We start from the raw sequence: 50,809 nt of genomic DNA on the forward strand, positions 1-50,809 counted from the left end.
AGCACCGGAGATAAATATTAGTGTTATATAGCGGATCCATTGCAACATGTTTTTCCCTGTGGGAATTTAATTCTAAAATAATGTCTAATATTGTATTCCAGATAACGCAGTAACTGCACACCAGAAGTGCTAAACATAGTCTTAAAGTTATAACAATGAGACTTTGCTCATTTTTAATTAGCCGTTAATCTAATAGAGAAGAGATTATAATATTTATATTAGGAATATATAATGCGAAATCATATATTCCAGTGATATTAAGCAATGACAAATTCAATACGGGTTTTAGAAATTAAACCGTGACCATGCTGGCAGAAATAATCCACCGCACCACACGCTTTTAACACCTGTAACGGTTGGTGGCAGTCAGGGCAAAGTGCCTGGACGATGAAATCTTTGTCGCAAGTTACGCAGTGAGCCGTCTCGCCTTGACGTTCGAGAGGTTTTTGGCAGATTGGGCAGCTGAGTTCCATAAATGATCCTCACATTTTCATGAGTTTCCCTTTCCATATGGAAAGGGAAACCAGATAAGTAATTACTTACTTTTCTTGATATGCTTCAGCAGGCGCTTACGCTTACGCATCTGGGTCGGCGTCAGGGTGTTACGCTTGTTCGCATATGGGTTTTCCCCTTCTTTGAACTGAATACGAATCGGCGTACCCATCACATCCAGAGACTTGCGGAAGTAGTTCATCAGATAACGCTTGTAGGAATCCGGCAGGTCTTTTACCTGGTTACCGTGAATCACCACAATCGGCGGGTTATAACCACCGGCGTGGGCATATTTCAGCTTCACGCGACGCCCGCGTACCAGTGGCGGCTGGTGATCTTCAACAGCCATGGTCATGATTCGTGTCAGCATAGACGTACCCACGCGACGGGTAGAGCTGTCATATGCTTCACGCACTGATTCAAACAGGTTACCAACACCACTGCCGTGCAATGCAGAGATAAAGTGCACGCGAGCAAAATCAATAAAGCCCAGACGGAAGTCCAGCGTCTCTTTCACCTGCTCTTTCACTTCCTGGCTCAGGCCATCCCACTTGTTCACCACAATCACAAGTGAGCGCCCACTATTGAGAATAAAGCCCAGCAGAGAGAGATCCTGATCGGAAATACCTTCGCGTGCATCAATGACCAGCATCACCACGTTGGCATCTTCAATTGCCTGCAACGTTTTGATTACTGAGAACTTCTCTACCGCATCGGTGATTTTGCCGCGTTTACGTACGCCTGCGGTGTCAATGAGTACATACTCACGTCCGTCACGTTCCATTGGAATGTAGATACTGTCACGCGTTGTGCCTGGCATGTCGTAAACCACAACGCGTTCTTCACCGAGAATACGGTTAGTGAGCGTAGACTTACCGACGTTCGGACGCCCCACAATCGCCAGTTTGATCGGCAGACTTTGCGGGTCGAAGTCGTCTTCCTCTTCTTCTTCGCCGTTCTCTTGCGCTTCAAATTGCGCCCAGTATTCTGCGTCTTCGTCCACTTCTTCTTGCGGCGCGAGATCTTCCATCCACGGCAGAAGGACGTGCTCCAGCAGGCTTAATACACCACGACCATGAGACGCGGCAATTGGGTAGATTTCGCCTAAACCGAGCGAATAGAAATCAACAACTGCCTGGTCTGGATCTAAACCATCAGTTTTGTTTGCCACCAGGAAGGTAGGTTTTTCTCGGGAGCGCAGGTGCTTGGCAATAGCTTCATCTGCCGGCATCAGGCCAGCACGCGCATCAACCATAAACAGTACAACGTCTGCTTCTTCAATCGCCAGCAGCGACTGTTCCGCCATGCGGGTTTCAACACCGTCTTCCGTACCGTCAATACCGCCGGTATCAATACAGATAAACTCGCGGCCTTCAATTTCTGCACGACCGTACTTACGGTCACGAGTCAGACCCGGGAAATCCGCAACCAGCGCATCTCGGGTGCGAGTTAGACGGTTAAATAACGTGGATTTTCCTACGTTAGGGCGCCCGACAAGCGCGACCACAGGTACCATGTTTAAAGCCTCATTTTTATAAATCATCAGACAACGATCGCTTTTTTTGCGTCGTTGTTAAAAACAGGAAAACGGCCCCTGTCCAGGAGCCGTTTTCAAAGTGAACGACAGAGACGATTAACGTGTAATGGAGTACACAGTCCCGTCTTTTGCCTGGATCAGCAGTTTGCCATCAGCGGCAACCGGTTCGGTCTGGAAACCGGAGCTATCAACTTTTTGCTGGGCAACGAAACGACCATCTTCGACGTTAATCCAGTGCAGATAGCCTTCACTGTCACCCACCACCAGGTTGCCATTATACAGCACCGGAGAAGTCAGCAGGCGATGCAACAGATCGCTTTGCGTCCACAGCGTAACGCCGCCATCAATAGTCAACGCCATCACCCGGTCATTTTGATCGACCAGATAGATGCGGTTGCCGTCGACGATGAAATCATTCACCGAACCCAGTTCGCGTTTCCACATAATCTGACCGCTGCGCAGATCAAGCGCCGTCAGGTTACCATTATAGGCCAGTGCAAAAACAACGCCGTTAATGATTACCGGAGTTGTGTCAACATCGCTCAGACGGTCGATTTCAGTAGAGCCGGTCGCCTGAGAGATGCGCTGTTGCCAAATCATCTGGCCCTGTTGCATCAGTACTGCGCTGACGCGGCCATTATCACCACCAACAACTGCTGCGCCAAACGCTGTGGCTGGCGCAGATTCGCCACGCAAAGAGAGCGAAGGCATATCAAGGTTAACTGTCCATTTAACAGCACCGTCTGCTTCGTTCAGCGCTTGCAACTGACCATTACTAGTGTGGATAAGTACCAGACCATCGCTAACCACCGGGCGAGAAAGTGCTTCACCTGCGACTTTAGTTTGCCATGCTACAGTACCATCGCTGGTATTCAGCGCGTAAACCTGCGCCTTTTCGCTGCCAATGTAAACGTGACCACCTGCTACGGTCACGCCGCCAGAAAGCAATGCCGGCTCTTTAGACAACCAGCCATCTTTCTCGGCCAGACTGACAGACCAGATTTCTTTGCCGTCATCCGCATTCATCGCTTTTACTAAACCAGCGCGGTCTGCTGCATAGACAACGTTGTCCGCCAGTGCCGGATGAAGATTAGAATAGAAGTTGCCAATGCCGCTACCAACAGAGGTGCTCCACGCCGTGGTCGGCGTAAACTGGTTTTCAACGGTCGGCAATGGGGACATCTTTACCACATCTTCTTCGCTGTTAAACAGCGAACAGCCGCTTAAAAGAGTAACGGAAAGCAGTCCTGGCAGCAGTAATTTACGCAATTGCATCGGGTCCCTCTCAGATGGACAAATTATTAATTTTCATCTGCATCATTTCGCTCAGTGCCGGGGTAGCATCGCTTTTCACGCCTGCTTCCCATGCACTACGCGCACCTTGCTTATCACCTTTGCTCAGCAATGCTTCACCACGCAGGTCGGCAACAATGGCAGCCCACCCTTCACCTTTAATGGTTTCAAGGGTTTTCAGCGCGGCATCAGCCTGCTTGAGCTGCACCTGAACTCGGGCAAGACGCAGATTTATCACGGCTTTGAGATTTTCATCGCTCGTGTCCGCCAACCCCTGTTGCAATTGGGCGGCAGCTTTCTCTAGTTCATTTTTGTCAACAAATTGCTGCGCAAGTTCCAAAGAAGCCAGCGCGCCATAAGTATTTTTATTTTCAGCAGCGAATTTTTCCACCGCCGGAATGCTGTCTGGTTTGCCTTCGCTAACTGCGGTAACCGCATTTTGATAGGCAAGAGAAGTGGAGCGTGCGGAATCAACCTGATGGCTGTTCCAGTAGCGCCAGCCAATCAGTGCGCCAACGCCCAAAATCACCCCAACAGCCAGTGCTTTGCCATTTTCAGCAAAAAAGCGTTTAACCGCTTCAACCTGGTCGTTTTCGTTCTCGTAAATTTCCACGCTGTCCTTCTCCTTCCTTAACCCAGTAACGTGCGCAAATGCGCGGCTACGCTATCCTGCGCAACTGCCGTTTGCTCACCAGAGCGCAAATCCTTCACTACTGCCGTGCCGTTGGCCACTTCGGACTCACCCAGCACCACAGCAACGCGTGCGCCCCATTTATCAGCACGGGCAAACTGTTTCTTAAAGTTGCCGCCGCCGTGGTTGGTCATCAATTTCACACCCGGTAATTCATCACGTAGACGCTCAGCTAATGCCAGCGCCGCAGATTGTGTATCGGCGCCTGAAGCCACCAGGTATATATCGACAACGGGATCGGCTTTAAATTCCGGATTAACTGCCTGAACTAACAATACAAGACGTTCGAGGCCCATCGCAAAACCTACTGCCGGTGTTGCACGGCCACCTAGCTGTTCCACCAGACCGTCATAACGACCGCCTGCGCACACGGTTCCCTGGGAACCGAGGCTGTTAGTCACCCATTCGAAAACGGTACGATTGTAGTAATCCAGACCACGCACCAAACGCTGGTTGACGGTGTAGGCAATACCTGCGCTCTCCAGCAGTTTGCACAGACCAGCAAAATGCTCGCGAGACTCCTCGTCAAGATAATCGCCTAACGCCGGAGCGTCATTGAGTAACGCCTGCACTTCCGGATTTTTGGAATCCAGCACGCGCAGCGGGTTGGTGTACATGCGGCGTTTGCAGTCTTCGTCCAGCTTTTCTTTATGCTGTTCGAGGAATGCCACTAAAGCGTCGCGGTAGTTCGCTCGTGCTTCCAGTGAACCGATTGAGTTCAGTTCGAGGGTAACGTGTTCAGAGATACCCAGCGCACGCCACCAGCGAGCAGTAAGCATGATCAGTTCGGCGTCAATATCCGGACCTTGCAGACCGAAGACTTCACAACCTAGCTGATGGAATTGACGATAACGGCCTTTTTGCGGACGCTCATGGCGGAACATCGGCCCGATATACCACAGACGCTGTTCCTGATTGTACAGAAGACCATGCTCGATGCCGGCGCGTACACAGCCCGCCGTCCCTTCAGGGCGCAAAGTCAGGCTGTCGCCGTTGCGATCCTCAAAGGTATACATCTCTTTTTCAACCACGTCGGTGACTTCACCAATCGCACGTTTGAATAGCGGGGTCTGCTCTACAATCGGCAAGCGGATTTCACTGTAACCGTAGCTGCCGAGCACGTTTTTCAGTGTGCCTTCAATGCGCTGCCAAATGGCCGTTTCGCCAGGCAGGTAATCGTTCATGCCGCGAATGGCTTGAATGTTTTTTGCCACGTTTATTCTCTTTCTGAATATAAAAATGAACCCTCAACGCTTCCGTCAATGTTTCGGGAGCTATGCGGGTTCAATCATACACGGGAAGCGAGGCGCTTCCCATCACGTTATTATTTTTCAACCTGCTGAACGTCAATTCGACGCGCTTCGTCCAGCTGACTGGCTTTCGCACGAATGCGCGCTTCCAGCTGGTCGATCATGTCATTGTTGTCCAGACGGTCTTTGCGCACGCCATCTTCATAAAGGCCGCTTTTCTTGTTACCGCCCGTGACGCCGAGTGTAGAAACCAGTGCCTCGCCAGGGCCATTCACCACGCAACCAATGATCGAAACGTCCATCGGGGTAATGATATCTTCCAGACGCTGCTCAAGTGCGTTAACCGTACCAATGACGTCAAACTCCTGACGAGAACAGGTCGGGCAGGCGATGAAGTTGATCCCGCGCGAACGGATTCGCAGCGATTTAAGGATATCGAAACCGACTTTGATCTCTTCAACCGGATCGGCAGCCAGCGAAACGCGCAGCGTGTCACCAATACCTTCAGACAGCAACAGACCTAAACCGATGGCAGATTTCACCGCCCCACTGCGTGCGCCGCCGGCTTCGGTGATCCCAAGATGCAGCGGCTGATCGATCTGTTTTGCCAGCAGACGATACGATTCTACTGCCAGGAAAACGTCTGACGCTTTGACACTGACTTTAAACTGATCGAAGTTCAGACGATCAAGATGATCAACATGGCGCATGGCGGACTCAAGCAACGCCTGCGGCGTCGGTTCGCCATACTTTTCTTGCAGATCTTTTTCCAGTGATCCCGCGTTAACGCCAATACGGATCGGAATGTTTTTATCGCGCGCACAGTCAACCACCATGCGAATACGCTCTTCATTACCGATATTGCCTGGGTTAATGCGCAGGCAGTCGACGCCGTATTCCGCCACTTTCAGCGCAATGCGATAGTCAAAGTGGATGTCGGCCACCAGCGGTACGTTAACCTGCTGTTTGATGAGTTTGAACGCTTCTGCCGCGTCCATCGTCGGTACTGAAACACGGACGATATCGGCACCAACACGTTCCAGCGCCTTGATTTGATTGACCGTCGCTTCGACGTCCGTCGTGCGCGTATTAGTCATGGACTGTACGGCGATGGGAGCTCCATCGCCAATCGGCACATTCCCAACGTAAATACGTGTTGATTTTCTACGTTGAATTGGAGCCTGGTTATGCATGCAAAATCTCCCGCGTTACCCGTCTGTTACTGCGCCGGTGATTGTTCGGCATTTAGGGTCAGACGCGCAACCTGGTTAGTTCTGATAAAACGACTCAGATCGACAGGTTTCCCTTGATACTGGATCTGTACTGCGGCCGGCGCACCAATTTTCAGTTTATACGGTGCCTGGCCGGTTAAATTCAAATTACCGTCTTTACGCTGCATCCCGCTGAACAGTTTTTTACCGGTAGCATCAGTGACTTCCAGCCAGCAATCGGCAGTAAAGTTCATCACCAGTGCATTCGGGTTAGCCGCCGGCGTAGTCACGCCTGCCTGATCGGTTGGCAGTGGTGCTGTGTCATCTGACGTCGTTGCCGTTGGCGCGGTCGTAGCAGTGGTATCCACATTCGCCTGCGAAGGCGGAACAACTGCGTTCTGCTGTGGTTCAACGGCAGGTGCCGGCATGGTCACGTCTGACGTTTGCGTGTTTGCAGCAGTAGTATCCGCAGGTGCTGACGTCGTGGTGGAGTCACTCTGACTAGCGTTTGAGGAGGTATCTAACGGCACGCTCTGTGCCTGGCCGCTATTACCGTTCAGTTCCGCTGTGGTCTGATCGGCCATAGTCGTGATCTCTTCCTGCTGGGCTTTGTGATCTTGCCACCACCAGGCACCGCTCAGTCCAATCACCACGAATAACACCAGCCAGGTGAAGGTCATCAGCCAGCCATCGCGTTTTTTACGTCGCTTGCCGAGAGAGAAACTCTGCATAGGCGCAACTTTTGCGGCCCGTAACGGAGCCTGTTTTTCCAGCCCCGGCAGCAGTTCTTCTTCCGGAATATGCACCAGTCGTGCATAAGACCGGATATACCCGCGCAGGAATGTTGATGCAAGGTCGGCTGGCGCCTTATCCTCTTCAATATCGCGTACCGTGGAAACCTTCAGACAAAGTCGTTCGGCAACGGCTTGCTGGCTAAGTCCAAGTTGTTCGCGGGCATTACGCAAGCGAGCGCCGGTAGTAAGTGCTTCATTTTGGTCGTGCGTGGCTTCAGTATTCATTCGCTGCAGGTACGTTTAAATGAGAATTGAGATGCCGGTGAGCCATCATGCTCACCCACACCGCGAGACATCCATTAAGTTAACCTTTATCATACAGTATAAGACTGTCTGTGTGCTCATGACAAAGCCCACATGAATCAAAGCTAACTCACTGTTGCATCGTTACATACTGCCTTAAAGTCAGCAAAAACGCACCGTTAATATTGATCAGACAATTGCAACTTAATGCTATATTCATAAAAGATTACGCCACGGTACAAAAAGTAACCGTGGCGCAAGAGACATCAAACCGTTTTCACGTCGATGGCTTCACCCTGCATCCGTTTGCGCAGGGTACGTTTAGTGCGGTCGATAACCTCGCCCGCTAATTGCCCGCAGGCAGCGTCGATATCATCCCCACGCGTTTTACGCACGATGGTTGTGAACCCATAGCTCATCAACACTTTTGAGAAGCGATCGATACGACTGTTCGAACTGCGGCCATACGGCGCGCCCGGGAACGGGTTCCACGGAATCAGGTTGATCTTACACGGCGTATCTTTCAGCAGCTCCGCCAGTTGATGCGCGTGCTCTGTACCGTCGTTAACATGGTCAAGCATCACGTATTCAATGGTGACGCGGCCCTGGTTGGCATTGGACTTTTCCAGATAGCGGCGTACAGCAGCGAGGAAAGTTTCGATATTGTACTTTTTGTTGATCGGTACAATTTCGTCACGAATTTCGTCGTTCGGCGCGTGCAGAGAGATTGCCAGCGCAACGTCAATCATATCGCCCAGTTTATCCAGTGCCGGAACAACACCCGATGTAGAGAGCGTCACGCGACGTTTAGACAAGCCAAAGCCAAAATCGTCGAGCATGATTTCCATCGCCGGAACGACATTGTTCAGGTTGAGCAGCGGTTCGCCCATGCCCATCATCACTACGTTAGTGATCGGGCGCTGACCGGTGACTTTTGCTGCGCCGACGATTTTCGCCGCACGCCACACCTGGCCGATAATTTCCGACACCCGCAGGTTACGGTTGAAACCTTGCTGGGCAGTGGAACAAAATTTACACTCCAGCGCACAGCCGACCTGCGAGGAGACGCAAAGTGTGGCGCGGTCGTCTTCCGGAATGTACACCGTTTCAACGCGCTGATCGCCCACGGCAATTGCCCATTTAATGGTGCCGTCAGATGAACGCTGTTCTTCAACCACTTCCGGTGCGCGGATCTCCGCCACCTCTTTCAGCTTGCCACGCAACACTTTGTTGATGTCGGTCATCTCATCAAAGTTGTCGCAGCAATAGTGATACATCCACTTCATCACCTGATCGGCGCGGAAGGGTTTTTCACCCAAATCTTTAAAAAACTCCCGCATCTGCTGACGGTTGAGATCCAGCAGGTTGATTTTTCCATCTTTCGTGGTGACGTTTTCAGGTGTGACTAATTGTTCAGACATATGCTATTCCGGCCTCGTTATTACACGTTATGGCCCCTGGAGGGTTGAAAAAAGAAACGCCCCGGTGAGCGACTGCTCGTCCGGGGGCGCTGCATTGTACAAATTCTGGCGCATGGATGCCACGTTTGCACGCGGCATTTACGAAAATATTAACGTGTGCGCGGACACACTTCGCCTTCACCGAAGAAGAAGGCGATTTCGCGAGCGGCAGATTCTACGGAATCAGAACCGTGGGTACCGTTTTCGGTCAGGCTATCAGCATAATCAGCACGCAGAGTACCGGCCAGTGCGTTGGCCGGGTTGGTCGCGCCCAGCAGATCGCGGTGACGCTGAACGGCGTTTTCACCTTCCAGTACGGAAACCACGATCGGGCCAGAGGTCATGAATTCAACCAGACCATCAAAGAACGGTTTTCCATCGTGTTCAGCATAAAAGCCACGAGCCTGTTCAACGGTCAGGTGCAGCATTTTGGTGCCGACAATTTTGAATCCAGCAGCTTCAAAGCGCGCAAAGATATTACCAATAACGTTTTTTGCTACCGCGTTCGGTTTGATGATGGAAAAAGTACGTTCAATAGCCATTTTTACCTCTGTAAATTATTCTGTTGTTGTCTGTACCAGCGTACGAGATGGCGCGGATTATAATGAGCTACAGGGCCGTTGACTATTGATGAAGGTAACATTTTTTTAAAATAAACCGAGTTTAAGCAACAAAATCTGACAAAACAGACTACTGCATGGCAAATCTCACCGTCGCGACCTGTCCCATTTCATCCATCACCAGTAACTGATAATCACCTTTTTCACTCAAACGCAACGTAATGTTACGCCCACGTTCAGTTAACGGCGCACCATTAAGAAACCACCATCGTTCACCTGTGCCACCCGTGGTTTGCACAGGCAAAGAAGCATCAGCAGTGCCAGGTAAACGTTTAATAATCGCGCCATCGCGAACGCCTGTCAGCTGCAGCGGGAGCTGGGCATCGTGACCGTACGGCGGGCAACTTGTTGATGCCGATGGCAGGCGTGCGGCGCGGCGCTCCGATGCAGGCAGCCAGGGTTCCAGCGGTAGCGGCCAGACATTTATCATTTCTTGTCGCGCCTGAGGGCAATCAGCGGCAACACGTTTGCCGTTTTCATCCAGCCAGATGGGGAAACGAATGCCATTAATGCCTTCCTGCTCCGGTAGTAATAGAGTTGGCGGCTGGCTCCCGTCCAGCAGCCAGGTTGCCAGGCGGCGGCGACAGTTACCGTCACCTTCCGGCAAAGACTGTCCGCCCGGCCAGCAGATAACGCCACGGCTTACAGAGTCAGGACGCGGGTCTTCCGGCAGATTCGCACTGTGCGACAGTAAGATATTATTGACCTGATTCAACAGCGGTACGGCGCTGGCAAAACCAAACTGACCGACAACGGGCGTGCCGTCCGGCCTGCCGGTCCAGATACCGACCACATAGCGAGCGTTTATCCCTATTGCCCATGCATCGCGGTAGCCATAACTGGTTCCTGTTTTCCACGCCAGTGGTACGACGCGTGGCAAGGCGCTATCCGGAAGCGGCTGCGCTTCATCTGCCATAATACGGCGGATAATCCACGCGGCCCCCAGCGACATTAACGGTCGCTCAAGTAATGGGTCGCCCGGCTGTAAGCGCAACTTACCCGCCTTACCGTGGCGAGCAAACGCAGTATACGCTGCAGCCATATCTTCCAGTTTTGCACCAGCGCCGCCAAGAATGAGCGAAAGATTGGGCGCAGCACCGTTGGGCAGATACAACGGCAATCCAACATTGCGTAATTTTGCCGCAAACCGTTTCGGGCCATAGGCTTCCAGCACCTGCACAGCAGGTAAGTTCAGCGAGCGCACCAGCGCCTCGCTCATGCTGATCGGGCCATGAAAACCGCTGTCAAAGTTACCAGGTCGATAATCACCGGTGCGTCGGGGGACGTCTTGCAACAGCGATGCCGGGTGGATCAAACCTTCATCCAGCGCCAGACCATAAACAAATGGTTTGAGCACCGATCCTGGCGATCGGATCGCATTAACCATATCAACATGACCAAAGCGTGAATCATCGTTGAGATCGACCGATCCTACCCAACCGCGAACACGCATATCGGTATGATCAACCACGATCATCGCCAGTGAGCTGCGCGCCGGCAATCGTCCTTTCCAGTTTTGCGCCAATTCTTCCAGACGTCGTTGAAGACCTGCATCCAGCGTAGTAACGATTTTGTCGCTTTTACTTTTACCGAGCATCATGCGCGAAAACAGCGGTGCCAATTGCGGCATTTGCCTGGGGGCCAGCCAGATGGGCTCTTCACTAGATTCTTTTACCTGCTCACGGGACCACACACCTTGCGCAGCCATCCGTTTGAGCACTTTATTACGAGCGGCCTCGGCACGTTCCGGCCAGCGATCCGGGCGCAGTCGGCTGGGCGCTTGCGGTAACACCGCCAACATTGCTGCCTCGGAATAGCTCAAATTAGCAGGCGATTTTCCGAGATAAGCCCAGCTTGCCGCACCGATCCCCTGTAACGTACCGCCAAACGGGGCGCGGTTAAGATACAAGGTCAGAATTTCACGTTTAGACAGGTGCCATTCCAGTTGAAATGCGCGCCAGAGTTGGCGAATTTTACCGCCAAAGGTTTTCGAATGTGGATCAAGCAGGCGAGCTACCTGCATAGTGAGCGTACTGCCGCCGGAGATAACCCGACCAGAAGTAAGATCCTGCCAGGCAGCACGAGCCACCGAGAATGGGTTCACGCCTGGATGCTTCCAGAACCAGCGATCTTCGTAATTGATCAGTGCTTCGAGATAACGTGGAGAAACATCTTCGATGGTTACCGGATAACGCCAGATGCCATCAGCATCGGCAAAGCGCCAGAGCGGCGTCCCATCCTGCGCCACGACGACGCGTGCGGGGTTAACTTCATGTAGCGGCAGAGGCCAGAGTTTATCTGCCCCCCACGCTGCCAGAATGATAATAAAGGGCGTGACTGCCAGCGTTATCCAGCAGCCACGTTTGGTTAACAGACGAGGCATTTACGGTCTGATAATCAACAAATCTTCAGTAGCGCCAGTCGCCCGCCATTGGGGAACATACATTGATTCCACCATCGGTTGCGGAACCTGATACGTTCCCGGCGTTACCGCCCGCGCCAGATACACCAGCGTTACCGGCTGATATTCATCTACAGCAACCGCCGCTACAAAGCGATCGTCCCGAAACTCAATATGCTTAATGTTCGCTTGTTGCATTTGATTGAGTAGGTTTTGCACTTCGCTGCCACTTTGCTCCAGGCTGGCGCTGCCGTTAGCCAGGTTCTGGTTTTCCAGTTCCAGGCCCGCTGGCAGTAAATCAACGACCAAAGCATCCGGCACGCTGTCACTGGCTTTTACCTGCAACCAGACCAGCACCAGATCGCCGCTACGCAACGAGTCCAGAGACTTACTCTTACCGTCAGTACCAAGAATATGACGCTCAATTTGCAGCACATTGCTCGCAGGTTGTGGTGCGGATTGCGGATAACCGCTGGCATCCACACGCAGCCATAACGGCTGGTCGCCACGGTTGGTCACCTGCAACGCTGCCAGTTGATCGCTATCCAGATTGCTGTTTTGCGCTTTCTCGCCTGTCAACGGCTCGGCAGACAAAGACGTCTGCGCCTGCCATTTACCCGGTAAATCCTGAAGAGTACGGGCGGCCAGGAACAGCGCGTTACTTTCCTGGGTCGAGAGCCAACGTTCGCCAAATGCCTGCTGTGAAAGGGTGTTAATCAATGCCTGCTGTGCATCAGGCAGTAGCTTGTTCTCTTCAAGTAAAGAGAGCATCAGCGCGTTATCGCGCAGTGGGCTACCGTAATCGCCCAGCCATTTCCGTGCATCGTTACGCGACGTTTTCAGCGCCAGCGCAATCGCTTCTTCACCACGCGTCGCATCACCCATGGTTTTCAGCGCAACGCCAAGTTGCAGCAGCGGTAAACCAGAAGCCGCATCTGCACGACGCTCCCAGATTTCGCGTAGCGCACCCAGCGGCGCTTTTTGTTGCCGTGCCAGCACCAGCGCTGCGTAAGACTGAACGGCAAACTTACTGGCTTTAAGATTATCAGCGTACGGAATCGACATCATGCCCGGATCTTGTAAATAGCGCAGCAGACGCTCGTTTCCACGATTAATGGCTTCTGTCGGCACGCTGTAACCCTGTTCACCAGCACGGGTCAGGAAATCCATCACGTAGGCGGTCAGCCAGTACTCTTCGTCACCGTTTTTATCCCACAGGGCAAAGCCGCCGTTATCACGTTGCATTTGCAGCAAACGCGAAATGCCAATATCGACTGCCGCACGGCGTTTATCATCGCTGTCACCTTTTATACCCAACGCCTGCAGTTGGGCTGCATTGGTATAAAGTGACGGAAACAGGCCGCTGGTGGTTTGCTCCAGGCAGCCGTAGGGATATGCTTTTAACTCTTTGATATAACGTGCGATGTTCAGCGGTGGCTTGCCGCTCAACAACAGCTGCCCTTCCAGCGTAACAGGCGAGAAGTTTTGCAACCCATCAGCCGGGAGCGCCCAGGTTTCACCAGGCTGTAATGCCGTACCGTAATTGACCGTTTGTGCCGGGAATGCCGGACGGACGCCGATTTTCCACTGCTTATGCTGATCGGCAACGGTTTCACCTGGTAACGCTAACCCGCTAATGGTGGCCTGAATTTCACCATCGCCAAACCCCGTCAGAGCACGCACCGGGATAAACAGCGTGGTTCGCACACCTGGCGCTAATTCAACAGGTGCGGGGGAATTACTCACCAGTTCAAGCAAGCCACTGGCGGTCAGAGCAACGTTAAGTTTTTGCGGTTTATCGGTAAGATTAGTGATGTCCAGCGTCAGACGTGAGGTGTCGCCGCTAGCCATAAAGCGCGGCATGTTCAGTTCCGCTATCACGGGTGCCGCAACAACCACTTTGCTTTCGTTGCTGCCGAAATCATCTGCCGTCCATGCTTGCGCCATGACGCGCAATTCACCGTTAAAATCGCCAATCGGCAATGTAACCGTGCCTTCGCCCTGTTCGTTGAGCGTTACTGGCAGCGCCTGTTGCGCGACAATATTGACGTGATTTACTGGCGGTTTGCCACCGCGTTTCAGTTCATCACCATCGCCACCAAAGCGCAGTGCAGCCAGACGCCCCTGACCTTCAATAACCTGACCGTAAATATCGTAAATGTCTGCGCCATAGCGTTTCTGACCAAAGAACGCCTGCCACGGATCTGGCGTGACGTAGTCAGTAATATTCAGCACACCACTATCAACGGCAGACACCAGCACATTCACCTGTTTTGGCTTCTCGCCATTTTTAGTGCTGGCTTTAATTTTAACGGTTAATGGTTGATTGGGACGCATTTTTGATGGTGTTTCCAGCGCCAGATCGAGGCGACGGTTTTCATCACCAAGCGGCAAATGCAACACACCAACCGCGCGTTTTGGCGTCGCGGAGCGAGATTTATCGCCAGGACGCACCACCAGAGTACTCAAATAAAGATCATGACGATTCCAGGTTTTATCGACCGGAATCGTCAGATCCAGCCCTTGAGCCGGAACATCAATCTCTTGCCACCACAGCGGCCCTTCACTGGACTCGACCATCGCATAACCTTTACCCGCCGTTGGCGCGGCGATATGCAACTTAATGGTGTCGCCCGGGCGATAACTGGCTTTATCCAGTTTCAGCGTGACACGGTCCGGACGCACTGCGCCGCTACCGTCGCTATTATCCTGCCAGCTATATCCGGCCCAAAAACGCACGCTACTGACCGCTTCATTCGGCGCTTTGACTTCCAGACGATAAGCGCCCCACTCTACCGGAAAACTTACCTTGCCGGTTTCGTCCGCTTTCAGATCCAGCGTTTGCTCATTTTCGATCAGATCTTTTTGATCGAACTGTGACTTCCAGCCTTCATCTTCCGACCAGTTCCAGTAGTAATCGCGACGTTCGCGAATCAGTCGCACCTGCAAGCCCGACACTGCTTTTTTCACGCCCTGCGCATCGCTATAAACGATATCAAAAACAGCGTTACTGTCTTCATCAACAATGGGCTGTTTTACCATGCTGTCAGTACGATAATCGTAAACTGATTTTGAAGAGAACTGCGGACGGATCCCTGGCAGCACATCGGCAGGCCAGATAGCCTGTTCAGCGCGGCGCGTCACCGGGCGACCGCCCGATTCCAGCAAACTCCCCTGGAAAATAACCTGTAATGGGGAATGTACTTCCTTCCACTGGCTTTCAGTGGAAACTTCGCCGCGTCCTTTATCATCCAACGTCAGCTGGACTTCATCCAGCGTGCGGGAAAGGTTTTCGGCAGCAATATCGCCAAATTCGAAACCAGGCAATGCAGAAACGGTTTCACGCAGCGGCCGCAAGAAAAGCTGTCCCTGCAAGGTATTGCCATTAGCAGGTGCACCATACAGGTAGTACCCCACCACGGAGAATTTCACTTCATCTTTTGGCGTTAATGGCGTTTTCTCGCCGGTCAGATTCAACGCCATGCGCTCCGGCATAAAATCTTCGACGTGGAAATCCCACATCCGATACTGGTTATCCCCAGTGTTGGCTCGGATATGCCACATTCCAGTTGCCGCAGTGCTATCCAGCGGCCAGGTAAAGTGGTAGAGGCCATTTTCCGGCTGGCTAACAACACTACGCAGTACCTGCCCGTCAGGTTTAATCACGTCCAGTTTGATGGGTTGATCCGGCAGAGCTTTACCGTCTGCATCACGCAGTAAGCCGTTGAGGATTACCGTTTCGCCAGGGCGATAAAGATCGCGCGGACCAAACATAAAGAACTGTTTGCTGTAGCCTGGCGCGCCAGCAATGTTAAATTCCGCTAAGTCCAGTGCCGGTAGTTTTAAATCGAGCAGCGTTGTCTGACCGTCTTTACGCGCCAGCAGTAGCGCCGCGTTTTTATCATTTTCCAGCTGTACATGGCCCTGTGAATCACTGGTCGCCTGAGTCAGGGTCTGCCCTTTTTCATTTAATAGCGAGACTTCAATTCCTTGCTGGGCCGCGCCGTTTTCCAGGCTTTGAGTAAAGATATCCAGACGATTGTGATAACGGTGGGCCGATACGCCGATATCACTTAACGTAAATAGCGTGGCTGGATTACTGTAATCGTAATGTCCGGCCTGATTCATTACAGCCAGATACACGCCCGCCTGCTGAAGCGGCTTGATATCGCCCAGCGGCAGCAATAATTTTTCGCGGGTGTTACGCGCAGGATTGAGATCAAACCGCCCGGTATAGACCAGGTCCGCCATCTCCAACAGTTTGTCCGATTGCCAGTTCGCCAGTGAGTTACGATATTCCCACTGGCTAATGAAAGCTGGCAGCGATTCCGGCTTAACACGGAAGAAGTTAACATCGACATTGTTAACGTTGAGCGCCATTACCGGCAGTCCTTCCACGACTTTTCCGGGTAGCAGCGAACCACGGCTGGCAAAGCCGACGCTGGGTTGGATATCGCGGGTGGTGATGGTTTTTTCGTAATCTTTACTGAAGGTGGTGTTATTGAGTGCCTTAACTTCCTTGCCAATAGTGACGATCAAATCACGTTTCGGTTCGAGGTGGCGTAAACGCAGTTCTTTGAGATTATCTGACAACTCCCAGGCGCCATCCACTTTTCCGCTCTTTTTATCGACGACATGAATAACACGCGAGAAGTCCTGATCCGGGTCGAGGGGGACAGAGAAAGTCAGTACCAGCGTGGCTGCGCCATCGAGCTGTACCTCAGAGAGATCCAGCAATGTCAGTGACTTACCCGCACTCTGTTGTGCCAGTTTTTGTCGCGCCGGCGAGGAGAGTTTCGCAGAAGTCGCATTTGTCGAAGATGACTCTTTAGCAACTTCAGAAGACGTATCTTTTTTCACTGCAGTTGGCGCGTTATCGTTGTTGTCGCACCCTGCCAGCGCCAGCATCAACATACAGGCGGCTAAGCGTAACTTTTTCATCTCTCATCCCTGCCACAATGGCCCGTTAGCAACGTCGAATGATTATTATGCGTGAGAAATGATGTTATGTAATTCACTATCACATCTACAAAATCCGAATTTTAGTGAGAAATGTGGCTCAGGCAGCCAAATCAGCCTCTTTTGCTTGTCGCTTTTCGGCAAACATCCGACAATTTAACTTAACCCCGGCAAAAATGGAGATGCCTATGTCCACGACATGGTTTGTAGGAGCCGACTGGCTCGCCGAACATATTGATGACCCGGAAATTCAGATTATTGATGCTCGTATGGCACCGCCCGGGCAGGAAGAGCGTAACGTTGCCCAGGAGTATCTGAACGGTCATATCCCCGGTGCAGTATTTTTCGATATCGAAGCTCTTTCTGATCATACATCCCCCCTTCCGCACATGCTGCCTCGCCCGGAAACGTTCGCCGTCGCGATGCGTGAACTGGGCGTTAATCAGGACAAGCATCTGATTGTCTATGATGAAGGAAGCCTATTTTCTGCGCCGCGCGCGTGGTGGATGCTGCGCGCTTTTGGTGTGGAGAAAGTGTCAATCCTTGGCGGTGGCTTAGCGGGCTGGCAACGTGATGATCTGCTGTTAGAAGAAGGCGCAGTGGAACTACCGGAAGGTGAGTTTAACGTCGCGTTTACCCCGGAAGCCGTGGTGAAAGTGACCGATGTGTTATTGGCAAGTCATGAAAAAACGGCACAAATTATCGATGCCCGCCCGGCTGCGCGTTTTAACGCGGAAGTTGATGAACCTCGCGCAGGTTTACGTCGCGGACATATTCCCGGCGCGGTGAATGTCCCATGGACAGAACTGGTGCGCGAAGGCGAACTGAAAACGACCGATGAACTGGATGCGATATTTTTTGGTCGCGGCATCAGCTATGACAAACCGATTATCGTCAGCTGCGGCTCTGGTGTAACGGCAGCCGTGGTTTTGTTGGCACTCGCAACGCTGGATGTGCCAAACGTGAAACTGTACGACGGGGCGTGGAGTGAATGGGGCGCACGGGCAGATTTACCGGTTGAGCCAGTGAAATAAGCTTTTTACAGGCAATAAAAAACCGCCGAATTCGGCGGTTTTTTATTGCTGGTCTGGTTCGCGGCCTTTCCAGCAGGTTGACTTGTGTTGCATGAACAACGCAGGTGCTTCACAGCAGAGCAATACTCGCCAGTAACTCTCTTTTTGTCAAGCCAAAGAGAGTAATATTTGTTCAGCTAGTGTATTATCCACTACGGCCCTTTCCGCCGTCTCGCAAACGGGCGCTGGCTTAAGGAAAGGATGTTCCATGGCCGTAAATGCAGGTGTTTCACAGCGCTTGCTATCGCGGCAATATCGCCAGTGGTGCTGTCGTGATGCGGTCTTCGCATGGACCGCACAATGAAGATACGGTGCTTTTGTATCGTACTTATTGTTTCTGGTGCGCTGTTTTCCGAAGTAAATAATAACCGGAATCTCTCCGGTAACAATTTACTGGTGGTTAACAACCTTCAGAACAGCAGGTAAGCCCGAATGCCGCCCTTTGGGGCGGCATATTTTAGATTATCCGATTCTGTTTAAAGTCACGCAAAAAACCACCCCAGCGACGTTCATAGAATGGCGCAATATGTTCGGTAATAAAGTGGCTAATTCCTTTTTCCCCTTTTTTTACCTGACAAAGATCGATTGGTTCATCGCCAGGTAATGTATCGGTCGCTACACTTCCCGCTGCCTGAATAATTTCTTCGATATCACCATCGGCTTCAATGCCAATAAGTAAATTAGGCTGTGCCTCTTCGTTCTCTTTAATTGAACAAATAAAAGCACGCTTCACTGGCTTAATGGTTTTAAATAAGGTGGTGAGTGAATCAATCATTTGTGCTGGCGGCTCTGCGACTTCCGATAATATCAGCGATTCACCGCCTTCCAGTACTTCCTGACTGCTCAGCGGATTCCCTTCTTCACCAATCAACAAACTGATTTCACGCGGCATAAATTCTTTACCGGTTGGCAGTTTGGCGTTAAGGAAGAGCGTTTCGCCAAGGGTCATCTCAAACAATGTGCGAACGGGCATTACGACAAATGCCTGTTCGTCTTCAACCGCCTGTTGAAGTGCTTCTAACGAGGTGAAAAAAGGAATGACGCTGGTGCCGTCATCTTTTTCCCAGTGCTGTAAATCGAGCGCGCTATCTTCAACTACAGCCTCGCCCTGTGCCGCCGTACCGGGCACCCAGACGGTGGATTCCAGTAGAGTACGGAAAAAGGCCGGGCGGTGCGCCGGTTCGATTGCTGCTTTTTCCAGCAGGTCTTCAAGTTCGTTTTTTGTTTCGGACATAAGAACCACAATTCATTCAACGTTCGGGGCGGAAGTGCCTGATGCGCTACGCTTATCAGGCCCACAAGGGAGTCGCAATCTATTGAATTTTCGCAATTTTGTAGGCCAAATAAGACGTTTACGCCGTTAACAGATTGGCAATCGTGCGCACACCCAGCCCGGTCGCCCCCGCAGACCACTGTTCAACCGGCGCTTTACGGTAAGTCGCCGAACAGTCAATATGCAGCCAGCCTTGCTGATAGTTCTCAACAAAGTGCGACAGGAAGCCCGCCGCCGTACTTGCACCTGCCGGATAAGCAGCACTGCCCGTGTTGTTCAGTTCGGCAAAGTTAGACGGCAGCTGGCTGCGATGGAACTCCGCCAGCGGCAGACGCCAGAAAGGTTCGTTCTCCTGCGCGGCACTCGCCAGCAAGCGACCGGCAAGCGCATCGTCAAAACTGAACAGCGCGTGATAATCATTACCCAGCGCGGTTTTCGCCGCCCCGGTGAGGGTCGCCGCATCAATGATTAGTTCCGGTTTCTGCGCACTGGCATCAATCAGACCATCGGCCAGCACCAGACGCCCTTCGGCATCAGTGTTCATCACTTCGACTTTTTTACCGTTGCGATAGGTGATGATATCGCCCAGTTTGAACGCGTTGCCGCTGATCAGGTTATCCGCACAGCAGAGGAACAGCTTCACGCGCTTGTTCAGTCCGCGCGTAATGGCAAATGCCAGCGCCCCGGTAACCGTTGCCGCGCCGCCCATGTCCGACTTCATCGAGTCCATAAACGCAGTCTGTTTGAGGCTGTAGCCGCCGGAATCAAAAGTGATACCTTTACCTACCAGGCACGCGTACACTGGCGCTTCTTTATCGCCAGTTGGGTTGTAATCCAGCGCCAGCAATACCGGAGAACGTTCTGAACCGCGTCCGACAGTGTGCAGCCCCATATAACCTTGATCGCGCAGATCTTCGCCTTTGGTGATCCGGTACTTCACAAGATCGCCTGCGACGTTGCTGATCAGATCAACAGCACGCTGTGCCAGTTGCGATGGCCCTAATTCTTCAGCAGGTGCATTGATGGTGTCACGCACCCAGTCGATGATCATCAGGCGATTATCCAGTTCCTGACGCTGGGCATCATCCAGATCCGGCCACTCCACTTTACGCGTCCCTTTCGGGGCTTTGTAACCTTGCCAGAATGCCCAGCAGCGATCCGCATCCCAACCTTCACCGCTTAACTGAACATGCTTGATGCCCAGACCGTCAATCTTGCGCGCCGCACGCTGGATCAGCCCCAGATCGTCAGCCCCATTCAAATGCAGGGTAATGCCATCATTATTAATGCTGTAAGTCGCTTTTTCTCCCCAGCGCGCGTCGGCAGGTTGGGTAGAGAGGGTAATCTTCATCGCTTCTGTCATTTTAGTTATCCTTCTTTGTAAAAGGGCCGCCAGTTGGCAGCCCCAGGATTTTTCCGCTAAATGATTCGCGTTGCAGGAAGGCGGCAAGTGAGTGAAGCCCCAGGAGCATAGATAACTATGTGACTGGGGTGAACGAGCGCAGCCAACGCATCTGCGGCGTGAAGCATGACGCGGAAATTATTCGGCTTCGTCCAGCCAGACTAACAAAATCGCTTCGAGGATTTTCTCGTTGGATGCCTGCGGATCATCGTCGAAATCTTCCAGATCGCAAATCCACTGATGCATATCGGTGAATCGAACCGTTTTCGGATCAAGATCGGGATACGCATCGTACAGTGCTTCGCCAATTTCGCGGCTATCGGTCCACTTAAGTCCCATACTAACCTCTGTTAATGCTCACGCGCATGGTTGATAGTGTAACGCGGAATTTCGACCACTAAATCTTCGTCGGTAACGCGCGCCTGGCAGCTTAAACGGCTTTCCGGCTCCAGCCCCCAGGCTTTGTCCAGCATGTCGTCTTCCTGCTCTGAGCTTTCCGGCAGCGAGTCAAAACCTTCACGAACAATACAGTGGCAGGTGGTGCAAGCACAGGATTTTTCACAGGCGTGTTCAATCTCGATACCGTTACGCAGCGCAACGTCGAGAATGGTTTCACCGCTATTCGCTTCCAGAACAGCACCATCAGGGCAGAGATCCTGATGAGGCAAAATAACAATCTTTGGCATATTAAACCTCGTCCACGGAATGGCCTTTCAGCGCACGACGAACCGACTGGTCCATGCGGCGAGCGGCGAAATCCTGGGTTTGTTTGTCTACGTTTTTAATCGCTTGTTCGATGGCGTCAACGTCATCGCCCTGCGCCACTTCACTCAGGTGAGCGGCGGCAGCATCAATGACCTGACGCTCTGCGGCGCTTAACAGCGCGGCATCAGCAGCCAGCGCGCCGTGCAGACTTTCCAGCACACGCGCCGCTTCTACTTTTTGTTCTGCCAGCATTCGGGCTTTTACGTCCTGCTCGGCATAGCTCATTGAGTCTTTGATCATCGAAGCGATTTCGCTATCGGTCAGACCGTAAGACGGTTTGACCTGAATAGACGCCTCAACGCCGGTGGATTTCTCCATCGCCGTCACGCTCAAAAGACCGTCGGCATCGACCTGGAACGTCACGCGAATATGCGCACCGCCAGCCGGTAGCGCCGGAATACCACGCAGCGCAAAACGCGCCAGTGAGCGGCAGTCCTGCACCAGTTCGCGCTCACCCTGCATTACATGGATAGACATCGCCGTCTGACCATCTTTAAAGGTGGTGAAATCCTGAGCGCGGGCCACCGGAATAGTGGTATTACGCGGAATCACTTTCTCCACTAGGCCGCCCATCGTTTCGAGGCCCAGCGACAGTGGGATCACATCAAGCAACAGCATTTCGCTGTCTGGCTTGTTACCCACCAGAATATCCGCCTGAATCGCCGCGCCAATAGCGACGACTTTATCCGGGTCGATGGAAGTCAGCGGTGGACGACCGAAAAATTCGCCTACCCGTTCACGCACCAGCGGCACGCGAGTAGAACCGCCCACCATCACCACTTCCAGCACTTCATCAGCTTCTACACCCGCGTCTTTCAGCGCGCGACGACAAGCCAGTAAGGTTCGTTTTACCAGTGGCGCGATCAGTTCATTGAATTGTTCACGGCTGATTTCGCCCTGCCAGCCCGCAACATTCACGGTCACAGAGTCCGCATCGCTCAGCGCGATTTTGGCCGCAATGGCGGCATCCAGCAGTTCACGCTGAACGCGATTATCACTACGGTCAGGAATGCCCGCCTGCTCGCGAATGTAATCCGCCAGCAGATGGTCGAAATCATCGCCGCCGAGCGCGGAATCACCGCCGGTCGCCAGCACTTCGAACACGCCACGACTTAAGCGCAGAATGGAAATATCAAACGTCCCGCCGCCGAGGTCATAAACGGCGATCACGCCTTCCTGACCGGAATCCAGCCCGTAGGCGATAGCCGCGGCGGTCGGTTCGTTAAGTAAGCGCAAGACGTGAAGGCCCGCCAGACGCGCCGCGTCTTTGGTGCCCTGACGCTGGGCATCGTCAAAGTACGCCGGAACGGTGATAACTACACCATCCAGCTCGCCCGCCAGGGCTTCAGTCGCCCGCGCTGCCAGTGCTTTGAGGATGTCCGCAGAAACGCGCACCGGGTTCAGCAGCCCCGCCGCCGTTTCAATCATCGGCAAGCCGTTTTCGCTGGCCTGGAATTGATAAGGCAGATGCGGATAGCGTTGCTGGATATCAGCCAGCGATCGCCCCATCAGGCGTTTAACAGAACTAATGGTGTTGGCGGTGTCGAGCGCTGCGTTAGTACGCGCGTCATAACCCACCGAATGCCCTTGCTGTTGATAGTGAACAACAGACGGCAGCAGGTGACGGCCTTCATGGTCGGCTAACGTTTCGGCCTGACCGCTGCGCACTGTTGCCACCAGCGAGTTGGTTGTGCCCAGGTCAATACCGGCCGCCAGACGACGCTGATGCGGCGCAGCACTCAAACCAGGTTCACTAATTTGTAATAAGGCCATGTTTAGCTTCCAGAAATTAAAAATCGAGCAGTTTTTCTTCGAGTTGTTCGGCACTGCTTCGCAGTTTATCGAGAAAACGCAGCTTACGCACGGTATCCGCCGCCGCGTCCCACGTCTCGTTGTCTAACTGTTCAACCATCAACTGATGGCGGGTATCAAACATCTTTTTCACACGTTTGATAAAGCTTTCCAGCCGCGCTTCATCTTTTGCCTGTTCGATCTCGTCCAGTTCTTCGCGCAGCTCCAGCTGTTCCATCAGGAACGCGGTGTCACGCACAGTATGCTGCTCGCTGGCGAGATCAAAACCGTGCAAAGAAAGCAAATATTCCGCACGCATTAACGGATGACGCAGCGTAAGCCATGCCTGGTTAATGGTTGCAGATTGCTGTACGGCGGCGAGTTGTTCCGCCTGGCTTCCGCTGGCGAATTTATCAGGATGATACTGACGTTGTAGATCCTGAAAACGCAGGCTCAGTGCCTGAGTATCGAGTTGATAACGGGCAGGCAAGCCAAAGAGGGTGAAGTAATCCATAACATTCTCAGGGCTGCGATCCGCCGCGATAACGGCGAATCAGGTAAAACAAACCCCACGCGCAGGCGACCACGGTGGGGTTATCGGTATGCGCATCAGACGTGGAAGCTTTCGCCGCAACCACACTCATCTTTAACGTTCGGGTTGGTGAATTTAAACCCTTCGTTCAGACCTTCTTTTACGAAGTCCAGCTGCGTACCGTCCAGAAATTGCAGGCTTTTGCCATCGACCACGACTTTTACGCCTTTGTCTTCAAACACGATGTCTTCCGGCGTCGGTTCGTCAACAAATTCCAGTACATAAGCCATACCTGAACACCCGGAGGTTCTCACGCCCAGACGCAGGCCAAACCCTTTGCCGCGGTTAGTCAGAAAGGTATTTACTCGCGCTGCTGCACTGTCGCTCAGTGTAATCGACATAACCAAACCTCAACTCTTATTTTGCTTCACGTTTGCTTTTATAGTCCGCAATGGCGGCTTTGATCGCGTCTTCTGCCAGAATAGAACAGTGAATTTTCACCGGCGGCAGTTCAAGTTCTTCAGCAATATCGGTGTTTTTGATCGCCTGTGCTTCGTCGAGAGACTTCCCTTTCACCCATTCGGTGACCAGGGAGCTGGAAGCGATAGCGGAACCGCAGCCGTAAGTTTTAAAACGCGCGTCTTCAATGATACCTTCATCGTTGACTTTAATCTGCAACTTCATCACGTCGCCACAGGCCGGTGCACCCACCATGCCGCTGCCGACGTTCTCGTCGTTGTTGTCAAAGGAACCCACGTTACGCGGATTCTCGTAATGGTCGATAACTTTTTCGCTGTAAGCCATTATAAATTCTCCTGATTCCGATACCGATTAATGATGAGCCCATTCGATGCTGTTCAGATCCACGCCCTGCTTGTACATTTCCCACAGCGGAGAAAGGTCACGCAGACGACCGATAGATTTACGAACTAACTCGATGGTGTAGTCGATCTCTTCTTCAGTAGTAAAACGACCTAAAGAGAAACGGATAGAGCTATGTGCCAGCTCGTCGTTCAGCCCCAGCGCGCGCAGCACGTAGGACGGTTCGAGGCTTGCTGACGTACAGGCGGAACCTGAAGAAACAGCGAGGTCTTTCAGCGCCATAATCAGCGACTCACCTTCAACGTAGTTGAAGCTGACGTTGAGAATGTTCGGCGCACCGTGTTCCAGGTCACCGTTCAGGTAAACTTCTTCGATATCTTTGATGCCGTTCCACAGACGGTTACGCAGGCCGCGCAGACGTTCCATCTCGGTCGCCATCTCTTCTTTTGCAATGCGATAGGCTTCGCCCATACCGACGATCTGGTGAACAGGCAGAGTGCCGGAACGCATACCGCGTTCGTGACCGCCACCGTGCATTTGCGCTTCGATGCGTACGCGCGGTTTACGACGCACATACAGCGCACCGATACCTTTCGGACCGTAGATTTTGTGGCCGGAGAAAGACATCAGGTCAACTTTCAACTGGCTCAGATCGATAGGCAGTTTTCCCACGCTCTGGGTTGCATCAACGTGATAGATAATGCCACGAGCACGGCACATTTCGCCGATAGCCGCGATATCCTGCACCACGCCGATTTCGTTATTCACGTGCATGATAGAGACGAGGATGGTGTCGTCACGCATCGCCGCTTCGAGTTCTTTCAGGTCGATAATGCCGTTACGCTGCGGTGCCAGATAGGTGACTTCGAAACCTTCGCGCTCCAGCTGACGGCAGGTATCCAGTACCGCTTTGTGTTCGGTTTTGCTGGTGATGATGTGCTTGCCTTTTTTCTGATAAAAGTTGGCCGCACCTTTGATCGCCAGGTTGTCAGATTCGGTTGCACCAGAGGTAAAGACGATTTCACGCGGGTCAGCGCCGACCAGATCGGCAATCTGATTACGGGCGATATCTACCGCTTCTTCAGCCTGCCAGCCGAAACGGTGAGAACGGGAGGCCGGGTTACCAAAGGTTCCGTCCATCGTCATAAACTGCATCATTTTCTCGGCAACACGCGGGTCCACCGGCGTGGTTGCGGAGTAGTCGAGATAAATCGGTAATTTCATTGCTCTATAAACTCCGTACATCACTCAATGCAAGGAATCAGGCTACCGGCTGGATGTACGACCGTGTTTACGGAGCGCGATACGCCCCGGCCTGATTCTGAATACTTTTTATCTTTTATGCGCGCAACTTAACATCAATTGCATCGTTACGATTGCTGCGTGGCGCATCGTGAGTATGCTGACGACCAGACACATCCAACACTTCCTGATTATTAACCAGTTCGCCTAAAGTAATGTTGTTGAGAAAACCGGTGAGACGGTCGCTCAAATCACGCCACAGCGCGTGGGTCAGGCATTTATCCCCGCCCTGGCAGCCGCCTTTACCCTGACAACGGGTGGCATCTACAGATTCGTCAACGGCGCTAATCACTTCGCCAACGGCGATGCTGCTGGCATCTTTGCCTAACAGATAACCACCGCCTGGTCCGCGTACGCTGGAAACCAGACCATTTTTACGCAGACGGGAAAAAAGTTGTTCCAGATAAGAAAGGGAAATTCCCTGTCGTTCGGAAATATCAGCCAACGGTACCGGGCCTGCTTCGGAGTTGAGCGCAACGTCAAGCATTGCGGTCACGGCATAGCGCCCTTTAGATGTCAGTCTCATGTCTTACTTCACCTCAAACTCGCCCCTGCCCGGGGTTTTTATTGTAAAAGTGGGGGTATTGCATAGCAGGGTCAAGTCTGACATTCCCGAGTAATTTGGTCAACTATTTACTTGACTGATTTAGTCAGGTATTTAACCTTCAGTGCCATTTTTTATCGTGGCGTTTGTACCTGTTGTCGGATGCGGCGTGAACGCCTTATCCGACCTGGGATTGCGTGCACTTCCAGGCCTGATAAGACGCGTTAAGCGTCGCATCAGGCAATCACTGTTATTCGGCCTTATTACCTTTATTCTGCTGTTCAATAGAAGCCAGAATCCCGCGCAGGATATTCAATTCCTGGCTTTCCGGGCGCGCACGGGTAAACAGACGACGCAGTTTATTCATCACCTGCCCCGGATGGTTTTCACGGATAAAACCGGTTGCCAGCAACGTTTGTTCGAGATGACCATAAAAACGCTCCAGATCATCGACCAACGGATACGGCGTCTCTTCATGCTCAACCTGCTCGCCGTTTTCCTGAGTTGCCAGCCAGGCCATACGCACTTCATAGGCAATAACCTGAACCGCCATCGCCAGGTTCAGCGAGCTGTATTCCGGGTTAGCGGCAATCGCGACATGATAATGGCACTTCTGCAACTCTTCATTGGTCAGGCCGACACGTTCGCGACCAAAAACCAGCGCCACCGGGGTATTTGCCGCTTCAGCGACGCTTTTCAGACCGCATTCGCGCGGGTCGAGCATCGGCCACGGCAACGTGCGCGAACGTGCACTGGTGCCAACCACCAGGCTACAACCGGCTAACGCTTCGTCTAGCGTATCGACGATGTGAGCATTACCAATCACATCGCTGGCGCCTGCCGCCAGGGCAATCGCCTGGGAGTCGGGTTTCACCAGTGGATTAACCAGCCACAGATTAGTTAATCCCATTGTTTTCATGGCACGGGCAACAGAACCCATATTGCCGGTGTGTGACGTCTCCACCAGCACAATTCGAATATTTTGCAGCATTGTCTTTCTTCGTCTAAAGATTATTCGCGCATCTTAACATAAAACGAAGACAGATGCCGATCTCGCTGCTATACTCTGCGCCGTTTTCCCGTTCTTTAACATCCAGTGAGAGAAACCGATGCATCCGATGCTGAACATCGCCGTGCGCGCAGCGCGCAAGGCGGGTAATTTAATTGCCAAAAACTATGAAACCCCGGACGCTGTAGAGGCGAGCCAGAAAGGCAGTAACGATTTCGTGACCAACGTAGATAAAGCTGCCGAAGCGGTGATTATCGACACGATTCGTAAATCTTACCCACAGCACACCATCATCACCGAAGAAAGTGGTGAACTTGAAGGTACTGATCAGGATGTTCAATGGGTTATCGATCCACTGGATGGCACTACCAACTTTATCAAACGTCTGCCGCACTTCGCGGTATCTATCGCTGTTCGTATCAAAGGCCGCACCGAAGTTGCTGTGGTTTACGATCCTATGCGTAACGAACTGTTCACCGCGACTCGCGGTCAGGGCGCACAGCTGAACGGCTACCGTCTGCGCGGCAGCACCGCTCGCGATCTCGACGGTACTATTCTGGCGACCGGCTTCCCGTTCAAAGCAAAACAGTACGCCACCACCTACATCAACATCGTTGGCAAACTGTTCAACGAATGTGCAGACTTCCGTCGTACCGGTTCCGCGGCGCTGGATCTGGCTTACGTCGCTGCGGGTCGTGTTGACGGCTTCTTTGAAATCGGTCTGCGTCCGTGGGACTTCGCGGCAGGCGAGTTGCTGGTTCGTGAAGCGGGCGGTATCGTCAGCGACTTCATCGGTGGCCATAACTACATGCTGACCGGTAACATCGTTGCCGGTAACCCGCGCGTTGTTAAAGCCATGCTGGCGAACATGCGTGACGAGTTAAGCGACGCACTGAAGCGTTAATTTCTCTGGCGGGTGACGTTCCTCACCCGCCCTTGCCTTTCAGGCGCTATTCCGAAATACTTTCGCACCGCTTTACTTTCCTGCGCCACTCTCCCACCATCCTTTCCCGATTAATGGATTACAAAGCAAGTCGTAAGGAAAGGTCATGGTTCTGCCAGCGAACAAACGCGTTCTCAAGATTCTGTTTATTCTTTTTATTTCTGCTTTCTGCGTTTATTTAGTGCCGCGCATCGCCATCAACTTCTTTTATTATCCCGACGACAAAATTTACGGTCCTGATCCATGGTCTGCTGAATCTGTTGAATTTACTGCTAAAGATGGCACACGGCTACAAGGCTGGTTTATCCCCTCTTCCACTGGTCCCGCCGAAAACGCTATTGCTACCGTAATTCATGCTCATGGCAATGCCGGGAATATGTCCGCCCACTGGCCGCTGGTCAGTTGGTTACCAGAACATAATTTCAATGTTTTTATGTTTGATTATCGCGGGTTTGGTAAATCTAAAGGCACTCCATCACAAGCCGGATTACTGGACGATACGCAAAGTGCCATCAACGTGGTGCGCCATCGTAGCGATGTAAACCCCAAGCGGCTGGTGCTGTTCGGGCAGAGTATTGGCGGGGCGAATATTCTTAACGTTATTGGGTTAGGAGATCGCGAGGGCATACGTGCGGTGATCCTCGACTCCACATTTGCCTCTTATTCGACCATCGCTAACCAGATGATACCCGGCAGTGGCTACTTACTTGATGAGAGTTACAGCGGCGAAAATTACATCGCCAGCGTCAGCCCGATCCCGCTTTTACTGATTCACGGCAAAGCTGATCATGTTATTCCATGGCAGCATAGCGAGAAATTATTTGCCCTGGCGAAAGAGCCAAAACGCCTGATTTTGATCCCCGATGGCGAACATCTTGATGCCTTTTCCGATCGTCACGGAGACGTTTATCGCGAGCAGATGGTGGACTTTATCCTTAGCGCATTGAATCCACAGAATTAACCTTATGGTCGAAACCAGATAAAACAGCAAGAAATCACCTTAAGGGATGGCATTAAACTGCCAGAAAGTGTTTATATCGATAAAAATTCTGTGATGTTTGTCATCATTTCTGATTAATAGCATTCCATTCACCGTATCCCTAAGCAAACTTTAGCTATTCTTATAAATTATGCTTATGGGAGATCTACAGATGATACCTACACTTGCCCCACCATCTGTACTTTCAGCTCCCCAGCGCCGTTGCCAGGTATTGCTGACGCTGTTCCAGCCGGGGTTGAGCGCCACCACGGCAACTTTCAGCGAGATTAATGGTGTGGATGATGAAATGGTGGGTCGCGATATCAGCGAAACAGGACGGGAGATCCAGCGCTATCATCAACTCACCATTACAACTGGATATGACGGGTGCTACCGGATTGAAGGTACAATACTTAATCAACGCTTATGTTTATTTCATTGGCTACGACGCGCTTTTCGCCTTTGTCCGTCATTTATCAGCAGCCATTTTACGCCCGCGTTAAAGGGGGAGCTAAAGCGTCGGGGGATTGCTCGTAATTTTTATGACGACACCAATCTACTGGCGTTAGTTAATCTCTGCTCGCGAAGGCTGCAAAAACGCTTTGACGCGCGTGATGTTCATTTCCTGTGTTTGTATCTGCAATATTGCTTATTGCAACACCATGCCGGAATCTCGCCCTTATTTAACCCGCTGCAACGGCACTGGTTGGAATCTTGCATTGAATTTCAGGTTGCACAGGAAATTGGCCGCCACTGGCAACGGCGGGCGCGTCAACCTGTCCCCACTGATGAGCCACTATTTATGGCATTGCTTTTTTCCATGTTGCGGGTTCCCGATCCACTGCAAGACACCCATCAGCATGGCAAACAGTTGCGCCTGTCAATTAACCGTCTGGTACAGCATTTTCGGCAGTTGAGTAACGTCCATTTCTATGATGAACAGGGGTTGTGCTATCAGCTTTATACTCACCTCGCCCAGGCGTTAAACCGCTGTTTGTTTTCTATCGGCATTGATAACACTTTACCGGAAGAGTTCCGTCGACTTTATCCACGGCTCGTGCACACCACCCGCGAAGCGCTGGTCGGGTTTGAAAATGAGTACAATGTCAGTCTTTCCGATGAAGAAAGTTGTCTGGTGGCAGTGATTTTCGGTGCATGGCTGATGCAGGCAAATGAAATTCACGAAAAGCAGATTATTTTGCTGACGGGCAATGACAGCGAACGAGAAGCGAATATTGAGCTGCAATTGCGTGAGCTAACGATACTGCCGCTCAATATTAAACACATGTCTGTGAAGACATTTTTGCAGATTGGCGCGCCGCGCAATGCCGCACTTATTATTGCGCCTTATACCATGCCGCTACCGCTTTTTTCACCACCGCTGATTTATACGGATCTGACCCTGACGGCACATCAACAGGAACAGATCCGCAAAATACTTGAATCAGCATGAGGGAACGACTTTCGGGCGCAAAAACATTGCCGGAAACGCCACCAATGCCATCACCCAGAACACGCCATGCCCCAGATATTGATACAGAAAACCGGCGAAGACGGTCATGATGGCGATACTGCCGCCCATCGCGACGGCAGAATAAACTGCCTGCAAGCGGATAACCTCACTTCCCTGACGAGCGGCAATGTAGCGCATAGCAGCCAGATGGCACACGGTAAAGGTGCCGCAATGCAGAACTTGCACCATAATCAACCACGGCAACTCAGTGGTTGCCCCCATAATGCCCCAACGTACTACCCCGCATACCGCCGAGATCAGCAACATATCACGGGCGCTACAACGGCGGAAAAGCTTATTACTCAGCGCAAAGATAATGACTTCCGCCACCACGCCCAGCGACCACAAATAGCCCACCGCCGAGGCCGAGTAGCCAGCTGCCTGCCAGTAAATGGCGCTAAAACCGTAATAGGCCGCATGCGCCCCCTGCAATAAACAAACGCAGGCCAGAAAACGCCAGTTCTGGCGGACCAGCGCCAACCACGCTGGCCACCCCGTGCTCTCCTGTTGACGGCTGGCCCCTTGTGGCTGAATCGTCGGACGGATAAGAAAGCCGAGCAGCATGGATGCCACGCCCAACGTCAGCAATGCCAGAATAACCCGATAATCGAATACGCTGACCAGTTTCCCCGTTAGCGCCGAGCCAATGACAAACGCCACCGAGCCCCAAAGTCGCACTTTGCCATAATCAAGCGGGAACTGCTTTTGCCAGGTATTCGCCAGTGCATCGGTCAACGGTACCAGCGGTGAGAAAAAGAGGTTAAAACCAACCATCACCACCATCAACCACGCCACATGCGCACCCGCCCAGAAGGCGATGGCAAAGAGTAGCGTCAGCAACGCCAGCACACGCAGCGCAGAAATCAGGCGAGAAGGATCGCTGACGCGAGGCGCAATTATCAAACTACCGAGAAAACGGGCAACCAGCCCGGCCCCCAACAACAGGCCGATGGTTTCTGGCGTTAAGCCAATCCCCTTAAGCCAGACGCTCCAGAAAGGTAGAAAAATACCGTAGCTAAAAAAGTATGTGAAATAACCGAGCGCCAACCAGCGCGTGGATTGCAAAACCATGAGTCCCTCCCGTCAGGAGGCGTTAGTCTGGAGTTAATCGAATGTTGGTGCAAGTTGAAAAATAAGAAAATTCGAGTCTGCTTCCAGTACACAGAGCTGGAAAAAATATCGTTAATACCGCTAACAAAATATCACCTAAAGAAAATGTGCTGGATATTGACCTGGATAATTACCAAATTTCTCATCCGCTGGGGCGTGGCGAGGTGCAAGAGTGTGTATTACGTTTAAATCACATTATCTTGCAAAGGGATTGGTTATGAACTCACTACGTTATTTTGATTTTGGTGCTGCCCGCCCCGTTTTGTTATTAATTGCCCGTATCGCCGTCATCTTAATTTTCATTATTTTTGGTTTTCCCAAAATGATGGGCTTTGACGGAACGGTACAGTATATGGCCTCGCTGGGCGCACCGATGCCGATGCTGGCGGCAGTTATTGCGGTGATTATGGAAGTACCCGCCGCGATATTAATCATACTTGGCTTTTTCACCCGTCCGCTGGCGGTGCTGTTTATTTTCTACACGCTGGGAACGGCGGTGATTGGTCATCATTACTGGGATATGACTGGCGATGCGGTTGGGCCAAATATGATTAATTTCTGGAAGAATATCAGCATTGCTGGCGCATTCCTGCTGCTGGCAATTACCGGGCCGGGGGCAATTTCTCTCGATCGGCGTTAGGAAAGATGCCGGATGCGGCGTGAACGCCTTATCCGGCCGACTGCTCCAACACCAATTGTAGGCTTGATAAGACGCGGCAAGCGTCGCATCAGGCATGGTGCGCCGAGTGCTACAAAATCGAAATTACCCTGTAGGCCTGTGCATCCGGCATTTTATAAATTACAGCCACTCTACCCGCAACGACATCTCTGAGGTTGTTGATTCCCCCGGCGCAAGCGCAATGAGGTCACCACCTTCCGGGCGATGATGGTCATCCGGCGCATGACTCATCGGCTCCAGACAGAAGAAATCAAACGCATACCCTTTATCAAACGCGGGATCGGAGACAAAGATGAAATAGCACGGCGCAGGCGGCGTCGTTTCCATGATGACGGCGTAACCCTCCTGCGACTGCTCAATGCGGGCCTGACCATTCCATCCGGCAAAACCATTGTTCACCCACTGGCGCGGCAACGGCGCGAGATGGTTGAAATCCAGTTCTGGCGGTAACTGCTCGCAAAACTCGCCCGCCAACCACTGCTCCCGCTCCAGCCAGTAACCATTCGCCTGTGCCTGAATCCGCGTTTTCGACGACAACGGAAAATAAGGATGCCAGCCAGTACCAAATGGCAGCGTCTCAGTGCCTTCATTGGTGACAGCGAGCGTCACCGTCAGCGTATCCGCCGTTAAATGAAATGCCTGGCTTACACGATAATGATAAACGCCACAGTGATGTTCATACGCCAGACGCAAACTATCATCGCTGCGCGAGACACATTGCCACTGCCCCAACCAGCCATCGCCGTGTAGATAGTGCGCATCCCACTCAACATTCGGTTGCAGTTGATACTCACGCCCCTGCCAGACAAATCGGTTACCACTCACCCGGTTTGCAAATGGCACCAGCGGAAAACAAGAGGCATCGGTTGCCACACCGCTTTTTTTACCAGGACGTAGCAGCGGCGTCGTATCGCGCCAGAAGCCTTCGATTACGCCGCCCTGGTCAGAAACGTCCAGCTTTAGCGGCCCGTGAGATAAGGTATAGATGGTCATCCGCTAACTCCTTAATCCGGGAAGTTAATCACAACTTTCCCGCACTTGCCGCTCGCCATCAGTGCGTAGGCATCTCCCGCCTGTTCCAGAGAGAAGCGGTGGGTAATGGCGTTACGTGGCCATAGTTTCCAGTCGGTCAGATCGTGAGCGCATTTTTCCATATGGAACAGACTGGTTACCCAGGAGCCAATAATCCGCCGTTGATGGTGCATCAGATCGGCGCTGACTTCGAACTCCACTTTTCCGGTTTCACCAATGTAAACCACGCGCCCCCAGTCGGCGGTGGATTGCAATGCCAGCAAGCGCCCCGCAGCATTACCGGAACAATCGAGCGCAACATCCGCGCCACCGTGGGTAAGTTCAGCAATTATCTGCGGCAGACCTTCGGTCGTCGCTAAATAACCGTGATCCATCACCCCTAACTGTTTCGCCATCGCCAGACGTTCCGGCAACATATCAACGCCGATGATCCGTTTTGCACCGCGACCTTTCGCCAGCATCATCGCCATCATGCCGACCGGTCCCAGACCGACCACCAGCACGTTATCGCTGCCGGAAACTTCGCCGCGCAAAATCCCTTCATAGGCCGTGCCAACGCCGCAACTGATAAACGCACCATCTTCGTAACTCAGTGCATCCGGCAGGAGGATCAGATCTTTTTCTTCCGCCAACAGATATTCGGCATGACCACCGTCACGCTGCCAGCCGTAAGCCGCTTTTCCTTTGCCAGTACAAGAGATAGGAAAGCCGCGGCGGCAGTTCGGGCAAAAACCACAGCCAGAAATGTGATACACCAGCACGCGATCACCCTCTTTAAAATGGCGACAGCCTTGCCCCATCGCCACAATTTGCCCGCACGGCTCATGACCGTTGATAAAGCCCTGGTATAACGGTTTATCGGGCGCCGCCGCCGTGGCGCGGTGTTGATGGTAGATATAGTGGACATCGCTTCCGCAAATCCCGGAGGATTTCATTTTGATCAGCACCTGGTTAATCCCCGGCGTCGGCACCGCAACTTCCCGCAGATCGACGGTCGAATTTCCTGGTAAATAAGCTGCCAGCATCGTTTTCATAAATCCCTCATTAACAATACGATTAATTTTCATCCCTGCCGCACCCGCGCCAGGGGCGTTAAGGTTTAGCGTTTCGCTTTACTGCTTCGCTGGGTCAGCAAGATATTCGCCAGCACTGCCACCACGATGATGACGCCGCGTACCACCTGCTGGAAAAAAGAGTTAATCCCGAGCAATACCAGACCGTTACCGATTAGCGTAATCACCAGCACACCAAGCAATGTACCGAACAGGGAACCGCGACCGCCGGAAAGTGCCGTACCGCCGACCACGACCGCGGCGATGACGTCAAACTCCAGACCGTTTGCGGCACCTGCGTTACCAGAACCGAGGCGCGCCGCCAACAAAATGCCGGTCACCGCCGCTAATAATCCCGAAAGGGTAAAGATAAGAATGCGCACCCGACGAACGTTGATGCCGCACAACTGCGCCGCCGTAGCATTACCGCCAACGGCAAAAACCGAGCGCCCGAAGGCGGTTTTGCGGCTGATGAACACAAACAGCGCAAACAACACCATCATGATCAGCGCGGATACCGGCACTCCGAGAAATTGTCCACCCAGCCAGTCCAGTACCTCGTTTTCGTCAATCGGCACTGGCAGGGCGTTAGTCATAAACAAGCCCATTCCGCGCAGGGCGCTCCACAGCCCCAGTGTGGCCACGAAACTTGGTACGTTAAACACGCCGCGCAGCACCCCGGCCAGCGTTCCCATCAGCGCGCCTAACAGCAACACCAGCAGACAAGCAATCGCCAGCGAAACGTCAAATTGCAGCAAAAATGCCAGGCACACCGAGACAAAAGCCACCATCGGCCCAACGCTGACATCAATTTCCCCGGAGATAATAATCAGCGTCATCGCCCAGGCGGCGATCCCAATGGTAGCGGCATCGCGCAGCACGTTCATTTGGTTATTCAATGAGATAAAGCCAGGCGCGTTCAGGGAGAAGACCAGATACAAAATGGCAATCACCACCAGCAAACCGATCTCATTAATATGGCGACTGACAAATTGTTTGAGCGAGACGCTCTTGCCTTGCGGCAATGGTAATGACGAAGCAGACATCTTCAGGTTCCTCGGTAAAATTCATCAGTGCACAGACAGAATGGCGGACATCAGCTCATCCACATTGACTGGAGAGTGAAACTCCTGCGAGAACGTACCGTGCTGTAACAACAGAATGCGGTCGCACACCAGCGGTAACTCCTCCACTTCACTGGAGATAAACACCACGCTTTTTCCTTCGGCAGCCAGCTCGCGGACAATACGGTAAATCTGCTGTTTGGCTTCGATATCGACGCCGCGCGTTGGCTCGTCGAGCAACAAAATCTGGCTGGCGGCATAGACCCAACGACCGATCACCACTTTTTGCTGATTACCGCCAGAAAGCGTGCCGATGGGTGTTTCGCTACTGGCAGCCTTAACCGTCATCCGCTGCATCACCTCTTCGGTCAGGCGGCGGATGGTGGACCATTGCAGTACGCCGTTGGCGCTGATTTTTTGCCGATTGGTCAGCACTGTATTTTCGTCAACGCCCAGCCAGGGAATGATCCCCGCTTCTTTGCGGTTTTCTGGCGTATAGCCAATGCCACGTTTCAGCATGTCGCCGTAATCAGGGCGCGTGATTTTCTCACCGTTGATAACAATTTCGCCCTGTTCATACGCTTCCAGCCCAACTATCGCTTTCAGCAATTCACTGCGCCCTGCCCCCAGCAGGCCGGCAATGCCGAGCACTTCGCCACGACGCAGTGAAAAACTGATCTCCGTAAGTTTTGGTCTGTGGCGTAACGCGCGAACTTCCAGTACGGTCTGGTCCGCAATCTCCTGAGCTGCAACCGGTGCAATATCAACGTGATCGCGTCCGAGCATCAACGACACAATATGGCGAGTTGAGGTGTTTTCGAGCATCACATCGCCCGCCACCTGCCCGTCGCGCATGACGGTGGCACAGGAAGCGATACGGCGGATTTCCTCCATCCTGTGGCTGACGTAAATCACCGCCACGCCCAGTGCCGACATTTTTTTCACGGCGCTGATCACCAGTTCAACTTCCGCACTGGCAAGCGAGCTGGTGGGTTCATCAAGGATGACCACGCGCGGCTCGCCCTTCATCACCCGCGCAATTTCCACCAGTTGCTTTTGCGCCGGGCTTAGCGTTGAAACAAGTTGTTCAGGGCTAACGTCAACGCCCAGCGCCTGTAAGCAACGTTGGGCATCCTGCGCCATTTGCGGGTAATCAATCATGCCGTTGCGGCGAGGCCATTGACCAAGGCAGAGGTTTTCTGCCACCGTCAGCCCTTCCACCAGACTTAATTCCTGATAAACCGCGCGTACCCCCAGTTCAGCGGCACGGCGAGTCAGCGTAGCTTCGTCGCCTTCCAGTCGCGTCTCGCCAATCCAGATATCACCGCTATCCGGACGTTCGCTACCGGTAAGCATTCGAATGAGGGTCGATTTTCCCGCACCGTTTTTGCCTAACAGCGCGCGAACTTCGCCTTTATTGAGCGTGAAGTTAACGTTATCCAGCGCAACGACGCCGGGGTAACGCTTATTTCCTGCCACCACTTTTGCTACCGGGACTGCCTCTGTTGCCGTGAACATAGGGACCTCTGCGAATCAGCTATTAGGGCAGACCATCAACGTGCGTTGCCAGCCACTGTTTACCGTCTTCAGTTTTGGTATAGAGATCGATTGGCACCTGAATCACTTTTTCACCGTCGGCTTGTTTATTGATAACCTTCAATGTTTGCGCGAAAACAGCATTGCCCATTTTCTTACCGGAAATATCCACTACCGCTTTCAGCACCTGGTTGTTTTCCAGCTCCTGAGCAATTTCAGTGGTCATGTCCGAACCGAAAACGGCAATTTTTCCGGCCTGATTTTGATTGCGTACTGCTTTTACCGCACCGAGTGTCGCTCCGCCCGATTCACCCATAATGGCGTTGAGATCTGGCGTGGAGATAATCAGTTTTTCACCGACAGAAATCGCTTTATCTAAAACAGTCCCTTCCTGATTAGCGACAATTTGCGCGCCGGGAACGCGGGCTTTTAATACTTCTTCAAACCCTTTACGTCGTTGCACACAAACTTCAAAGGCTTCGCAATTGATGACGGCAATTTTCGGTTGGTCAATTTTGTTGGCAATAAAATAATCGGCGGCAGCGTTACCCAGTTTTTTACCAAATTCCAGCGGATCGCCTACCAGATATGCCGAAACATATTTATCGACACCCTTTTGATTAATACAGGTGTTGTAGCAAATCACCGGAATACCCGCTTCACTGGCGCGACGAACGGTACGGCTGCTACCATTTTCAGACACTGCCGATAAAATAATGGCATCGACATTACGCGCCACGAGGGTATCTACAAAAGTACTTTCTTTCGAAATATCGCCCTGGGCGTTAGTTTCAATTAACTGTACCTGTACTGAAGAATCTTTTGCCGCATCCTGAACGCCCTGACGCACTCCAGCGTAATATCCCTGGGTATCAAGGTATATTGCGCCAATGGTCATTTCTTTATCCGCAGCGTTGGCAAATAGTGCGCTACCTAATAGCGTAGCCATTAATAATAGATTACGGGTTGTTCTCATTTTTTTAGGCATAGTGCCTCCTGTAGGGTTTTTATTTACAACGGCTTATTTTAATTATTTGAGCGGCAGCGCGTGCCGCTCAAATATTACAGTTAATAGGGTTTAGTGAACGCGGTTAAAAATAAAAGGCATCACGGTGGTGAATAATGCCGCTTTCGGCCAGGCCGGATTAATCGCAGTCAATTCAGCGCGAGCAGATTCGTATTGCGCAATCTCCCCTAGTCCCGCGGCCGCCAGCATCGCCACCATCAGGCATTTTTCTTTATGCTGCTGTTGTAAATCGCCATACAGCGACAACAAGTCAGGTTGCGAGACGGCAAAGAAATCCGCCTCGATACTGGTTTTCGCCATCTCTTGCGCCCACTGTTTCATTTCACTAAACAGTTGCTGTGCGGTTTGTTGTTCGCCCAGCAGTCGCAGCGCCATTCCTTGCCAGAAGAGATAATCAACCGGCTGATCGTTGTAATAACTGTGGATGTTAATGGTGCGATCGCCGGTCGCCGCCAGACGTAAACAACGCGTCGCTTCAGTTTCATCGCCCTGAGCTTTGGCACATATCGCCTGCCAGAACCAGATGTCGTTGTCAGTTTGCCCCGGTAAACGGCCTTCGCTTAAATTCTCTGGATAGTGCAGCGCGGCATGAAGCAGTTCGCTGGCCTGCTGCGGTTGTCTGGCATCAAGGTGTTGCCAGGCGCGTAACATTTGGTTAAGGATAAACTGACTGGTGACCTTCCCTTCCCCGCCTTCCCACGGGTGGAATTTTCGCGTGGCGAGAATATCCGCCGCTTTGTCGGCCTGACCTGTGAGATGCCACAAATTGAGCAGTTCTGCGGTCATGTCGTCGCGTTTCAGAGCAATTTCCAGATTATTTTCCAGACGTGCCAGTCGTTTCTCCGGTGTGGCTCCGCTTAACTTATCCAGCAAATCCCGTTCGAAAAGCAGACGTGCATCCTGCGGCGCAAGCTGATAAGCATTATCAAGATAACGCGCGGCCAGCTCATAATCGTGTTGCTTATTCCACGCATGGATCGCTAACCCGCGCCAGCCGTCGGCAAACTCCGGTGACATCTCTACGCAACGCAGCCATAAAGTAATGGCTTTGTTGTAGCTACGCTTGTTGTAATAGAAGCAGGCCAGTAAATGACGGGCAAACCAGCACTCTTCAATACTCTCCAGCGCCGCCACTTCTTCCAGCGTATTCGGGAAACGGACAAACTGTGGGAAGACATCAATGGCTTTTGCGACCAGTTCGCCGCGTTCGGCTTTCGGCAGCAAGCTAGCTTGCAGGTAAAGCGGAAGCGTGCGCTGGCAGTCCAGTACGTTCAGCATCTCTGCCGCCAGGGCGGGCATTCCCCAGTTAATCAGTTGCCCGGCGGTCATCAGGGCGTTAACGTCGCGTCCCTGACACAGACCGCGCCACTGCGCGAGGGCTGATTCGCTACGACCATCGAACCAGTTCAGCCACCACAGAGTGGCGTTCAGCGGATAATCACGCAGCAGTTTCTCGCGCTGCAAACGCGCGTTGTCCTGACGACCACTTAACACCAGCAGCAGGTTATGCAGGCAAAGCACTTCCTGATTGGTTGGGCAGGCGCGAAGACTTTGTTGGCAAAAATCCAGACCCGCGTCGAAGTTACCATTACGCGCAGCCAGCCGTGCCAGACCATAATAGCCGCCGGCTTTACTGTTCCCGCTCCAGACCGCACGCCAGAAATCCTCTTCGGATTGTTGATATTGTCCCTGACGTTCGTAAGCACTGGCGCGAATCAAACTTGCCTGTCCACACTGCGGGTTTTTGTTCAGCGCATGTGCGCGTTTCAGCGCCTGACTGGCATACGCCACCGCTTGCGGGAAATCTGCGCGGTTATATTCCAGCATCGCCAGCGCCAGGTTACAGCGATAATCCAGCGGGTCCAGCGCCACGCCGCGCAGGTAGTAATCGAACGGTGAACGACTGGCGTGATGATATTGCTCCAGATGCTGACCGATAAACCAGGCTTCATCTGTACTGGCAATGTCTTGTGCAGCCAGTGGCGCTTTGGCAACGTCCGGCAACGGCAACTCTTGCGGCTGATGTTCCTGATAACTCAGTACAATATTGCCGTCAGCATCGGAAAGTTCGATGGTCAGTCTGTCAGGATTGATACCGTGCAACACGCCCTGGATGGCGGTCGCTGGTGTCAGGGCCACGGCATCATCGAGCAACGCGTTGCATTTGCCGATTTCGCGGATCGCCAGACGATATCCACTCAACGGGGAGATGGCATACAGCCCCCACTCAATCCCCCGCTCGCTACGCTGGAGTTTTATCACCGCATCGCGGGAGGCATTTTGCACCATGCCCAGAGAATGATAAGGCAGGAAATACTGCTCGAAACGCTTCTCTTCGTAAGCATCAAGCCAGGTAAAATCGGGCTGGTTATCGGCAAAAATACCGGTCATCAGCTCGATATACGGACCGTTATTGTCGGTCAGACTCTTATCCCACGCCTGGCCAAATTCACTGTGTCCCCAGCTCCACTGTTTTTTACCTGGCGCAATATGGTGGTTGGCAACGTGCAGCAAACCGCCATCTTCATCGTGACACCACGCGCCGACAAAATCGTACTGCGATTTTTCAGCCATATACGAAGTCGGCACTGGCACATTTTTATAGCGAGAAATGTCCACTCCGGCGGAGTAGTCCACTTTGTAGTAGGTGCCGGTGGCGATGGGGAAAGCTGAAACAGCCCGTTTGCCGTGATCAAACACCGCAGTCACATCCGGCGGGAAAACGCTCTGATGCCCTTCACCACCTTTCACTGCCGGGTTGGCCCACCACAAGAAATGACGCGGCGTGGCGTTGCCGTTATAGACGCGGCTGGCGATTTCCAGCGCCGCCCGGTCAGGGCGCAGTGTGAAACCAGTCATCACTTGTAAACCGTGCATCGGCTCCGTTTCGCCGACCCACACCGTCTGTGCGCCGTCGTCATGGGCTTCGATGGTGAAATCAACGGGCATAAAGGTGGTCGGGCGATGGTGTTGTGGCCAGTTAAACTCAATCCCGCCCGAAATCCACGGCCCCAGCAGCCCCACCAGCGCCGGCTTAATGACTTCATTGTGATAGACAAAATCTCGCTGTTTCACTTTATCCCATGCGCGATGCACGCGACCGCCCAGTTCCGGCAGGATCATCACTTTGATGTAGTCGTTTTCCAGCCACACCGCCTGCCAGGATTTCAGGGTTTTCTGCTCGCTCAGCGTATCGGTCACGCCATAGGGATAAACCGCGCCGGACGATCCCTGATAAACGCGATTTTCCAGGAACATGGGATGTATATCCTGCGGCCCGGTTTCATAGGTCGGGATCTCAACGCGCTCTTGCCACACTTTTACTGGAGTCATGGTGCCCTCAATATTAACAAGACATACTGAATTAAAAGATTTGTGGCAGTGTATTGAACAATCTGGCACTGTTTTCGCGGAATAATCACGCAATTAACTAAACAAGGTTTAGTGAAGATGAGAGCCTGCATTAACAATCAACAGATCCGCCACCATAACAAATGCGTGATTCTGGAACTGCTGTACCGGCAAAAGCGCGCCAACAAGTCGACGCTGGCCCGGCTGGCGCAAATTTCAATTCCGGCGGTCAGTAATATTTTGCAGGAACTGGAAAACGAAAAGCGGGTGGTGAATATCGACGATGAAAGCCAGACGCGCGGGCATAGCAGCGGCACATGGCTGATTGCGCCGGAAGGTGACTGGACGCTATGCCTGAACGTGACGCCCACCAGCATTGAGTGCCAGGTCGCTAACGCTTGTTTAAGTCCGAAAGGCGAATTTGAATATTTTCAGATTGATGCACCGACACCGCAGGCACTGCTGTCCGAAATCGAAAAATGCTGGCATCGTCATCGCAAACTGTGGCCGGGCCGCACCATCAACCTGGCGCTGGCAATTCACGGTCAGGTTGATCCGGTAACTGGTGTATCGCAAACCATGCCGCAAGCCCCGTGGACCACGCCAGTTGAGGTGAAGTATCTGCTGGAAGAGAAGCTGGGCATTCGGGTGATGGTCGATAATGACTGCGTGATGCTGGCGCTGGCGGAGAAATGGCAAAATAATTCGCAGGGACGGGATTTCTGCGTGATCAACGTTGATTACGGCATTGGCTCGTCGTTCGTGATTAACGAGCAAATTTATCGCGGTAGTTTGTATGGTAGCGGGCAGATTGGTCACACCATTGTTAATCCGGATGGCGTCGCCTGCGACTGTGGACGTTATGGCTGCCTGGAAACCGTCGCCTCGTTAAGCGCATTAAAAAAACAGGCGCGAGTATGGCTAAAATCACAACCTGGCAATACTCAACTTGATCCAGAAAAACTGACTACAGCGCAATTAATCGCTGCCTGGCAGAGTGGAGAACCGTGGATCACCAGTTGGGTTGACCGCAGTGCCAACGCCATTGGTTTGAGTCTGTATAACTTCCTCAACATCCTCAATATTAATCAGATTTGGTTGTACGGTCGCAGCTGTGCCTTTGGTGAGAACTGGCTTAATACCATTATTCGCCAGACAGGATTTAACCCGTTCGACCGCGACGAAGGACCGAGCGTGAAAGCGACGCAAATTGGCTTTGGGCAATTAAGCCGCGCACAACAGGTGCTGGGGATAGGTTATTTGTATGTTGAGGCGCAGTTACGACAGATTTGATGGCGCGATAACGTAACAAGGCTTCCCGAAGGAAGCCTTGACGATCACAAACGTAAGATTGCCTGATGCGCTACGCTTATCAGGCCTACACGGATATTGCAATATATTGAATTTGCAAATTTTTGTAGGCCGGATAAGGCGTTCACGCCGCATCCGGCATGAACAACGAGCACGTTGTCAGCAAATCACCGTTTCTCTTATGCGTAAACCGGGTAACGTGCGCAGATGTCGAGAACTTTACCTTTGATGCGCTCGATAACCGCTTCATCATTGATGCTGTCCAGCACGTCACACATCCAGCCAGCCAGTTCTTTCGCTTCTGCTTCTTTGAAGCCACGACGCGTAATCGCCGGAGTACCTACACGAATACCAGAAGTTACAAACGGGCTCTTCGGATCGTTCGGTACGCTGTTTTTGTTCACGGTGATATTGGCACGGCCCAGAGCGGCGTCTGCTTCTTTACCGGTCAGGTTTTTATCAACCAGATCAACCAGGAACAGGTGGTTATCAGTACCGCCAGAAACCACTTTGTAGCCGCGTTCCAGGAACACTTCTACCATCGCTTTAGCGTTTTTCGCGACCTGCTGCTGGTAAGTTTTGAACTCAGGCTCCATCGCTTCTTTCAGCGCTACTGCTTTACCCGCAATAACGTGCATCAACGGACCGCCCTGACCACCAGGGAAAACGGCAGAGTTCAGTTTTTTGTACAGTTCTTCGCTACCGCCTTTCGCCAGGATCAGGCCGCCGCGCGGACCCGCCAGGGTTTTGTGAGTGGTGGTAGTCACTACGTGAGCATGAGGAACCGGGTTCGGGTAGACGCCAGCAGCAACCAGGCCCGCAACGTGCGCCATATCAACGAACAGGTAAGCACCGATGCTGTCAGCGATTTCACGCATTTTCGCCCAGTCAACCACGCCGGAATATGCAGAGAAACCACCGATAATCATTTTCGGCTTGTGTTCTTTGGCTTGTTTTTCCAGATCGGCGTAGTCGATATGGCCGGTAGCATCAATACCATAAGGAACGATGTTGTACAGTTTACCGGAGAAGTTAACCGGAGAACCGTGAGTCAGGTGACCGCCATGCGCCAGGTTCATACCCAGAACGGTATCACCTGGTTCCAGCAGCGCGGTGTAGACCGCAAAGTTAGCCTGGGAGCCGGAGTGCGGCTGAACGTTAGCGTAATCAGCGCCGAACAGTTCTTTCGCGCGATCGATCGCCAGTTGTTCGACGATATCAACATACTCGCAACCGCCGTAGTAGCGCTTGCCCGGATAACCTTCAGCATATTTATTGGTCAGCTGAGAACCCTGCGCCTGCATTACGCGCGGGCTGGTGTAGTTTTCGGAGGCGATCAGTTCGATGTGCTCTTCCTGACGTACTTTTTCCTGCTCCATAGCCTGCCACAGTTCGGCATCATAATCGGCAATGTTCATTTCACGCTTTAACATCCGCATCTCCTGACTCAGCTAACAATAAAATTTTTTCGCCTAATTTTGGCGGTCCTGATGGACAACGGCGAACAGTATAACCGAATCATTGTGCGATAACAGGTCTTGACAAAGGAATTTACGCAAACGATTACCTTCAAGCTGTGCAAGGCTTTGGAGAATAAAGGGCCTGCAACCGGAAACGGATTTCTTTTCAGGTTTGTGATGCAAATTTTTCACTTCATCACATTCTTGATGAAAAACACCAAAAGAACCATTTACAGTGCAGGGCTATTTTTTATAAGATGCATTTGAGATACATCAATTAAGATGCAAAAAAAGGAAGACCATATGCTTGACGCTCAAACCATCGCTACAGTAAAAGCCACCATCCCTTTACTGGTGGAAACAGGGCCAAAGTTAACCGCCCATTTCTACGACCGTATGTTTACTCATAACCCAGAACTCAAAGAAATTTTTAACATGAGTAACCAGCGTAATGGCGATCAACGTGAAGCCCTGTTTAACGCTATTGCCGCCTACGCCAGTAATATTGAAAACCTGCCTGCGCTGCTGCCAGCGGTAGAAAAAATCGCGCAGAAGCACACCAGTTTCCAGATCAAACCGGAACAGTACAACATCGTCGGTGAACACCTGTTGGCGACCCTGGACGAAATGTTCAGCCCAGGCCAGGAAGTGCTGGACGCGTGGGGTAAAGCCTATGGCGTACTGGCTAATGTATTTATCAATCGCGAGGCGGAAATCTATAACGAAAACGCCAGCAAAGCCGGTGGCTGGGAAGGTACTCGCGATTTCCGCATTGTGGCTAAAACGCCGCGCAGCGCGCTTATCACCAGCTTCGAACTGGAACCGGTCGACGGTGGCGCAGTGGCAGAATACCGTCCAGGACAGTATCTCGGCGTCTGGCTGAAACCAGAAGGTTTCCCGCATCAGGAAATTCGTCAGTACTCTTTGACTCGCAAACCTGATGGCAAAGGCTATCGTATTGCGGTGAAACGCGAAGATGGCGGGCAGGTATCCAACTGGCTGCACAATCACGCCAACGTTGGCGATGTCGTGAAGCTGGTAGCTCCGGCGGGTGATTTCTTTATGGATGTGACAGATGACACGCCGATAACACTGATCTCTGCGGGTGTAGGGCAAACGCCAATGCTGGCTATGCTCGATACGCTGGCAAAAGCAGGCCATAACGCCCAGGTAAACTGGTTCCACGCGGCAGAAAATGGCGATGTTCACGCCTTTGCTGATGAAGTTAAGGAACTGGGGCAAGCACTACCGCGCTTTACCGCGCATACCTGGTATCGCGAGCCGAGCGAAGCCGATCGCGCTAAAGGTCAGTTTGATAGCGAAGGCCTGATGGATTTGAGCAAACTGGAAGGTGCGTTCAGCGATCCGGCCATGCAGTTCTATCTCTGCGGTCCGGTCGGCTTCATGCAGTTTGCGGCAAAACAGTTAGTGGACCTGGGTGTGAAGCAGGAAAACATTCATTACGAATGCTTTGGCCCACATAAAGTGCTGTGATTTGATGTTGCCGGATGGAAACATCCGGCAACCATGACGCGGTTTAAATCGCCGCGTCGTCCTCTTCGCCGGTACGGATACGAATGACCCGTGCCACGTCAAAGACGAAAATTTTACCGTCACCAATTTTACCGGTTTGCGCCGTACGAATAATCGTGTCTACGCAGATATCTACAATGTCGTCTGGCACGACGATCTCAATTTTCACCTTCGGCAGAAAATCCACCATATATTCCGCACCGCGATACAGCTCAGTGTGGCCTTTCTGACGCCCAAAGCCTTTCACTTCGGTCACGGTCATGCCGGTAATACCGACTTCGGCCAGTGCTTCACGGACATCGTCCAGCTTGAAGGGTTTAATAATCGCATCAATCTTTTTCATGCTATTCCTTGAAAAGGTCGCCTGTCTTTTGATCTGCTAAACGTAACACATTACACCGATTCATTCCTTGAAATCGTTTGCATCCAGCTCGTGTCGGGAAAGCAATTTATAAAATTCTGTCCGGTTGCGCCCCGCCATTCTCGCCGCGTGAGTGACGTTGCCTTTAGTGATTTGCAGCAGCTTGCGCAGGTAGTTGAGTTCAAACTGATTACGCGCCTCAACAAAGGTGGGCAGCGCCGTGTTTTCGCCCTCCAGCGCCTGCTCCACCAGCGCATCACTAATCACTGGCGATGACGTCAGCGCCACGCACTGTTCAATCACGTTCACCAACTGGCGCACATTTCCCGGCCAGCTGGCAGTCATCAGGCGTTTCATCGCATCGGTGGAGAACGCGCGGACAAACGGTTTATGCCGTACTGCTGCCTGACGCAATAAGTGGTTTGCCAGTAACGGAATGTCTTCCGTGCGCTCCGCCAGTGCCGGAATTTTAAGGCTGACGACATTGAGGCGGTAATAGAGATCTTCGCGAAATTCCCCGCGCGCCATCGCTTTTGGTAAGTCGCGGTGGGTCGCAGAAATAATCCGCACGTCGATATCAATATCGCGGTTACTGCCCAGCGGGCGGACTTTTCGCTCCTGCAATACGCGCAGCAATTTTACCTGTAACGGCGTAGGCATATCGCCAATCTCATCGAGAAACAGCGTACCGCCTTCCGCCGCCTGGAATAAACCTTCGCGATTGCTGACGGCACCAGTAAACGCGCCGCGTGCATGACCAAACAGCTCCGACTCCAGCAACTGCTCGGGCAATGCGCCACAGTTAATGGCAATAAACGGCTTGCTGTTACGCGGGCTGGCGTTGTGGATAGCCTGGGCAAAAATCTCTTTCCCGGTGCCGCTCTGACCGTTAATCAAAACGCTAACGTCTGATTGCGCCACCAGCCGCGCCTGTTCCAGCAAACGCAGCATCAGCGGGCTGCGAGTGACAATCGCCTCGCGCCAACGTTCGTCGGTGGCTGGGGCGGATTGCTCCAGCGCATCATCAATTGCCTGATATAACGCGTCTTTATCGACGGGCTTAGTGAGGAAACTAAACACGCCCTGCTGTGTCGCGGCAACGGCATCGGGAATGGAACCATGCGCGGTGAGGATGATTACCGGCATACCTGGCTGCACTTTCTGGATTTCAGCAAACAGTTGCATACCATCCATTTCATCCATCCGCAGGTCGCTGATGACTAAATCCACTTTTTCACGATTCAGTATCCGCAGCCCCTCGGCACCACTTTCTGCCGTGACCACGCTGTAGCCTTCGCTGGTCAGGCGCAGGCCAAGTAATTTCAGTAATCCCGGATCGTCATCGACCAATAATAAATGCGCAGGTTTATGGCTCATCAGGGGTGACCTCATTGGTGGATGGCGCGGTTTTTTCACTCTCGTGCGGCGTGTCCGGTGGAAAATTTCCGGCCGGTTTGCGAGTCGAGAGTTGGCGTTCAATATCCGTCAGGTTCTCCAGCTTGCGGGTGGTAAGTTCCAGTTGTTGCTGTAGAACGTGATGTTGCTGGCGCAGGGCGTCCAGTTCGCTGTCGCAGGATTGCTGGAGTTTACTGTAACGTTGGCGCTCTTCCGCCAGTTGCAGTTGCAGCGCCTGTCCGTCGCGCCAGAGTTGATACAACGGGCGAACCTGCGCCGGGATCTCAGTACTTAACGCATCAATGCGCGCGACCAGTTGGCGGCGCTCAAAAGGCGTGATTTTGGCATCGGCAAGCAAAATCCCCTGCTTAAAGGTATTTTGCCAGCTGCCATCACCATACTTACGGGCTTCCTGACGCGACTGCGCTGGCATTAAGCGGTTGGCGCAATCCATCGCCCGTAGCCAGTAAAGCGGGTTAGTTTCAGTTGATTTACCTTGCAGCGCCCAAATGTCGCTACATTCAGTAGGAAGATAATCAGCCAGTTGATAAACCGGGATTTTTTCTTCTACTGGCGCATTAATGGCTGGCTTATTGTGATTCTGCACGCAGCCCAGCAGCGCCAGACAAGGCAACCCCGCCAGCCACAGCCGTCGGGATAAAAATCGTTGAAAAATGTGTCGCATATTCACCAGACTCAGAGCCTATCCCAGTGGGCGTAATTGTTGCAGGCAGTTTGGACACGGACAGCGCGGAGAAACCGGAGCGTACACGTAGTACGTGAGGATTTCGAGCACTGCCCGGGGCCGAACTGGCAAATAAAATAGCCTAATGGGATAGGCCTTAACATTATTTCGTGTTTTTCGACGAAGGCAATTCAATGCGGAAGCAAACGTCTTGCCCGCTCTCGTCGACCAGATACAGTTCCCCCTGCATACGGCGAATACAATCCCTGGCAATGCTTAATCCCAGACCGCTCCCCTTCACCGCCCCTTTTCGCTGGTGACTTCCCTGAAAAAAGGGTTCGAAGATCATGGCGCGTTCCTCTTGCGGAATGGGCGTGCCTGTATTGATGACATCAATATAAACCCGTGCGCCATGTAAACTGCTGCGAAGGCAAATGTTACCGGATTCAGCCCCGTAGTGCACCGCATTGGAGTAAAGATTATCCAGCACGCTCATCAGCAGCATGGGTTCCGCCAGGCATGCTGTTGCCTTGAGATCAACGTCGGTATGCATCATTTTAGTCCGAGCTGGCAGACTGTGAGCGGAAACTACCGTCTCCACCAACGGTGCTAACTCAACATTCTCCAGTTCCACCGCGCCATCTGCCTGTTTACGGTTGTAATCAAGCAGTTGTTCTATCAGTTTTTGCAAATTGCGGCTGCTGCTATCAAGGATGCTCACCACCTCTTTTTGCTCTGGCGTAAGCGGCCCGACAACCTGGTCAGCCAGTAATTCAGTGCCCTCGCGCATACTCGCCAGTGGCGTTTTTAATTCATGAGATAAATGTCTTAAAAATTGATGGCGCTGGGATTCCAGCCATGACAGGCGTTCACTTAACCAAAGAATACGTTGCCCTACCGAGCGTAACTCGCTCGGTCCACTAAACGAGACGCTATTACCCAGTGAGCGTCCTTCCCCCAGACGGTTGATCATCCGCTCGATATTTTTCACCGGACCAATAATCATTCGGGTGAAAAGCAGCACCATTATCAGACTCACCAGAAACAACACCAGTGACTGCCAGCCGAAATACTGTCCGCGTTCGGCTATCTCTCGCTGGAGTTGCTGCCCGCGTGAAAACACCACGGTGCGCGTGGCCTGTACCATTTCGGCATTGGCATTGGCAAAGGCTTCCAGACGCGCGGCGGCCGCCGCATCCGGCCCACTGTTGTTACACTGGAGTTGGGCAAGATTGTTCAAATCCTGACGCAATGCCTGGTAAAGTTTATCGTCCGGCAGCACGCCAGCGTGGGCATCGAGCATTTCGCTGTAACGTTTACGCTGGCTTTGATAGACCTTCGCCAGGGTTGAGTCGTCCAGCACGCAATACTGACGGTAGCTACGCTCCATCTCCAGTGCCGCATTAGTCATTGCCTCACTGCGCCGGGCGTCAATAAGCGTTGTGCGATTGACCAGCGCCGCCTGATCGCTAAGCGCATTAAGGCTTTGCCAGGCTTGCCATGCCAGTACCAGCAGAGGCAGCAAAATCAGCAAGAATGCCAGCATGACTAATTGTCGTAATGAACGTGGAAAAACAGGCCAGCGTTTCAAGGTGTTACTCTCGTCAGACGCGAATAGCCTGATGCTAACCGAGGGGGAGTTCAGATACAACAAAGCCGGGAATTACCCGGCTTTGTTGTGGAATAAGGCGGTGCCTAACTCGACGTTTCGCCCGATGGTTGATATAGCTACGCTGATATCAGAAGTTGGACGGCAGGCACCTTGTTGTGCGTCATTCGAATTTTATGTAGCACGTCCCGAAGGGGCTGACATAAGTGGGTGAATGAGCCACTGGTTATTATTATGCAGTAACTGTGCCAATAAATAAAATAGTTTGATAACGTACTGATAAAACATAGCTTTAATGAATTAATGGTTGTTCCACTGGTTGGCTATAAATCAGCCAGTGTGTCGCTTAAAAGAGACGCCCAAAGCTTAAATTATTCGTTTTAAATTAAATCAATAAGTTATGTGTCACCTATAAGCGACACGGCAAACCACCCATTGTCGTGATTTACAGACACAAAAAAAGCTCCCGGAGTTGGGTGCTTATAATTGTTGGCGAAGTGGTTGTGTGTAATGCCGGATGCGGCGTGAAAGCCTTATCCGGCCTACAAAACAATGGGTTGCGTGGAATTTCCGCAGCCTTACCCCAGCTGCTTACGCGCATTACGGAAAATACGCATCCATGGGCCATCCTCGCCCCAGTTTTCCGGATGCCAGGAGTTGCTGACAGTACGGAAAACACGTTCCGGGTGCGGCATCATAATGGTG

General features: G+C 52.3%; 42 protein-coding genes. 8 read left to right on the top strand and 34 right to left on the bottom strand.

The window, feature by feature from the left end:
- Positions 1–257: 257 nt before the first annotated feature.
- From FEK42_RS20435 to yfhM, 11 genes are all read right to left on the bottom strand, one after another.
- Positions 258–473, bottom strand: a complete 216-nt coding sequence (locus tag FEK42_RS20435; protein ID WP_130207487.1) for a zinc ribbon domain-containing protein — start codon at positions 471–473, stop codon at positions 258–260.
- A gap of 62 nt (positions 474–535) precedes the next feature.
- Positions 536–2,008: a ribosome biogenesis GTPase Der gene (der, locus tag FEK42_RS20440; protein ID WP_135492889.1), complete on the bottom strand. Its 1,473-nt coding sequence runs from the start codon at positions 2,006–2,008 to the stop codon at positions 536–538.
- A gap of 117 nt (positions 2,009–2,125) precedes the next feature.
- Positions 2,126–3,304: an outer membrane protein assembly factor BamB gene (gene bamB / locus FEK42_RS20445; RefSeq protein ID WP_130207489.1), complete on the bottom strand. Its 1,179-nt coding sequence runs from the start codon at positions 3,302–3,304 to the stop codon at positions 2,126–2,128.
- Positions 3,305–3,314: 10 nt separating this feature from the next.
- Positions 3,315–3,935 carry an ancillary SecYEG translocon subunit YfgM gene (yfgM, locus tag FEK42_RS20450; protein ID WP_135492890.1) on the bottom strand — a complete coding sequence of 207 codons (621 nt, stop codon included), beginning with the start codon at positions 3,933–3,935 and terminating at the stop codon, positions 3,315–3,317.
- A 17-nt stretch (positions 3,936–3,952) separates the two neighbouring features.
- Positions 3,953–5,227, bottom strand: a complete 1,275-nt coding sequence (gene hisS / locus FEK42_RS20455) for a histidine--tRNA ligase (protein WP_130237914.1) — start codon at positions 5,225–5,227, stop codon at positions 3,953–3,955.
- 110 nt (positions 5,228–5,337) lie between these two features.
- Entirely contained in the window at positions 5,338–6,456 is a 1,119-nt protein-coding gene (ispG, locus tag FEK42_RS20460) for a flavodoxin-dependent (E)-4-hydroxy-3-methylbut-2-enyl-diphosphate synthase (RefSeq protein WP_000551807.1), read from the bottom strand.
- Between the two features lie 26 nt (positions 6,457–6,482).
- Positions 6,483–7,493 (bottom strand): cytoskeleton protein RodZ, encoded by a 1,011-nt coding sequence (gene rodZ, locus FEK42_RS20465; protein WP_135492891.1) that lies wholly within the window; start codon positions 7,491–7,493, stop codon positions 6,483–6,485.
- Positions 7,494–7,777: 284 nt separating this feature from the next.
- Complete coding sequence (locus tag FEK42_RS20470) at positions 7,778–8,932, bottom strand: bifunctional tRNA (adenosine(37)-C2)-methyltransferase TrmG/ribosomal RNA large subunit methyltransferase RlmN (RefSeq protein ID WP_130207500.1); 1,155 nt, start codon at positions 8,930–8,932, stop codon at positions 7,778–7,780.
- A 149-nt stretch (positions 8,933–9,081) separates the two neighbouring features.
- Positions 9,082–9,513 carry a nucleoside-diphosphate kinase gene (gene ndk / locus FEK42_RS20475; protein WP_000963835.1) on the bottom strand — a complete coding sequence of 144 codons (432 nt, stop codon included), beginning with the start codon at positions 9,511–9,513 and terminating at the stop codon, positions 9,082–9,084.
- Between the two features lie 148 nt (positions 9,514–9,661).
- Positions 9,662–11,974, bottom strand: a complete 2,313-nt coding sequence (pbpC, locus tag FEK42_RS20480) for a peptidoglycan glycosyltransferase PbpC (protein ID WP_135492892.1) — start codon at positions 11,972–11,974, stop codon at positions 9,662–9,664.
- Positions 11,975–16,933, bottom strand: coding sequence for an alpha2-macroglobulin (yfhM, locus tag FEK42_RS20485; RefSeq protein WP_138211942.1), 4,959 nt, complete (start codon positions 16,931–16,933; stop codon positions 11,975–11,977).
- Positions 16,934–17,139: 206 nt separating this feature from the next.
- Between yfhM and sseA the strand changes: the two genes are divergently transcribed.
- On the top strand, positions 17,140–17,985 hold the full coding sequence (sseA, locus tag FEK42_RS20490) for a 3-mercaptopyruvate sulfurtransferase (RefSeq protein WP_138211943.1): 846 nt from the start codon (positions 17,140–17,142) through the stop codon (positions 17,983–17,985).
- A gap of 339 nt (positions 17,986–18,324) precedes the next feature.
- Positions 18,325–18,450: a small toxic inner membrane protein TimP gene (gene timP / locus FEK42_RS23230; protein WP_252152854.1), complete on the top strand. Its 126-nt coding sequence runs from the start codon at positions 18,325–18,327 to the stop codon at positions 18,448–18,450.
- 31 nt (positions 18,451–18,481) lie between these two features.
- Here the strand turns inward: timP and sseB are convergent, their stop codons facing one another.
- The 11 genes from sseB to trmJ all read right to left on the bottom strand — a co-directional run bounded on the left by sseB (position 18,482) and on the right by trmJ (position 27,446).
- Positions 18,482–19,258, bottom strand: coding sequence for an enhanced serine sensitivity protein SseB (sseB, locus tag FEK42_RS20495; RefSeq protein WP_138211944.1), 777 nt, complete (start codon positions 19,256–19,258; stop codon positions 18,482–18,484).
- 118 nt (positions 19,259–19,376) lie between these two features.
- Positions 19,377–20,660, bottom strand: a complete 1,284-nt coding sequence (gene pepB / locus FEK42_RS20500; RefSeq protein WP_135492893.1) for an aminopeptidase PepB — start codon at positions 20,658–20,660, stop codon at positions 19,377–19,379.
- 177 nt (positions 20,661–20,837) lie between these two features.
- A complete protein-coding gene (gene iscX / locus FEK42_RS20505; RefSeq protein ID WP_000523616.1) occupies positions 20,838–21,038 on the bottom strand; it encodes a Fe-S cluster assembly protein IscX in 201 nt (66 codons plus the stop codon).
- A gap of 11 nt (positions 21,039–21,049) precedes the next feature.
- Positions 21,050–21,385: an ISC system 2Fe-2S type ferredoxin gene (gene fdx, locus FEK42_RS20510; RefSeq protein WP_001124471.1), complete on the bottom strand. Its 336-nt coding sequence runs from the start codon at positions 21,383–21,385 to the stop codon at positions 21,050–21,052.
- 1 nt (position 21,386) lies between these two features.
- The gene (gene hscA / locus FEK42_RS20515) at positions 21,387–23,237 is read right to left on the bottom strand and encodes a Fe-S protein assembly chaperone HscA (protein ID WP_097315650.1); all 1,851 of its coding nucleotides are present in this window, start codon (positions 23,235–23,237) and stop codon (positions 21,387–21,389) included.
- Between the two features lie 16 nt (positions 23,238–23,253).
- Positions 23,254–23,769 (bottom strand): co-chaperone HscB, encoded by a 516-nt coding sequence (gene hscB / locus FEK42_RS20520; protein WP_064526202.1) that lies wholly within the window; start codon positions 23,767–23,769, stop codon positions 23,254–23,256.
- A gap of 95 nt (positions 23,770–23,864) precedes the next feature.
- On the bottom strand, positions 23,865–24,188 hold the full coding sequence (iscA, locus tag FEK42_RS20525) for an iron-sulfur cluster assembly protein IscA (RefSeq protein ID WP_135492894.1): 324 nt from the start codon (positions 24,186–24,188) through the stop codon (positions 23,865–23,867).
- 16 nt (positions 24,189–24,204) lie between these two features.
- A complete protein-coding gene (gene iscU / locus FEK42_RS20530; RefSeq protein ID WP_000331707.1) occupies positions 24,205–24,591 on the bottom strand; it encodes a Fe-S cluster assembly scaffold IscU in 387 nt (128 codons plus the stop codon).
- A gap of 27 nt (positions 24,592–24,618) precedes the next feature.
- A complete protein-coding gene (gene iscS / locus FEK42_RS20535) occupies positions 24,619–25,833 on the bottom strand; it encodes a cysteine desulfurase (RefSeq protein ID WP_001295373.1) in 1,215 nt (404 codons plus the stop codon).
- A 115-nt stretch (positions 25,834–25,948) separates the two neighbouring features.
- On the bottom strand, positions 25,949–26,437 hold the full coding sequence (gene iscR / locus FEK42_RS20540) for a Fe-S cluster assembly transcriptional regulator IscR (protein WP_001241354.1): 489 nt from the start codon (positions 26,435–26,437) through the stop codon (positions 25,949–25,951).
- 268 nt (positions 26,438–26,705) lie between these two features.
- Positions 26,706–27,446: a tRNA (cytosine(32)/uridine(32)-2'-O)-methyltransferase TrmJ gene (gene trmJ, locus FEK42_RS20545; protein WP_000940019.1), complete on the bottom strand. Its 741-nt coding sequence runs from the start codon at positions 27,444–27,446 to the stop codon at positions 26,706–26,708.
- Between the two features lie 118 nt (positions 27,447–27,564).
- Between trmJ and suhB the strand changes: the two genes are divergently transcribed.
- The 3 genes from suhB to csiE all read left to right on the top strand — a co-directional run bounded on the left by suhB (position 27,565) and on the right by csiE (position 30,839).
- On the top strand, positions 27,565–28,368 hold the full coding sequence (suhB, locus tag FEK42_RS20550; RefSeq protein ID WP_130260405.1) for an inositol-1-monophosphatase: 804 nt from the start codon (positions 27,565–27,567) through the stop codon (positions 28,366–28,368).
- A gap of 145 nt (positions 28,369–28,513) precedes the next feature.
- Entirely contained in the window at positions 28,514–29,368 is an 855-nt protein-coding gene (locus FEK42_RS20555) for an alpha/beta hydrolase (RefSeq protein ID WP_130260406.1), read from the top strand.
- A 190-nt stretch (positions 29,369–29,558) separates the two neighbouring features.
- Positions 29,559–30,839 carry a stationary phase inducible protein CsiE gene (gene csiE, locus FEK42_RS20560; RefSeq protein ID WP_135492895.1) on the top strand — a complete coding sequence of 427 codons (1,281 nt, stop codon included), beginning with the start codon at positions 29,559–29,561 and terminating at the stop codon, positions 30,837–30,839.
- Here csiE and FEK42_RS20565 read toward each other — a convergent pair.
- Positions 30,831–31,970, bottom strand: coding sequence for a 3-phenylpropionate MFS transporter (locus tag FEK42_RS20565; RefSeq protein ID WP_135407558.1), 1,140 nt, complete (start codon positions 31,968–31,970; stop codon positions 30,831–30,833). The two genes, csiE and FEK42_RS20565, sit on opposite strands and share 9 nt — an antisense overlap.
- A gap of 256 nt (positions 31,971–32,226) precedes the next feature.
- Between FEK42_RS20565 and FEK42_RS20570 the strand changes: the two genes are divergently transcribed.
- Positions 32,227–32,649: a DoxX family protein gene (locus tag FEK42_RS20570; RefSeq protein ID WP_001087245.1), complete on the top strand. Its 423-nt coding sequence runs from the start codon at positions 32,227–32,229 to the stop codon at positions 32,647–32,649.
- Between the two features lie 159 nt (positions 32,650–32,808).
- Here FEK42_RS20570 and FEK42_RS20575 read toward each other — a convergent pair whose 3' ends face one another.
- From FEK42_RS20575 to FEK42_RS20600, 6 genes are all read right to left on the bottom strand, one after another.
- A complete protein-coding gene (locus FEK42_RS20575) occupies positions 32,809–33,681 on the bottom strand; it encodes an aldose 1-epimerase (protein ID WP_135492896.1) in 873 nt (290 codons plus the stop codon).
- A gap of 11 nt (positions 33,682–33,692) precedes the next feature.
- Positions 33,693–34,787, bottom strand: a complete 1,095-nt coding sequence (locus tag FEK42_RS20580; RefSeq protein ID WP_000700809.1) for a zinc-binding dehydrogenase — start codon at positions 34,785–34,787, stop codon at positions 33,693–33,695.
- Positions 34,788–34,819: 32 nt separating this feature from the next.
- A complete protein-coding gene (locus FEK42_RS20585; RefSeq protein WP_135492897.1) occupies positions 34,820–35,818 on the bottom strand; it encodes an ABC transporter permease in 999 nt (332 codons plus the stop codon).
- A 24-nt stretch (positions 35,819–35,842) separates the two neighbouring features.
- Positions 35,843–37,354, bottom strand: a complete 1,512-nt coding sequence (locus FEK42_RS20590) for a sugar ABC transporter ATP-binding protein (protein ID WP_130260412.1) — start codon at positions 37,352–37,354, stop codon at positions 35,843–35,845.
- Between the two features lie 22 nt (positions 37,355–37,376).
- Positions 37,377–38,360: a substrate-binding domain-containing protein gene (locus FEK42_RS20595; protein WP_105268353.1), complete on the bottom strand. Its 984-nt coding sequence runs from the start codon at positions 38,358–38,360 to the stop codon at positions 37,377–37,379.
- A 90-nt stretch (positions 38,361–38,450) separates the two neighbouring features.
- The gene (locus tag FEK42_RS20600; protein ID WP_135492898.1) at positions 38,451–41,732 is read right to left on the bottom strand and encodes a DUF5107 domain-containing protein; all 3,282 of its coding nucleotides are present in this window, start codon (positions 41,730–41,732) and stop codon (positions 38,451–38,453) included.
- Positions 41,733–41,849: 117 nt separating this feature from the next.
- On the opposite strand from FEK42_RS20600, the gene FEK42_RS20605 reads away from it, so the two are divergent.
- Positions 41,850–43,043, top strand: a complete 1,194-nt coding sequence (locus FEK42_RS20605) for an ROK family protein (protein ID WP_130260414.1) — start codon at positions 41,850–41,852, stop codon at positions 43,041–43,043.
- Positions 43,044–43,240: 197 nt separating this feature from the next.
- On the opposite strand, the gene glyA is transcribed toward FEK42_RS20605, so the two are convergent.
- Positions 43,241–44,494, bottom strand: a complete 1,254-nt coding sequence (gene glyA / locus FEK42_RS20610) for a serine hydroxymethyltransferase (RefSeq protein ID WP_000919159.1) — start codon at positions 44,492–44,494, stop codon at positions 43,241–43,243.
- A 330-nt stretch (positions 44,495–44,824) separates the two neighbouring features.
- Here glyA and hmpA point away from each other — a divergent pair, with 330 nt between their 5' ends.
- A complete protein-coding gene (gene hmpA, locus FEK42_RS20615) occupies positions 44,825–46,015 on the top strand; it encodes an NO-inducible flavohemoprotein (protein WP_135492899.1) in 1,191 nt (396 codons plus the stop codon).
- 43 nt (positions 46,016–46,058) lie between these two features.
- Here the strand turns inward: hmpA and glnB are convergent, their stop codons facing one another.
- The 4 genes from glnB to qseE form a co-directional block, all read right to left on the bottom strand.
- On the bottom strand, positions 46,059–46,397 hold the full coding sequence (glnB, locus tag FEK42_RS20620; protein ID WP_000717691.1) for a nitrogen regulatory protein P-II: 339 nt from the start codon (positions 46,395–46,397) through the stop codon (positions 46,059–46,061).
- Between the two features lie 60 nt (positions 46,398–46,457).
- Positions 46,458–47,792 carry a two-component system response regulator GlrR gene (glrR, locus tag FEK42_RS20625; protein ID WP_130207538.1) on the bottom strand — a complete coding sequence of 445 codons (1,335 nt, stop codon included), beginning with the start codon at positions 47,790–47,792 and terminating at the stop codon, positions 46,458–46,460.
- Entirely contained in the window at positions 47,782–48,495 is a 714-nt protein-coding gene (qseG, locus tag FEK42_RS20630) for a two-component system QseEF-associated lipoprotein QseG (RefSeq protein WP_135492900.1), read from the bottom strand. The genes glrR and qseG overlap by 11 nt, the downstream gene beginning before the upstream one ends.
- Positions 48,496–48,658: 163 nt before the next feature.
- Positions 48,659–50,086 carry a two component system sensor histidine kinase QseE/GlrK gene (gene qseE / locus FEK42_RS20635; protein WP_130214661.1) on the bottom strand — a complete coding sequence of 476 codons (1,428 nt, stop codon included), beginning with the start codon at positions 50,084–50,086 and terminating at the stop codon, positions 48,659–48,661.
- Between the last annotated feature and the right edge of the window lie 723 nt (positions 50,087–50,809).

Source organism: Escherichia sp. E2748, assembly GCF_005781125.1.
GTDB lineage: Bacteria > Pseudomonadota > Gammaproteobacteria > Enterobacterales > Enterobacteriaceae > Escherichia.

Coding starts and splice junctions, on each gene's coding strand:
- der (WP_135492889.1), bottom strand. CDS start 2,008: ATGGTACCTGTGGTCGCGCTTGTCGGGCGCCCTAACGTAGGAAAATCC.
- hscB (WP_064526202.1), bottom strand. CDS start 23,769: ATGGATTACTTCACCCTCTTTGGCTTGCCTGCCCGTTATCAACTCGAT.
- FEK42_RS20435 (WP_130207487.1), bottom strand. CDS start 473: ATGGAACTCAGCTGCCCAATCTGCCAAAAACCTCTCGAACGTCAAGGC.
- FEK42_RS20590 (WP_130260412.1), bottom strand. CDS start 37,354: ATGTTCACGGCAACAGAGGCAGTCCCGGTAGCAAAAGTGGTGGCAGGA.
- yfhM (WP_138211942.1), bottom strand. CDS start 16,933: ATGAAAAAGTTACGCTTAGCCGCCTGTATGTTGATGCTGGCGCTGGCA.
- FEK42_RS20555 (WP_130260406.1), top strand. CDS start 28,514: ATGGTTCTGCCAGCGAACAAACGCGTTCTCAAGATTCTGTTTATTCTT.
- FEK42_RS20605 (WP_130260414.1), top strand. CDS start 41,850: ATGAGAGCCTGCATTAACAATCAACAGATCCGCCACCATAACAAATGC.
- csiE (WP_135492895.1), top strand. CDS start 29,559: ATGATACCTACACTTGCCCCACCATCTGTACTTTCAGCTCCCCAGCGC.
- ispG (WP_000551807.1), bottom strand. CDS start 6,456: ATGCATAACCAGGCTCCAATTCAACGTAGAAAATCAACACGTATTTAC.
- hmpA (WP_135492899.1), top strand. CDS start 44,825: ATGCTTGACGCTCAAACCATCGCTACAGTAAAAGCCACCATCCCTTTA.
- rodZ (WP_135492891.1), bottom strand. CDS start 7,493: ATGAATACTGAAGCCACGCACGACCAAAATGAAGCACTTACTACCGGC.
- qseG (WP_135492900.1), bottom strand. CDS start 48,495: ATGCGACACATTTTTCAACGATTTTTATCCCGACGGCTGTGGCTGGCG.
- FEK42_RS20595 (WP_105268353.1), bottom strand. CDS start 38,360: ATGCCTAAAAAAATGAGAACAACCCGTAATCTATTATTAATGGCTACG.
- iscS (WP_001295373.1), bottom strand. CDS start 25,833: ATGAAATTACCGATTTATCTCGACTACTCCGCAACCACGCCGGTGGAC.
- glrR (WP_130207538.1), bottom strand. CDS start 47,792: ATGAGCCATAAACCTGCGCATTTATTATTGGTCGATGACGATCCGGGA.
- timP (WP_252152854.1), top strand. CDS start 18,325: ATGAAGATACGGTGCTTTTGTATCGTACTTATTGTTTCTGGTGCGCTG.
- sseA (WP_138211943.1), top strand. CDS start 17,140: ATGTCCACGACATGGTTTGTAGGAGCCGACTGGCTCGCCGAACATATT.
- bamB (WP_130207489.1), bottom strand. CDS start 3,304: ATGCAATTGCGTAAATTACTGCTGCCAGGACTGCTTTCCGTTACTCTT.
- FEK42_RS20470 (WP_130207500.1), bottom strand. CDS start 8,932: ATGTCTGAACAATTAGTCACACCTGAAAACGTCACCACGAAAGATGGA.
- iscR (WP_001241354.1), bottom strand. CDS start 26,437: ATGAGACTGACATCTAAAGGGCGCTATGCCGTGACCGCAATGCTTGAC.
- fdx (WP_001124471.1), bottom strand. CDS start 21,385: ATGCCAAAGATTGTTATTTTGCCTCATCAGGATCTCTGCCCTGATGGT.
- sseB (WP_138211944.1), bottom strand. CDS start 19,258: ATGTCCGAAACAAAAAACGAACTTGAAGACCTGCTGGAAAAAGCAGCA.
- iscU (WP_000331707.1), bottom strand. CDS start 24,591: ATGGCTTACAGCGAAAAAGTTATCGACCATTACGAGAATCCGCGTAAC.
- glnB (WP_000717691.1), bottom strand. CDS start 46,397: ATGAAAAAGATTGATGCGATTATTAAACCCTTCAAGCTGGACGATGTC.
- glyA (WP_000919159.1), bottom strand. CDS start 44,494: ATGTTAAAGCGTGAAATGAACATTGCCGATTATGATGCCGAACTGTGG.
- pepB (WP_135492893.1), bottom strand. CDS start 20,660: ATGACAGAAGCGATGAAGATTACCCTCTCTACCCAACCTGCCGACGCG.
- ndk (WP_000963835.1), bottom strand. CDS start 9,513: ATGGCTATTGAACGTACTTTTTCCATCATCAAACCGAACGCGGTAGCA.
- iscX (WP_000523616.1), bottom strand. CDS start 21,038: ATGGGACTTAAGTGGACCGATAGCCGCGAAATTGGCGAAGCACTGTAC.
- iscA (WP_135492894.1), bottom strand. CDS start 24,188: ATGTCGATTACACTGAGCGACAGTGCAGCAGCGCGAGTAAATACCTTT.
- trmJ (WP_000940019.1), bottom strand. CDS start 27,446: ATGCTGCAAAATATTCGAATTGTGCTGGTGGAGACGTCACACACCGGC.
- FEK42_RS20575 (WP_135492896.1), bottom strand. CDS start 33,681: ATGACCATCTATACCTTATCTCACGGGCCGCTAAAGCTGGACGTTTCT.
- suhB (WP_130260405.1), top strand. CDS start 27,565: ATGCATCCGATGCTGAACATCGCCGTGCGCGCAGCGCGCAAGGCGGGT.
- hscA (WP_097315650.1), bottom strand. CDS start 23,237: ATGGCCTTATTACAAATTAGTGAACCTGGTTTGAGTGCTGCGCCGCAT.
- FEK42_RS20600 (WP_135492898.1), bottom strand. CDS start 41,732: ATGACTCCAGTAAAAGTGTGGCAAGAGCGCGTTGAGATCCCGACCTAT.
- FEK42_RS20565 (WP_135407558.1), bottom strand. CDS start 31,970: ATGGTTTTGCAATCCACGCGCTGGTTGGCGCTCGGTTATTTCACATAC.
- FEK42_RS20580 (WP_000700809.1), bottom strand. CDS start 34,787: ATGAAAATTAATCGTATTGTTAATGAGGGATTTATGAAAACGATGCTG.
- FEK42_RS20570 (WP_001087245.1), top strand. CDS start 32,227: ATGAACTCACTACGTTATTTTGATTTTGGTGCTGCCCGCCCCGTTTTG.
- pbpC (WP_135492892.1), bottom strand. CDS start 11,974: ATGCCTCGTCTGTTAACCAAACGTGGCTGCTGGATAACGCTGGCAGTC.
- FEK42_RS20585 (WP_135492897.1), bottom strand. CDS start 35,818: ATGTCTGCTTCGTCATTACCATTGCCGCAAGGCAAGAGCGTCTCGCTC.